General features: G+C 31.8%; 61 protein-coding genes and 5 tRNA genes (2 of these 66 only partly in view). 33 read left to right on the forward strand and 33 right to left on the reverse strand.

Annotation, left to right across the window (positions count from 1 at the left end; translation table 11 throughout):
• Both ACXIHB_RS13950 and ACXIHB_RS13955 read left to right on the forward strand, forming a co-directional pair.
• Positions 1–420, forward strand: the 3' end of a protein-coding gene (locus tag ACXIHB_RS13950) for a sigma-54-dependent transcriptional regulator (protein WP_047790067.1). Its footprint begins 744 nt before the window's first position; only the last 420 of its 1,164 coding nucleotides appear in the window; the start codon falls outside the window, past its left edge; the stop codon is at positions 418–420.
• 95 nt (positions 421–515) lie between these two features.
• Complete coding sequence (locus ACXIHB_RS13955; RefSeq protein ID WP_047790068.1) at positions 516–917, forward strand: VOC family protein; 402 nt, start codon at positions 516–518, stop codon at positions 915–917.
• 304 nt (positions 918–1,221) lie between these two features.
• Here ACXIHB_RS13955 and ACXIHB_RS13960 read toward each other — a convergent pair whose 3' ends face one another.
• The 4 genes from ACXIHB_RS13960 to katG form a co-directional block, all read right to left on the reverse strand.
• Positions 1,222–1,425: a hypothetical protein gene (locus ACXIHB_RS13960; RefSeq protein WP_159493716.1), complete on the reverse strand. Its 204-nt coding sequence runs from the start codon at positions 1,423–1,425 to the stop codon at positions 1,222–1,224.
• Positions 1,409–1,771, reverse strand: a complete 363-nt coding sequence (locus ACXIHB_RS13965) for a phage holin family protein (RefSeq protein WP_159493717.1) — start codon at positions 1,769–1,771, stop codon at positions 1,409–1,411. Before ACXIHB_RS13965 ends, ACXIHB_RS13960 begins: the two co-directional genes overlap by 17 nt.
• On the reverse strand, positions 1,771–2,130 hold the full coding sequence (locus ACXIHB_RS13970) for a YtxH domain-containing protein (RefSeq protein ID WP_047790071.1): 360 nt from the start codon (positions 2,128–2,130) through the stop codon (positions 1,771–1,773). The genes ACXIHB_RS13965 and ACXIHB_RS13970 overlap by 1 nt, the downstream gene beginning before the upstream one ends.
• A gap of 211 nt (positions 2,131–2,341) precedes the next feature.
• Positions 2,342–4,534 carry a catalase/peroxidase HPI gene (gene katG, locus ACXIHB_RS13975; RefSeq protein WP_073184562.1) on the reverse strand — a complete coding sequence of 731 codons (2,193 nt, stop codon included), beginning with the start codon at positions 4,532–4,534 and terminating at the stop codon, positions 2,342–2,344.
• Positions 4,535–4,823: 289 nt separating this feature from the next.
• Between katG and ACXIHB_RS13980 the strand changes: the two genes are divergently transcribed.
• From ACXIHB_RS13980 to ACXIHB_RS13990, 3 genes are all read left to right on the forward strand, one after another.
• Entirely contained in the window at positions 4,824–5,465 is a 642-nt protein-coding gene (locus ACXIHB_RS13980) for a peroxiredoxin (RefSeq protein WP_047790073.1), read from the forward strand.
• Between the two features lie 92 nt (positions 5,466–5,557).
• Positions 5,558–5,866 (forward strand): thioredoxin family protein, encoded by a 309-nt coding sequence (locus ACXIHB_RS13985; protein ID WP_047790074.1) that lies wholly within the window; start codon positions 5,558–5,560, stop codon positions 5,864–5,866.
• Between the two features lie 2 nt (positions 5,867–5,868).
• Entirely contained in the window at positions 5,869–6,126 is a 258-nt protein-coding gene (locus ACXIHB_RS13990; RefSeq protein WP_047790075.1) for a DUF6952 family protein, read from the forward strand.
• Between the two features lie 61 nt (positions 6,127–6,187).
• Here the strand turns inward: ACXIHB_RS13990 and ACXIHB_RS13995 are convergent, their stop codons facing one another.
• Positions 6,188–7,081, reverse strand: coding sequence for a LysR family transcriptional regulator (locus tag ACXIHB_RS13995; protein WP_047790076.1), 894 nt, complete (start codon positions 7,079–7,081; stop codon positions 6,188–6,190).
• Between the two features lie 109 nt (positions 7,082–7,190).
• On the opposite strand from ACXIHB_RS13995, the gene ACXIHB_RS14000 reads away from it, so the two are divergent.
• Positions 7,191–7,814: a LysE family translocator gene (locus ACXIHB_RS14000; protein WP_159613818.1), complete on the forward strand. Its 624-nt coding sequence runs from the start codon at positions 7,191–7,193 to the stop codon at positions 7,812–7,814.
• A 45-nt stretch (positions 7,815–7,859) separates the two neighbouring features.
• On the opposite strand, the gene ACXIHB_RS14005 is transcribed toward ACXIHB_RS14000, so the two are convergent.
• From ACXIHB_RS14005 to ACXIHB_RS14025, 5 genes are all read right to left on the reverse strand, one after another.
• Positions 7,860–9,212 carry a TrkH family potassium uptake protein gene (locus tag ACXIHB_RS14005; RefSeq protein ID WP_073184557.1) on the reverse strand — a complete coding sequence of 451 codons (1,353 nt, stop codon included), beginning with the start codon at positions 9,210–9,212 and terminating at the stop codon, positions 7,860–7,862.
• Between the two features lie 187 nt (positions 9,213–9,399).
• A complete protein-coding gene (locus ACXIHB_RS14010) occupies positions 9,400–9,900 on the reverse strand; it encodes a cupin domain-containing protein (protein ID WP_047790079.1) in 501 nt (166 codons plus the stop codon).
• A gap of 23 nt (positions 9,901–9,923) precedes the next feature.
• Complete coding sequence (locus tag ACXIHB_RS14015; RefSeq protein WP_462099347.1) at positions 9,924–10,052, reverse strand: hypothetical protein; 129 nt, start codon at positions 10,050–10,052, stop codon at positions 9,924–9,926.
• Positions 10,045–11,640: a sodium:solute symporter gene (locus tag ACXIHB_RS14020; protein WP_462098490.1), complete on the reverse strand. Its 1,596-nt coding sequence runs from the start codon at positions 11,638–11,640 to the stop codon at positions 10,045–10,047. The genes ACXIHB_RS14015 and ACXIHB_RS14020 overlap by 8 nt, the downstream gene beginning before the upstream one ends.
• A gap of 63 nt (positions 11,641–11,703) precedes the next feature.
• Positions 11,704–12,336, reverse strand: a complete 633-nt coding sequence (locus ACXIHB_RS14025; protein WP_159493722.1) for an NAD(P)H-dependent oxidoreductase — start codon at positions 12,334–12,336, stop codon at positions 11,704–11,706.
• Positions 12,337–12,549: 213 nt separating this feature from the next.
• Here ACXIHB_RS14025 and ACXIHB_RS14030 point away from each other — a divergent pair, with 213 nt between their 5' ends.
• Both ACXIHB_RS14030 and ACXIHB_RS14035 read left to right on the forward strand, forming a co-directional pair.
• Complete coding sequence (locus ACXIHB_RS14030; RefSeq protein WP_462098491.1) at positions 12,550–13,821, forward strand: DUF2851 family protein; 1,272 nt, start codon at positions 12,550–12,552, stop codon at positions 13,819–13,821.
• Between the two features lie 64 nt (positions 13,822–13,885).
• Positions 13,886–14,656 carry an SH3 domain-containing protein gene (locus ACXIHB_RS14035; protein ID WP_047790082.1) on the forward strand — a complete coding sequence of 257 codons (771 nt, stop codon included), beginning with the start codon at positions 13,886–13,888 and terminating at the stop codon, positions 14,654–14,656.
• A gap of 82 nt (positions 14,657–14,738) precedes the next feature.
• Here ACXIHB_RS14035 and ACXIHB_RS14040 read toward each other — a convergent pair whose 3' ends face one another.
• The 22 genes from ACXIHB_RS14040 to uvrA form a co-directional block, all read right to left on the reverse strand.
• Entirely contained in the window at positions 14,739–17,192 is a 2,454-nt protein-coding gene (locus tag ACXIHB_RS14040; RefSeq protein ID WP_462098492.1) for an alpha-ketoacid dehydrogenase subunit alpha/beta, read from the reverse strand.
• A 117-nt stretch (positions 17,193–17,309) separates the two neighbouring features.
• Positions 17,310–20,132, reverse strand: coding sequence for a gluzincin family metallopeptidase (locus ACXIHB_RS14045; protein WP_462098493.1), 2,823 nt, complete (start codon positions 20,130–20,132; stop codon positions 17,310–17,312).
• A 110-nt stretch (positions 20,133–20,242) separates the two neighbouring features.
• Complete coding sequence (locus tag ACXIHB_RS14050) at positions 20,243–20,953, reverse strand: LOG family protein (protein ID WP_047790084.1); 711 nt, start codon at positions 20,951–20,953, stop codon at positions 20,243–20,245.
• A 150-nt stretch (positions 20,954–21,103) separates the two neighbouring features.
• Positions 21,104–21,280 (reverse strand): hypothetical protein, encoded by a 177-nt coding sequence (locus ACXIHB_RS14055; protein WP_462098494.1) that lies wholly within the window; start codon positions 21,278–21,280, stop codon positions 21,104–21,106.
• A gap of 18 nt (positions 21,281–21,298) precedes the next feature.
• Positions 21,299–21,478, reverse strand: a complete 180-nt coding sequence (locus ACXIHB_RS14060) for a hypothetical protein (RefSeq protein ID WP_462098495.1) — start codon at positions 21,476–21,478, stop codon at positions 21,299–21,301.
• 193 nt (positions 21,479–21,671) lie between these two features.
• A complete protein-coding gene (locus tag ACXIHB_RS14065) occupies positions 21,672–21,863 on the reverse strand; it encodes a hypothetical protein (RefSeq protein WP_462098496.1) in 192 nt (63 codons plus the stop codon).
• 232 nt (positions 21,864–22,095) lie between these two features.
• Positions 22,096–22,287: a hypothetical protein gene (locus ACXIHB_RS14070; RefSeq protein WP_047790086.1), complete on the reverse strand. Its 192-nt coding sequence runs from the start codon at positions 22,285–22,287 to the stop codon at positions 22,096–22,098.
• 72 nt (positions 22,288–22,359) lie between these two features.
• Positions 22,360–23,649: an HlyD family secretion protein gene (locus ACXIHB_RS14075; protein WP_462098497.1), complete on the reverse strand. Its 1,290-nt coding sequence runs from the start codon at positions 23,647–23,649 to the stop codon at positions 22,360–22,362.
• Positions 23,650–23,712: 63 nt separating this feature from the next.
• Complete coding sequence (locus ACXIHB_RS14080; RefSeq protein WP_349265108.1) at positions 23,713–23,943, reverse strand: hypothetical protein; 231 nt, start codon at positions 23,941–23,943, stop codon at positions 23,713–23,715.
• An 18-nt stretch (positions 23,944–23,961) separates the two neighbouring features.
• Positions 23,962–24,168, reverse strand: coding sequence for a hypothetical protein (locus ACXIHB_RS14085; protein ID WP_349265109.1), 207 nt, complete (start codon positions 24,166–24,168; stop codon positions 23,962–23,964).
• Positions 24,169–24,186: 18 nt separating this feature from the next.
• On the reverse strand, positions 24,187–24,369 hold the full coding sequence (locus tag ACXIHB_RS14090; RefSeq protein ID WP_394421396.1) for a hypothetical protein: 183 nt from the start codon (positions 24,367–24,369) through the stop codon (positions 24,187–24,189).
• Between the two features lie 105 nt (positions 24,370–24,474).
• Entirely contained in the window at positions 24,475–24,693 is a 219-nt protein-coding gene (locus tag ACXIHB_RS14095) for a hypothetical protein (protein WP_349265111.1), read from the reverse strand.
• A gap of 14 nt (positions 24,694–24,707) precedes the next feature.
• The gene (locus ACXIHB_RS14100; RefSeq protein ID WP_349265112.1) at positions 24,708–24,935 is read right to left on the reverse strand and encodes a hypothetical protein; all 228 of its coding nucleotides are present in this window, start codon (positions 24,933–24,935) and stop codon (positions 24,708–24,710) included.
• A gap of 355 nt (positions 24,936–25,290) precedes the next feature.
• Positions 25,291–25,476 (reverse strand): hypothetical protein, encoded by a 186-nt coding sequence (locus ACXIHB_RS14105; RefSeq protein ID WP_239180074.1) that lies wholly within the window; start codon positions 25,474–25,476, stop codon positions 25,291–25,293.
• A 2-nt stretch (positions 25,477–25,478) separates the two neighbouring features.
• The gene (locus ACXIHB_RS14110; RefSeq protein WP_159613842.1) at positions 25,479–25,694 is read right to left on the reverse strand and encodes a hypothetical protein; all 216 of its coding nucleotides are present in this window, start codon (positions 25,692–25,694) and stop codon (positions 25,479–25,481) included.
• A gap of 83 nt (positions 25,695–25,777) precedes the next feature.
• The gene (locus ACXIHB_RS14115; protein WP_159613843.1) at positions 25,778–27,964 is read right to left on the reverse strand and encodes a peptidase domain-containing ABC transporter; all 2,187 of its coding nucleotides are present in this window, start codon (positions 27,962–27,964) and stop codon (positions 25,778–25,780) included.
• Between the two features lie 57 nt (positions 27,965–28,021).
• A complete protein-coding gene (locus ACXIHB_RS14120) occupies positions 28,022–28,210 on the reverse strand; it encodes a hypothetical protein (RefSeq protein WP_156167083.1) in 189 nt (62 codons plus the stop codon).
• Between the two features lie 11 nt (positions 28,211–28,221).
• On the reverse strand, positions 28,222–28,458 hold the full coding sequence (locus ACXIHB_RS14125) for a hypothetical protein (protein WP_047790091.1): 237 nt from the start codon (positions 28,456–28,458) through the stop codon (positions 28,222–28,224).
• Between the two features lie 15 nt (positions 28,459–28,473).
• Positions 28,474–28,629, reverse strand: a complete 156-nt coding sequence (locus ACXIHB_RS14130; RefSeq protein WP_239180076.1) for a hypothetical protein — start codon at positions 28,627–28,629, stop codon at positions 28,474–28,476.
• Positions 28,630–28,744: 115 nt separating this feature from the next.
• Entirely contained in the window at positions 28,745–30,343 is a 1,599-nt protein-coding gene (locus ACXIHB_RS14135; protein WP_462098498.1) for a vitamin K epoxide reductase family protein, read from the reverse strand.
• Positions 30,344–30,459: 116 nt separating this feature from the next.
• Positions 30,460–31,143 (reverse strand): response regulator transcription factor, encoded by a 684-nt coding sequence (locus ACXIHB_RS14140; RefSeq protein ID WP_047790093.1) that lies wholly within the window; start codon positions 31,141–31,143, stop codon positions 30,460–30,462.
• A 139-nt stretch (positions 31,144–31,282) separates the two neighbouring features.
• Complete coding sequence (gene uvrA / locus ACXIHB_RS14145) at positions 31,283–34,108, reverse strand: excinuclease ABC subunit UvrA (protein ID WP_159493729.1); 2,826 nt, start codon at positions 34,106–34,108, stop codon at positions 31,283–31,285.
• 113 nt (positions 34,109–34,221) lie between these two features.
• Between uvrA and ACXIHB_RS14150 the strand changes: the two genes are divergently transcribed.
• From ACXIHB_RS14150 to ACXIHB_RS14265, 24 genes are all read left to right on the forward strand, one after another.
• Positions 34,222–34,449 (forward strand): hypothetical protein, encoded by a 228-nt coding sequence (locus ACXIHB_RS14150; protein WP_047790095.1) that lies wholly within the window; start codon positions 34,222–34,224, stop codon positions 34,447–34,449.
• Positions 34,446–35,450: a potassium channel family protein gene (locus ACXIHB_RS14155; protein ID WP_047790096.1), complete on the forward strand. Its 1,005-nt coding sequence runs from the start codon at positions 34,446–34,448 to the stop codon at positions 35,448–35,450. Before ACXIHB_RS14150 ends, ACXIHB_RS14155 begins: the two co-directional genes overlap by 4 nt.
• Positions 35,450–36,349 (forward strand): SDR family oxidoreductase, encoded by a 900-nt coding sequence (locus tag ACXIHB_RS14160; RefSeq protein ID WP_253680769.1) that lies wholly within the window; start codon positions 35,450–35,452, stop codon positions 36,347–36,349. Before ACXIHB_RS14155 ends, ACXIHB_RS14160 begins: the two co-directional genes overlap by 1 nt.
• A gap of 85 nt (positions 36,350–36,434) precedes the next feature.
• Positions 36,435–38,126, forward strand: coding sequence for an alanine/glycine:cation symporter family protein (locus ACXIHB_RS14165; protein WP_047790098.1), 1,692 nt, complete (start codon positions 36,435–36,437; stop codon positions 38,124–38,126).
• Positions 38,127–38,138: 12 nt separating this feature from the next.
• Positions 38,139–39,038, forward strand: a complete 900-nt coding sequence (locus ACXIHB_RS14170) for a helix-hairpin-helix domain-containing protein (protein WP_159613857.1) — start codon at positions 38,139–38,141, stop codon at positions 39,036–39,038.
• 31 nt (positions 39,039–39,069) lie between these two features.
• Positions 39,070–40,236 (forward strand): acyl-CoA dehydrogenase family protein, encoded by a 1,167-nt coding sequence (locus ACXIHB_RS14175; protein WP_159493732.1) that lies wholly within the window; start codon positions 39,070–39,072, stop codon positions 40,234–40,236.
• Between the two features lie 269 nt (positions 40,237–40,505).
• On the forward strand, positions 40,506–40,703 hold the full coding sequence (gene rpsU, locus ACXIHB_RS14180; protein ID WP_028892869.1) for a 30S ribosomal protein S21: 198 nt from the start codon (positions 40,506–40,508) through the stop codon (positions 40,701–40,703).
• Positions 40,704–40,787: 84 nt separating this feature from the next.
• On the forward strand, positions 40,788–41,675 hold the full coding sequence (locus ACXIHB_RS14185; RefSeq protein WP_462098499.1) for a tyrosine-type recombinase/integrase: 888 nt from the start codon (positions 40,788–40,790) through the stop codon (positions 41,673–41,675).
• A gap of 14 nt (positions 41,676–41,689) precedes the next feature.
• A complete protein-coding gene (hpf, locus tag ACXIHB_RS14190) occupies positions 41,690–41,998 on the forward strand; it encodes a ribosome hibernation-promoting factor, HPF/YfiA family (protein ID WP_047790102.1) in 309 nt (102 codons plus the stop codon).
• 97 nt (positions 41,999–42,095) lie between these two features.
• Positions 42,096–42,169 (forward strand) — tRNA-Thr (locus ACXIHB_RS14195).
• A gap of 40 nt (positions 42,170–42,209) precedes the next feature.
• Positions 42,210–42,292: transfer RNA gene (locus tag ACXIHB_RS14200), tRNA-Tyr, on the forward strand.
• A gap of 21 nt (positions 42,293–42,313) precedes the next feature.
• Positions 42,314–42,386: transfer RNA gene (locus ACXIHB_RS14205), tRNA-Gly, on the forward strand.
• A gap of 11 nt (positions 42,387–42,397) precedes the next feature.
• Positions 42,398–42,470: transfer RNA gene (locus ACXIHB_RS14210), tRNA-Thr, on the forward strand.
• 75 nt (positions 42,471–42,545) lie between these two features.
• Complete coding sequence (gene tuf / locus ACXIHB_RS14215) at positions 42,546–43,733, forward strand: elongation factor Tu (protein WP_047790103.1); 1,188 nt, start codon at positions 42,546–42,548, stop codon at positions 43,731–43,733.
• Positions 43,734–43,791: 58 nt separating this feature from the next.
• Positions 43,792–43,864, forward strand: a tRNA-Trp gene (locus ACXIHB_RS14220).
• Between the two features lie 52 nt (positions 43,865–43,916).
• On the forward strand, positions 43,917–44,108 hold the full coding sequence (gene secE, locus ACXIHB_RS14225; protein WP_073184511.1) for a preprotein translocase subunit SecE: 192 nt from the start codon (positions 43,917–43,919) through the stop codon (positions 44,106–44,108).
• Between the two features lie 2 nt (positions 44,109–44,110).
• On the forward strand, positions 44,111–44,659 hold the full coding sequence (nusG, locus tag ACXIHB_RS14230) for a transcription termination/antitermination protein NusG (RefSeq protein WP_047790161.1): 549 nt from the start codon (positions 44,111–44,113) through the stop codon (positions 44,657–44,659).
• Between the two features lie 64 nt (positions 44,660–44,723).
• Entirely contained in the window at positions 44,724–45,161 is a 438-nt protein-coding gene (gene rplK / locus ACXIHB_RS14235; protein ID WP_047790105.1) for a 50S ribosomal protein L11, read from the forward strand.
• Between the two features lie 20 nt (positions 45,162–45,181).
• On the forward strand, positions 45,182–45,871 hold the full coding sequence (gene rplA / locus ACXIHB_RS14240; RefSeq protein WP_047790106.1) for a 50S ribosomal protein L1: 690 nt from the start codon (positions 45,182–45,184) through the stop codon (positions 45,869–45,871).
• Positions 45,872–45,892: 21 nt separating this feature from the next.
• Entirely contained in the window at positions 45,893–46,411 is a 519-nt protein-coding gene (gene rplJ, locus ACXIHB_RS14245; RefSeq protein ID WP_047790107.1) for a 50S ribosomal protein L10, read from the forward strand.
• Positions 46,412–46,461: 50 nt separating this feature from the next.
• The gene (gene rplL / locus ACXIHB_RS14250) at positions 46,462–46,836 is read left to right on the forward strand and encodes a 50S ribosomal protein L7/L12 (protein WP_047790108.1); all 375 of its coding nucleotides are present in this window, start codon (positions 46,462–46,464) and stop codon (positions 46,834–46,836) included.
• A 239-nt stretch (positions 46,837–47,075) separates the two neighbouring features.
• Positions 47,076–50,885 (forward strand): DNA-directed RNA polymerase subunit beta, encoded by a 3,810-nt coding sequence (rpoB, locus tag ACXIHB_RS14255; protein ID WP_047790109.1) that lies wholly within the window; start codon positions 47,076–47,078, stop codon positions 50,883–50,885.
• Positions 50,886–50,983: 98 nt separating this feature from the next.
• A complete protein-coding gene (gene rpoC / locus ACXIHB_RS14260; RefSeq protein WP_462098500.1) occupies positions 50,984–55,258 on the forward strand; it encodes a DNA-directed RNA polymerase subunit beta' in 4,275 nt (1,424 codons plus the stop codon).
• A gap of 92 nt (positions 55,259–55,350) precedes the next feature.
• Positions 55,351–55,662: a DUF3467 domain-containing protein gene (locus ACXIHB_RS14265; protein ID WP_047790111.1), complete on the forward strand. Its 312-nt coding sequence runs from the start codon at positions 55,351–55,353 to the stop codon at positions 55,660–55,662.
• A 34-nt stretch (positions 55,663–55,696) separates the two neighbouring features.
• On the opposite strand, the gene ACXIHB_RS14270 is transcribed toward ACXIHB_RS14265, so the two are convergent.
• Positions 55,697–56,383 (reverse strand): Crp/Fnr family transcriptional regulator, encoded by a 687-nt coding sequence (locus tag ACXIHB_RS14270; protein WP_159493735.1) that lies wholly within the window; start codon positions 56,381–56,383, stop codon positions 55,697–55,699.
• A gap of 104 nt (positions 56,384–56,487) precedes the next feature.
• Between ACXIHB_RS14270 and ACXIHB_RS14275 the strand changes: the two genes are divergently transcribed.
• Positions 56,488–57,671: the beginning of a heavy metal translocating P-type ATPase gene (locus ACXIHB_RS14275; protein WP_462098501.1), read on the forward strand. It continues 1,189 nt past the right edge of the window; 1,184 of the gene's 2,373 nt are visible here — the first part of the coding sequence; its start codon is at positions 56,488–56,490; the stop codon falls past the right edge of the window.

Genomic DNA, 57,671 nt, shown 5'->3' on the forward strand with positions numbered 1-57,671 from the left:
GCACAAGCGAAAGTATTACGAGCATTACAAGAAAATCGTATTCAACGAGTAGGTTCGGATAAAGATATAAAAGTAAATGTGCGTGTAGTTGCTGCAACAAATAAAGATTTAAAGAAGGAAATAGAAGAAGGACGTTTCCGCGAAGATTTATATCATCGTTTAGCAGTGATTTTAATTAAAGTTCCTGCATTAAACGATAGAAGAGAAGATATACCGTTATTAGTAGATTTCTTTGCAAAGAAAATTTCTGAAGAACAAGGGATGCCTAAGAAAGGTTTCTCGGAAGATGCTATTAAATTGTTACAAGAGTATGATTGGACAGGAAATATTAGAGAATTACGAAATGTAGTTGAACGTTTACTTATTTTAGGAGAAAAAGAAGTTTCTAAAAATGATGTAAAACTATTTGCTAGTAAATAATTAATAACGTTTTAAATTTTTGAGTTAATAATCACAGCAATAGAGTTAATTTATATAGATGCTTGTTTTTATTTTTATACAAAACAATAAAAATTATGAACATACAAGCATACTTAGCATTCAGAGGAGAATGTCAAAACGCATTAAATTTTTATGCAGACTTATTTAATGCAAAAATTGTAAACAAACAAACGTACAAAGACTCAAAGAGAGATATTCCAGAGGATTACAGGCATAAAATACAACATGCAGAATTGAAAGGGAAGGGGATTCACATTATGGCGTATGATGTTTCTCCAGATACTCCGCTAAATAGTGGTAATAATATTCAAATGAGTGTTGATTTAGATGATGAGGAGAAAGCTACTGTTGTTTTTAATGAGTTGTCTAACGGAGGTATAGTTCATACTGAACTATTGGAAACGGAATGGAACGCACTGTATGGGGCTTGTACCGATAAATTTAATATACGTTGGATGGTAAACTGTAAGTTATAGTAAGTAGTTTACAATAATTGTTATATAAATAAAGGTGGAGTTGTATTAGAAAGAAGCTAATACAATTTCATCTTTGTTGTTTTGTAAAAGTTTATAAAAGCTAACAGAATTAAGGGGTATGAAGCTTTAAAAAACACAAAAAAAGAAAATAAAAATGATAACAATATTGAGTATGTAATGAGTAAAGCTTATAATTAAAAAACCATCTGAAGAAGATGGTTTTTTAATTATAAGAGGAAAGAAGTTATATGTCTTACACCTAGATTAAAGCTTTGTAGCTATTCAAGATTGAGTTGAAAAAAGGTTATTTTAAAAATTTCCTAGCTAAAGTATATACTCCAAACTTACCAACTGTTTCAAATATAGTTTGAAACCAATTCCCGACAGATAAATCTTCTTTAAATTGTTCTTTTACAAGTTTAATTTCTTCTAAAGAAATATCTCTTTTAAGCTTCAGTAATTTTAGTTCTTTAGTTATTTCTTTACTATTATTATAGGTTTTCTTCATCGTCAAAATACTTTTTAGATAAATTTTTAATTACAAAATTCTCTACATTTGTTCTCATACTATATGCTATTAAAGCGAAAATTATAAAAAGTAAAGCTACTAACAAGTATCCTAAAACAACATTGTTTAAATAATTACCTATGGTTGCCGATATTGTTACAGCCAAAAAAACAAAAGCAATAAGTAGGAATATACCTATAATAGCAAAATTGAAAATCATGCTTAAAGAAGAGGTTAGTATATAAAATACTTTTAATTTAAAGTATTCTTCAGAGTTCTTTATAAAGCTTTCGCCTTTTTCAATTGCTTTTTCAGAGTTGGTATGTATTGATTTGAATATCGACATTATTTAGTTTGTAATTTTTTGTTTTTAGCCTTTAATACTTTTAGTTTTTGTTCTAATTGGGTTATAACATCTTCAGCTTTATAGCTAGCATCAGTTACAATAGTTTCTAATTTTTCTTCTAATGAGTTTGTTTTGCTGCTAAGAGATTCAGCCACATTATTTTTTAAGCTTTCAGCTTTATGCTTAACTTCTTCTTTAAGGTGTGTTGCTTCTGAAGTAATGGTATCTCTTGCAGAGGCTGCTCCGTCTGCTATTTTTTTTCGTGTATTACTCCCTTTGTCAGGGGCGAATAATATGCCTAATCCTGCTCCTACAGCTACTCCTGCTAATAAGCCTAAAATACTTTTATCGTTACTCATAATATATTTGTTTTTTAATTATTAAATGATTTCTGTAACAAAAATACTTTGATAGCTGATGTTTCTTTAGCTCAATAAATTTAAATGTTAACTCAATTGCTATTAATGACTTATGAGGAAGAAAGAGGGAGTGGTGATTAAAGTGTAAAAAAATAAGCTAGATTCTTTAATTAAAAAAATCTAGCTTAAAATATTATTATTTAGTTGTGATTTATACTACATCAAACCTGTCTGCATTCATTACTTTAGTCCAGGCAGTTACAAAATCTTTCACAAACTTTTTCTTGTTGTCGTCTTGTGCGTATACTTCTGCATACGAACGAAGAATAGAGTTAGAACCAAATATCAAATCCACTCGTGTAGCTGTCCACTTAGTGTTTCCTGTCTTACGATCAACAATATTGTATAAGTTTTCCCCTGAAGGCTTCCATGAGTATTTCATGTCGGTAAGATTAACAAAGAAGTCGTTACTTAATACACCTTCATTTTCTGTAAATACACCATGTTTAGTTCCTCCGTAGTTAGTTCCTAGCACACGCATTCCCCCAACTAGAACAGTCATTTCAGGAGCGGTTAACCCCATAAGTTGTGTTCTGTCTAATAACAATTCTTCAGGTTTTACTACATAATCTTTCTTTTGCCAATTTCTGTATCCGTCATGTAGAGGCTCTAAAACATCAAAAGATTCAGTATCTGTCATTTCAGCAGTTGCATCACCTCTTCCAGGGGTAAAAGGAACTTTAATGTCAACACCACCATCTTTAGCAGCTTTTTCAATAGCAGCACTACCTCCTAAAACAATCAAATCAGCAATACTAACTTTTTTACTTAAACTAGCTTGAATTTCAGCAAGCTTATCTAATACTCTTTTTAGTCTTGTAGGTTCATTTCCTTCCCAGTCTTTCTGAGGAGCTAAACGAATGCGTGCTCCATTAGCACCACCTCTAAAGTCTGATCCTCTATAAGTTCTAGCACTATCCCAAGCAGTATTGATAAGTTCAGTACGAGTAAGTCCACTGTTTAATAGTTTTTCTTTTAATTCTTCAACTTCAGTATCGTTTAAAGTATAGTCTACAGTAGGAACAGGATCTTGCCATATAAGTGTTTCTGTTGGAGCATCAACCCCTAAATAACGTGTATTAGGGCCCAAATCACGATGTGTTAGTTTAAACCAAGCACGTGCAAAGGTGTCAGCAAAATAGGCTGGATCTTTATAGAACTTTTCAGATATTTTTCTGTATTCAGGGTCCATTTTCATTGCCATATCCGCATCAGTCATTATTGGGTTTCTTTTAATGTTCGGATTGTGAGCATCTACAGGTTTATCTGCCTCATCAATATTAACAGGTTCCCATTGCCAAGCACCAGCAGGACTCTTTGTTAATTCCCAATCATGATTTAACAACAAATGAAAGTATGTATGGTTCCATCTATCGGGGGTAGTTGTCCAAGCTCCTTCCAAACCACTAGTAACAGTATCTGCAGCATTTCCATTCCCTTTAGGGTTCATCCAGCCAAAGCCTTGATCTTGAACTTCTGCACCTTCAGGGCTTTCACCTAAGGCTCCTGCGTCACCATTACCGTGTGCTTTTCCTACAGTGTGTCCACCAGCAGTTAAAGCAACGGTTTCTTCATCATTCATTGCCATGCGCTTAAAGGTTTCTCTTACGTCTTTTGCGGTTTTTAAAGGATCGGGTTTTCCGTCAACCCCTTCAGGGTTTACATAAATTAATCCCATCATTACAGCAGCTAATGGGTTTTCTAAGTCTCTGTCTCCAGAATATCGAGAACCTTTACTCCCTGTTGGCGCTAACCATTCTTTTTCAGATCCCCAATAAATATCTTTCTCAGGATGCCAAATGTCTTCACGTCCGCCGGCAAAACCAAAAGTTTTGAAGCCCATTGATTCATAAGCCATATTACCAGCTAAAATTATAAGATCTGCCCAAGATAGTTTGTTTCCGTATTTTTTCTTGATAGGCCATAACAATCGTCTTGCTTTATCTAAATTACCATTATCAGGCCAACTATTTAGTGGAGCGAAGCGTTGATTACCTGTATTACTACCACCTCTACCATCAGCAACTCTATAGGTACCAGCAGCATGCCACGCCATACGAATCATTAGACCACCATAATGTCCCCAGTCGGCAGGCCACCAATCTTGACTATCGGTCATTAAGTCTTTAAGGTCATTTTTAACTGCTTCTAAATCTAATTTTTTAAATTCTTCAGCATAATTAAAATTACTGTCTAAAGGATTGGTTTTGGTATCGTGTTGATGTAGTATATCTAAGTTTAATGATTTTGGCCACCACTCCATGATGTTATCATGTATTTCTGTGTTTGCGCCTTGAGAAAAAGGGCATTTACCTTTCGAAGAATGTGAGTTTGTGTTTTTCATTTTTATTATAATTTAATAGGTTAGAATAGGGCAAAGCTACTATAAAACAATGAATAATTTTTATCTATATTTTTTATTTTAAAATAATAAATAACTATAGTTTTTGTTTTTGTGTTTTATAATGTGTTGGAATATAAAGGTATATTTTTTTTAGTGATTTAAAAATATGTTAACTATTGGTTATAGTTATAGTGAAATAAAAAAATATTTTTAGATTCACACTTTAAATGAGAAGAAACAAAATACATTTGTGCCTGTAAAAAAATATTAATCAATAAAAAACTATAAAATGGCTACAGCAGTAGGAAAAAAATTTCCAAGTTTAAACGTAGATGCAATGAACGAAATGGGTGACACGTTTAAGTTAAATGTATTAGAAGAAGCAGTTAAAAACAAGAAAAAAGTGTTGTTGTTTTGGTATCCGAAAGACTTTACTTTCGTTTGTCCAACTGAGTTACATGCTTTTCAAGCTGCATTACCAGAATTTGAAAAAAGAAATACCATTGTAATTGGAGCTTCTTGCGATACTCCTGAAGTACACTTTGCTTGGTTAAACCAATCTAAGGATAATGGAGGTATTGAAGGTGTTACTTACCCATTATTAGCTGATAGTAATCGTAATTTATCATCTATTTTAGGTATCTTAGACATCTCTAACGAGGTTTATGATGAAGCTACAGGAACTGTACAGGTTGAAGGAGATAATGTAACTTATAGAGCTACATATTTAATAGATGAAGAAGGAACTGTTTTTCATGAAGGAATAAACCATATGCCAGTTGGTCGTAATGTAAATGAATATTTACGTTTAGTAGATGCTTATACTCACGTACAAGAAAAAGGTGAGGTATGTCCTGCAAACTGGGAAGAAGGTAAAGAAGCAATGCAAGCTAATGCAAAAGCAACAGCAGAATATTTAGCAGCAAACTAATTAGACATAATTAAAGAAAGGAAACAAGTTCGTGTGAGATAAGTGAAGGGGTCGAGCACGAGCTCCTTTCGAAATGGATAATAATTAAAGAAATGGTACAAGAATTAAGTCAAGACAATTTATCTGAAGTTGTTGCAGGTAATAAAAAAGTTGTAGTTCAGTTTTCAGCTTCATGGTGTGGTAACTGCCGTATTATGAAACCTAAATTTAAAAAGTTGTCTTCTGAGAATGAAGATATGGTTTTTGTAATAGCTGATGCCGAAAAATTTCCAGAGAGTAGAAAACTTGCTGATGTGAGTAACTTGCCTACTTTTGCTACTTATATTGATGGAAAATTAGTAAATCAAACTCAAACCAATAAGTTTGATGTATTGAAGGATTTAGTAAATGAAGTAGCTTAGTTATGAAATTACCAGTAATTAAACATTTAACTTCATTTATTGAAGAAAATGACCAAGATTATGTACTAGAAACTATTGAGACGCTTGAAGCTTTAACAGAGGTTCCATCGTTAAAAGATGAAGAGCTAGACGTTATAGGAGAGTTAATCTCTAATATGTACGGAGCAATTGAAGTTAATAAAATGATTAAAGATGGAACACCTAAAAAAGAAGCGTTAAATAATTTTATGAAACGTGTTTTAGGTTCGATTGATAAATAGTTACTTGTACGTATACAAATAAACAAAAACCTGAACATTTTCTAATGTTCAGGTTTTTGTTTTATACAAACTTTCGGTTGTAGTTTTTGCCTAATTTTACAGAATATTCAATAACACTTTTAATTACTTTTCTATGGTCGTTCTTGCGCCAATTGATATATAATTCTGTGCTTTCGGGTAGTGTAATAAACCGTATGTTCGTATTTAAAGAAAACTGATATGAGTAAGGTAAAATAGATATTCCTAAACCTCTACCAATTAAGTTTAATATCATACTCCCAAAATCAGATTCAATATGAGTTTGAGGTTCAAAACCATAAGTGTTAAAAATATTGCGTAGTAATGAGGAAAAATAAGTAGTATGATGTAAACCAGAAAGGATAAATTTTTCGTCTTTTACGTCTCTTAAATCAACAAAAGAATCTTCTGTTATCCAATGATCTTTTGGAACCACAAGGCAAACGGGTTCAGCATACAATCTTTCAGATAAAATAGAAGCATTTAGAACTTCATTTCTGCTAAAAGCAAAATCTATTTGATAACTAGAAAGTAATTTTTCAAGTGTAATATCAGTAGGCTCCATAAGTTCTACTTTTAAATCTGGTTTCTCTTCTGAAAATATTTTGAGTAATTCAGGTAAATAGTTGTAAGAGATAGAGCCAGGGTAGGCAATACTAACAAGTCCAGAAGAACCTTCATCAATTTTTTTAGCATGTTGATGTGTACGATCGAACTCGTCTAATAGAACATCCCATTTTTTTTTAAGGAATACACCAGCTTCAGTAAGTTTTACATTTCTTTTATCTCGCTCAAATAAAGTAATACCTAATTCTTCTTCTAAAGATTGAATTTGCCTACTTAATGACGATTGAGAGGTGTAAACTTTTTCTGCTGTTTTCCAAAAATGTAATTCTTCTGCTAGAATTAAAAAATATCGAATCTGTTGAATAGTCATTTTAATGCGTTTTTTGCATTAATCAGTCAAAAATAAGTATTTTTTAATAAAGAGAACTGCTGTTGCTTTGCATAAAAAACTTTGTAATCATTTTTAAAGAAGTAACGAAATGGGAATTGAGAATTTTATAGCATTTTTAGTAGCAACTATTCTTTTTGTTTTGACACCAGGAATAGAAACCGTCTTTTTAATTAATAAGTCAATTAGCCAAGGAAGAAGATCTGGTGTATATACTAGTTTTGGTTTAAACACTGGGGCTCTAGTACATACTTTGTTTGGAGCATTAGGTTTGTCGATTATGGTAGCTAAATCAGCAATATTCTTTGCATTGATTAAATATTTAGGAGCAGCTTATTTAATTTATTTAGGTGTAACAAAAGTGATGTCAAAAAAAGGGCTGATTGCTAATACAAACGAAGAACAAAAGAAAAATTCAGCAAAAAGCAGTTTTACATCAGGGTTTGTAACAAATATATTAAATCCGAAAGTTGCATTATTCTTTATAGCGTTCTTTCCGCAGTTTATAAGCCCAACAGAGATAGAAAATCCAGTTCCTTTTATAATAATGGGAGTAATTTATGCGGTAATGACTACCATTTGGTACTTGGTTTTAACATCGTTTGCTGGGATATTTTCAACTAAGATTAAAGAGAATGAAAAAATAGGGGTAAGGTTAAATAAAATTTCAGGTGTAATATTTGTATTGATGGGCTTACAGATAGCGTTTATGTAAAATTATAAACCGATAGCGATTAGTGTTTCGCTATCGGTTAAAAAACTATACGGCTAAATCGTCAGATTTTATTTTTTCTAATTCGTTTTGTTTCTGTTGTAATAAAGCAAAACCAAAAGTTAAAACACCAACTCTTCCTATGAACATTAGAATAATTATGAGGAATTTGCCTAGGTTTGATAAGTCCCCAGTAATTCCAGTACTTAATCCAACGGTGCCAAGAGCAGAAGCAACTTCAAACAATATTTTGTCAAAAGAGAAGCTTTCACTATATGAAAGTAAAAAAGAGAATAAAAAAATTAAACTGGTATATAACATAAAAGTAGAGGTTGCTATGTAAATTCTATCAAAAGGTATAATCCTGTTTAAAAACGTAATCTTTTTTTGTCCTAATAATCTACTTTTTAATATAGAAATCATTGCTGTTAAAGTTGTGATTTTCATTCCTCCAGCTGTTCCAGATGGTGATGCACCTATGTACATTAAAAAAGTAAGTAGTAATAATATTGGTAAAGAAAAACCACCAATAGGTACAGTATTAAAACCAACTGTTGTCATTGCAGACATTGTTTGAAAAAAAGAAGTCATTAACGAATGGTTGGAGTTTAGGTTTAAAGAAGGTTCTGATAGGTACGTAAGTAATGTTCCTGAAAGTAATAAGAATATAAATCCGTAGACAATAATTTTTGTTGTGAAGGATATTTCTTTAGTCTTTCCAGAAAGACGATACCATAAATCGGTAACAACAATAAAACCTAAAGAACCTGCTATAGCTAAAATAGAGATTGTTGTATTTATAAAAACGTTATCGTGGTATTCTTCAAAGCCATTGTTGAATAAACCAAAACCCGCAGTGCAAAAAGATGAAACGCTATGGAAAATAGCAAACCAAATGGCTTTTAAGTTTTGCATACCAGAATTGGTAAAAGCAATATAAAACAGTATAACTCCAATAGTTTCCATAATTAAAGTAAAGACAATAACACTTTTAATAAAATCTTTTATTTTAATACTATTAGGTAACGTAAATTCTGTTCCTAATAATTTACTATGCCAATGCGTTATTTTTTTTGTGATAAATAACAAGTAGTAGGTTGTTAGTGTCATGTAGCCAATTCCACCAATTTGTATGAGCATCATTATAATAAACTGTCCGAAGAAATTATAGGAATCAAAAATACTGATAGTAACTAGCCCTGTAGTTGATATTGCTGATGTTGAGATAAATAGATTGTCTAAAAAAGATACATCTGCTTTATGAAACAGAGGAATTGATAGTAAAATAAAACCGATAAAGGTATATAAGAAGAATCCCCAAACTAAATTCATTTGAGGTGTTTTGCTAATTTGGAATTTTTTATACCAAATAGATAGCTTTTTGTATGTATTATTTTTCATTTTTTTTAAGTAAAATAACGGCTAAGTATTTCGTTACTTTTATAATTGAAGTTTTTTTTAGTATCTGTAGATAGGTAATACTAAGTAACAAATTTAATCAATTAATAGATGAAAAGGAAATGTAAAAGAATCTTACTTCTTATACACTATATAGTAGATTTGTATATAGGTAGTGAGGAAGAATTATTTAAAAATGTGTTAGTTTAGTTATGATTTCTTTATGTTGTGGGAATAGTTGTATTAACTCTTCTCTTTTAGGTAAAACAAAATCGTTGAAGTCAAACCCAGGAGCAACAGTACAACCAGTAAAAGCATATGAGTTTTCTTTACTAACTTCAGCAGCAAACCAGTAACCAGCCGGAACTACAAATTGTGGTTGCTCATCATTTTCTATATTATTTCCAATCAATACAAAAGAATAGTTTCCTTTGGGAGAAATCATATGTAGTTTTAAGGTACTTCCTTTATAAAAATGCCAAATTTCATCTTGATTGATTTTATGAAAGGCAGAAAATTTTTCAGAAGTTAATAAAAAATAAATACAAGTACTGTAATTTCTATCACCTACAAAGTTAGAATTTAAGTGTTTGTTTTTAATAATTCCGTTGCTTCTATAGGTTTCTTTATAAAAACCACCTTCAGGATGTTCCGTTAAGTCAAACTTTTTAATTATTTGTTGAGCTGTCATTTTCTTTTTGTTCGTTAACTTTTTTAATAATGGCTTTTAAACGTTCTTTGGTACGTTGGTTTTTCCAAACGAAGTTTGTTTTCTTTCTGTTTCATTAAGCGTGTATGTTTCGCTTTGTTTACAGTATTTTTAGCTTTTCCTTTTTTAGGCATTATGCTTGCTTTTTAATCTAGAGATAATAATACTGAGCCAAGTAAAACCTAAAATTAGGAATAATATAGCTCTCCAGTCTTCAAATCCATTCAATATAGCTCTTAGAAAACCAAGAAGAGACATAATTATAGGCAGAATTGCTGATTTACTTTGTTTATTATTACTTATCAAAAGTAATCCTAAAAAAGTTAAGAATCCGTTTAATATCAATACAAAAAAACCAAAATCAAACCCAAACTTTTCCTTGCTGTAAAAGCTAATAATATAAGTTATAATAGGAGCCATTAAACAAATGATAGGAACTAACTTGTCTTTTATGTTTAATTTAGTAAACAGTCCGAAAGCATATAAACCTAGTAACGGACCGTAAGTATAACCAGCAAATTGGAATATTTTAGCAATTACACTCTCATCAGCAATAAAATATTTAAAAATTAAGATAGTAGCCACTAAAATAAATGAAAACAGCACATGAATTTTCTTTCGTGCTTTTTCTCTTTCTTGCTCATTATCTTTTTTGTCAATTTCAAGAATATCAATACTAAAAGAAGTAGTTAACGAAGTTAAAGCACTATCAGCACTTGAGTATGCTGCTGCTATTAAACCGAGAAGGAAGAATAGGGAAGTAGCTATACCTAAATCACCACTCATTGCTATGGTAGGAAATAAGTTGTCTTTATGAGCGTTTAGTTCATTTACTGTAGCGTAATCAGTTAACAGGATTCCTAAAGCTAAGAAAAAGAAGTTAACAATAACGAGTACTATAGTAAACCAAAACATGTTTTTTTGAGCATCTTTTAAATTGCGGCAAGTCAAGTTTTTTTGCATCATGTCTTGATCTAAACCTGTCATCACAATTGAAATAAAAGCTCCTGAAAAGAATTGTTTCCAAAAATAGTTACCAGCCTTTACATCGTCAAAAAAGAAAGTTTTAGATAAGCTATTGTCTGTTACATACGAAAACAAATTATCAATTTGCATTTCATCTTTTATCATTACAATACAAACTCCAACAGCAATTAGCATAAACAACGTTTGTAAAGTGTCTGTCCATACAATAGTTTTTATGCCTCCTTTAAAAGTATATAGCCATATAAGTAAAATGGTAATTGTTACTGTTACCCAAAACGGAATTCCATAAGCATCAAACAAAATTAACTGTAACACATTTGCCACTAAAAACAAGCGAAAGGCAGCACCAATAGTTCTTGAAAGTAAGAAAAAAGAAGCCCCAGTTTTGTACGAATATCTACCAAAACGTCCTTCTAAATAGGTGTAAATTGAAGTTAAATTTAATCGGTAATAGAGTGGAAGTAGTACCAATCCAATAACGGCATAACCTAATACGTACCCTAGTACCATTTGCATATAACTCATTTTGTCACCTTCAACCCAACCAGGAACCGAAATAAAAGTAACTCCAGATAATGATGCTCCAATCATACCAAAGGCAACTAAATACCAAGGAGATGAGTTGTTTGCTTTAAAAAATGTTTGATTGTTTGCCGATTTACCTGTGATGTATGAGATAAAAATTAATACACCAAAATAGGCTAAAATAAGGAGTAGTATATGTAACGGTTGCATATAGTTAAATTATGAATTACGAATGTACTAAAATTATCAATCGTAATTCATAATTAGTGTTGTCTAAGAAAGCTCAATAACGACATCTTCTGTTTTTCTACGAACTTTTTTTAAGTCTTTCATGTAGTCATCTTCTGCTCTAAAACCAACAGGTAATACTAAAACTGATTGTAAGTTGTATTTATCTAATTCTAAAATTTCATCATATTTTTCAGGAACAAAACCTTCCATAGGGCAGCTGTCAATTTTTTCATTTGCAGCAACAGTCATTAAGTTTCCTAAAGCAATATATGCTTGGTTTTTCATCCAATGGAATAATACTTCAGGAGATTTATTCTCTATATCGTTAGTTAAAAACTCTTTGAAAGGATTTAAAATTTCATCGGGTGTGTTTCTTATGTCTTTTACTAATTTAAAATAGCTCTCAACATCTTTAGTAGTAAGTTCTTTTGGGGTACACAATACCAATAAATGAGAAGCCTGTGCAACTTGGTGTTGATTCCAAGAATGTGCCACCAATTGTAGTTGTAAATCTTTGTTTTTAACCACAACCATTTTTACAGGTTGTAATCCATAAGAAGTAGCAGTTAAATTAAATGCTTCTTTTAAAATATTAATTTGTTCTTCGGAAAGAAATTTATGCTCGTCAAATTTTTTAACAGCGTAACGCCATTGTAAATTTTCTATACTATTCATGTGGTTTAATTTTTACTCGATAATTGAGAGTTAAAATACTTCAAGGTTTATCTCTAAATTAAAAACGTGCCCTTACATTGTTATCCTGTAAGTTTACCTATAGTAATTTATTTTGACAAAAATAGAAGAATAAAAAGTAGTCTAAAAATACTTCGAATAATTAATATTGATAGTATCATAAAAATATTTTGTACATTGAAAATAAAAAAATGTATGAAAGAAGAGTTCTTGCACTTTATTTGGCAGTATAAACTATTTAGCAAAGCAAATTTAATATCAGTAAAAGGAGAAATCGTTGAAGTATTAAACACAGGGAGTCATAATACGAATTCAGGACCTGATTTTTTGAATACAAAATTGAAGATTGATGGGCAGCTATGGGTTGGAAATGTTGAAATTCATATAAAGTCATCAGATTGGTACGCGCATCATCATGAAAAAGATGTGAATTATGATGCGGTTATTTTACATGTTGTGTGGGAACATGATTCTGATGTGTTTATGAAAAATAATCATCCATTACCAACGGTTGAATTACAAAAAATTGTTCAAGAAGATGTATTGGTAAATTATAGAAAATTGTTTTTAAAAGAACGACGATGGATTCCTTGTGAAAAGCAGATAGGAGAAATCAATTCTTTTTTATTAAATAACTGGTTAGAACGTTTGTATTTTGAACGATTAGAGAATAAATCGGTGGTAATAAAAGAGCTGCTAAAAAAATCAAATAATGATTATGAAGCGGTGTTGTTTCAGTTATTAGCTAAGAATTTCGGATTGAAAGTTAATGGAACAGCTTTCCTAGAACTAGCACAATCGTTTGATTTTTCTGTGTTACGTAAAGTTCGATTTAACGAAGAGCAGCTATCTGCTTTATTGTTTGGACAGGCAGGTTTTTTAGCTGATGAAATAGAAGAGAGTTATTATAAGCAACTTAAAAATGAGTATGTTTATATAAAGCACAAATACAGGCTACAATCATTAATAAAACACCGTTTTCAATTTTTTAGAATGCGCCCCAATAACTTTCCTACGATTAGAATAGCGCAATTAGTGGCTTTATATAATAAATATGAAAGCTTATTTTCAAGCTTAATGGATGTAAATAAAATAGAGGGTTTTTATAATTTATTTACAGTTGAAGTAAATGAGTTTTGGAAAACTCATTATACGTTTGGTTCTGAGTCAAAAAAATCAGTTAAAATACTTACAAAATCATTTATTGACTTGTTGATTATTAATACAATTATTCCTTTAAAGTTTGTTTATGAACAAGCTAGAGGAGAGGTTAATGAAGAAAGTTTGTTAAAATTGATACAACAAATACACCCAGAAAAAAATTCAATTATAAATAAGTTTGATGAGTTAAAAATTAAAGCAAAAAATGCTTTTGAATCTCAGGCTTTATTAGAGTTGAAAAATAATTATTGCCAAAACAAAAAATGTTTAAGCTGTAATGTTGGGAATTTTATTTTAAACAAATAAGTAAATAAAGCATGTTAAATTATTTAATTAATAAATGATATATTTGCGTAAAAAATTTATAATAATGAAAAAAATATTAATTGCTATTGCATTAGTGTCTACTATTTGTATAGGTTGTAAAGACGACAAAAACTCAGAAAACAAAGGAGATACTTCAACAACTGAAAAATCTATTAGTGAAAAAGAAGAAAAGTCTACTTCAGCAATTTGTTTATTAGATAAATTATCTATTAGAGAAAGTGCTTCTGCAAAAGGGAAATGGATAACTTCTATTAGTTTAGGAGAAAAAGTAACCTTAACAGGAGAAGAAACTATAGATTCTGTTTCTAAGAAAGAGTATTACAAAGTAAAGTTGATTGACGGAAAAGAAGGATGGACTAGATCTACCTTTTTAGCTGTTAATGGTAAAGTGGGAGCTATGTTAGAAGAGGCAGTAGTTTACAAAAGGCCAGATTTACTTACTAAAACAGAAAAAAAGTACAGCGTTATGGATATTATTGCTGTGACTGAAACTCAAGGCGATTGGATTAAAGTTAAAGGAAAAAGATCTGAAGGGAAGTATATAGAAGAAGGTTGGGTAAAAACTTCTAATATTACAAATGATCAAGTTGATATAGCAACAGCTAAATTTGCAGGAATAGCAAATACTCAACCAACAATGACAGAAAGAATAAAGGCATTGAAAGATGTTATAAATAATTCAGATCTATCTTCTTCTAAGTTTATCCCAGTTATAGAGAATAAAATAGAAGATTACGAGTCAAAAAATCAGCCTTTAGATACGCAGGAAGCAGAAGCGGCTACTGAGGCGGTAGCAGAAAAAGTAGCTGAATAATTATATAAAAAAGCGAATAAAAAAACGATTTTAGAATATTCTAAAATCGTTTTTTTTATTTTAATTATTTTAAAATTAATTATTAATACAAACTCTTGAATTTAGAAGGGTTTGCTTCGTTCATAATTTCGTATACTTTTTCAAAAATATCTTCTGCAGATGGTTTAGAGAAGTAATCTCCGTCGGTACCATAAGCAGGTCTATGTGCTTTTGCTGTTAATGTTTGTGGTTTACTATCTAAATGTCTATAACCATTTTGATTTTCAACAATTTCTTGTAATAAATAAGCTGAAGCTCCTCCAGGAACATCTTCGTCAACAACTAATAAACGATTTGTTTTAGCCACTGATTTAACTGTATCGTGATTAATATCAAAAGGTAATAAACTTTGAGCATCTATAATTTCTACATCTATACCTACTTGTGCTAAATCTTTAGCAGCTTCTTCAACAATTCGTAGGGTAGAACCATAAGAAACAATGGTGATATCGTTTCCTTCTTTGATAGTTTCAACAACACCAATTGGAGTTTTAAAATCTCCTAAGTTTGTTGGTAATTCTTCTTTTAAACGGTATCCGTTTAAACATTCTACGACTAAGGCAGGATCATCTCCTTCCAATAAAGTGTTATAGAACCCAGCGGCTTTAGTCATGTTACGAGGAACTAATACATGAATTCCTCTTACATTGTTTATTATTCCACCCATTGGTGAACCTGAATGCCAAATTCCTTCTAAACGATGTCCACGGGTACGGATAATTAACGGAGCTTTTTGCTTTCCAAAAGTACGGTAACGCAACGTAGCTAAATCGTCGCTCATAATTTGTAAAGCATACAGTAAATAATCTAAATATTGAATCTCAGCAATTGGGCGCAAACCACGCATTGCCATACCAATACCTTGACCTAAAATAGTCGCTTCACGAATACCTGTATCAGAAACACGTAACTCACCAAACTTTTCTTGTAAACCTTCTAACCCTTGATTAACATCACCTATATACCCAGCATCTTCCCCAAAAATTAACACTTCAGGGTGTTTTGCTAAAATAGCATCAAAGTTATCACGCATAATAATACGTGCATCTACCATATTTTTTTCAGAAGCATAGGTTGGAGCTTCGGCAGAAATTTTTTCAGTAGCTAATTCAGTTTCACTTAATAAATGAGCTGAATATTTTACAGCAGCTTTATCAATTGAAGTTTTAATAAAGTTTTGAAGTGCAGTTTTTTCAGTGAAATCTTCATCTCTTAAGTAACGTAACGTTTTACGTGCTGCTACTAAAATATCTTTTCTTATAGGTTCAGCAATTGCCGCTAAATCGTTTTTGTATTTTGAAATGAAAGAACCGTTGTTACTTTTTTGTGCAATGGTATCTAACAAAGCAATAGCTTCGGCTACTTCTGCTTTTATTTCGTTTGTATATGCGCTCCAAGCATCACGTTTAGCTTTACTAACTTCTTTTTTCGCTTCTTTTTCAATATTGATTAAATCTTCTTCAGAATCAATAAATTTTAAAGTCTCTCCATCTTCATTTTCTAGTTCAAATTCTAAAATCCACTTACGCATTTGAGCAATACAATCAAACTCTTGTTCCCATTGTAAACGTTCTTTCGATTTGTAACGTTCGTGAGAACCTGAAGTAGAGTGTCCTTGAGGTTGTGTTAATTCTTTTACATGAATTAATACAGGTATATGTTGCTCTCTAGCAATTTTAGAAGCTTTGTTGTAAGTGTCAATTAACTGAACATAATCCCAGCCATTCACTACGAAAATTTCATACCCATTACTTTCATTTTCACGCTGGAATCCTTTTAATATTTCTGAAATACTTTCTTTAGTAGTTTGATGACGTGCATGAACTGAAATTCCGTACTCATCATCCCAAACATTCATTATCATTGGAACTTGTAAAACACCAGCAGCATTGATAGTTTCAAAAAACAATCCCTCACTTGTACTAGCATTACCAATAGTACCCCAAGCAACTTCGTTACCGTTGATTGAAAAGTTAGTATGCTTTTCTAAACCTTTAACATTTCTATAGATTTTAGATGCTTGTGCTAATCCTAATAAACGAGGCATTTGTCCTGCAGTAGGAGAGATATCTGATGATGAATTTTTTTGAGCGGTTAAATTTTTCCAGTTACCGTTTTCATCTAAAGAATGTGTTGCAAAATGTCCTCCCATTTGACGACCGGCAGACATAGGCTCAATATCAATATCAGTATGTGCGTATAATCCTGCAAAAAATTGTTGTGGAGTTAATTCTCCAATAGCCATCATAAAGGTTTGGTCACGATAATAACCTGATCTGAAATCTCCATTTTGAAAAGCTTTAGCCATAGCTAACTGTGGTACTTCTTTACCATCTCCAAAAATTCCAAATTTAGCTTTACCTGTTAAAACTTCTCTTCTTCCTAATAAACTACATTCTCGACTAATACGAGCAATTCTATAGTCCTTTAAAACTTCATTTTTAAAATCTTGAAAAGAAAGCTGTTGAGTATTAACTATTTCGGTATTTTGCGTCATAATCATCTAATTTAGGTATGGTTACAAAGATAGGTTTTTTAGTTGATATTTAAAAATTTCTATTTTCGTTGAATATTCTTCAAAAAAACAACTAAAATAAAGTAATTATTGAGATATTTATAATACACCTCTTCTAATAAAATTATAAATTCTATCAATATCTGTTGTAATGATGAATCTAATTTTTGAAGGATAGGCTCTTTTATTGATTTCAAAACCTTCATTGGTGTAAATAGGAAGATAAAATTCAAATATTTCAGGAAGGAAGTTTAATCGAATACCGTTTTCATAAAAAAACTTTGGAGAGGTATTTTTGTTTTTTAACATGGCAACGTCATTATAAATTTCTGCCCACTTCCATACGCTTACACTGGTATTAATAGATGTTATAAGCTGATTAGCAAAGTATGGTTCTTTAAATTTAGATTTAAAACCTCCTTGACCAACGACAAACTGCTGACTAAAGATACCTTCACTTTCTGAGCGACCAAATAAATTTTGCTCAAACAAGTAATCATTTCCGCGATTTAATCCAAAGCTAAAGTAATTTCCTTCTGTTTTGTTTGATAAGAAGAGTCCACCAAAAAATCGGACTTCAAAACTTTCATTAGCAGTAAAGAACTTTCTATAACGAAAATCGGTTGAAATTTTACTGAAATTAGAGTTTATTTCAAGGTTAGCAGCATACTGTATTCTGCGTATAGCATCAAATTTGTTGTTGATATAGCGAAGGTTAAAAATATTATACTTGTCTTGATCACTCTGAGTATTGTTAGGTGCAACTTCTTTATTAATACTAACCATTCGAGCTATTAAGAATTTTGAACCTATATCGCGGAGTGTATTTCTTCTAAATTGAAAATTAATAAATGGACTTAAAGTATTATACCCTAATTCAGGTGCGTAATGAAAGTTACTTCCTGAAACTCCATATCGTATTTTATAAATCTTAGAGTCTCTTAAAAAATGATTATATGCTACAGAAAAAGATCCTGTAAAGTTTCTACTTTTTAGACTATAGTTTGGGGTTAAACTAAATTGAAAGTTGTGATTAACTAGTGATCTATTATTTATATTTACTCCAAGTATTAAACCATCATACAAATTATACTTAATATCAGGATAATAAAATAACTGATTATAATAGGGGTTTTCAAAATCTTTAAAAAAACGAAATTGGAGAGGCTTGCTTATAAAGCTATTATTTACATTTCTAAAATTGTTAAGAGAGTTAAATTCAGGATAGTTGTTTTCATAGTTTAAAGCTAGTTTATTGAAGTCGCCTCTTTTAATTTTAACTGTTTTGGTAGAGTCTATATTAGTAATCCAAGTTTTAAATTTTATATCTTTATTTTGGATGCCATATAGTGCAACAGGAGCTTTAAACGTTCTTTTATTTTTAATTGTAACAATTAGAGAGTCTTTATTTTTGGTATAAGCTACCTTTTTTATTTTGTAATCAATTTTTTTATCGGTAGTAAGATAATCTCCAAAGAACCATTGCAAATCTTTTGAAGTGTTTTTTTGAAGTATATGAGCAAAGTATTTACTACTTGAGGGCTTTAATTGATTTTGAATATAAAATTCTTTTACTGATTTTTTTAAAATACTATCGCCTACAAAATCGTGTAAATACTTAATACCTAAACCTGCTTTGTATTTACTAACAACTTTTCTGTTAAAATTAGAAAGAGAATCACTAGAGGTTATTAAAGATTGATCGTAAAATTTTCGAGAGCTAAACTGATATACTAGAGGATATTTGTCATTCTGCTTTAATTGAGCAATGTTATATGTTTTTATTGGCCAATACTTAGAGTATTTTCCTAGAAAAGTAATTTCAGGATAGTATTTTTTTACATACTCCATCATTAAAAAAGTTTGCAAGCCATCAGTAAGCCAATAATCTTTTCTTGGGTTTTGAATAATAATATCGTCGAAATATTTCTGAGTAAGAGCTTTAAAGAACCCAGTTTCCCATCTAAAGTTTTTAGGAAAAGGTTTCAACCAGCTTGGAAGCCCATAAATTTCATGTAATGAATTTTTATTAATAGTTCGAGAATCTACAAAAATTTCAGGATGAGGGTGTTTACCTATAAAGTCTTCTATAAATTGTATTTGTTTATTTATAATTTTGGTAGTCTCTTCATTCGTGATTTTTTTAAGGTAGGCATCAGTTTTAATTTCTTTATCCTTTAGCTTAAAAGATTTAAAAGTTTTAACAGTGTCAATATGGAGTATAATATCCTTTTTTTGGGCGCCAACTAAATAATAGTTTGTATAGCTATTGTGTTCAGTTTTATATTGATACAAATTACTTTCAATATGATAATTCTTAGGAATATCTATAGAAATAGAGTAATTAGAGAGCTCCTCGTATAGATCGTCTAAATTTAAGTTACTCATCAGTTGCCATTTTTTATCATATACGGCAGGAGTTAGATACCAAAAACGTAAATGGTATCCAGTTTTTGTTTTTCCATATCCTGTATATTTTGCATTTGGAATTTTCACAGAATATGAGGTACGTATTATTAAGCTGTCTTTTGGTTTTAAAGGTTTGTTGAGTAGTACTTTAATAATATCTTGTTGATTTTTATTCTCTTTGAATGAAACTTGTTTAAAGTTAACAGTTAAGTTTTTTATTTTACTGTAGCCTCTATCTTTTTCTTTTGAAAAGTAAAAGTTTTTTTTGTAATCTTCAATAAACCGTTTTGCTAAGGGAGTATCATCGTTTTTATAACCATTTGCCCAGTTATGTAAAAAAATATAATCTAGATTAGAAGAAGAGTGATTGTAAAAAGTTGTTTTTTGTAGAATATGAATAACATCGTTGCCTATATCTAATTTAGCTTTTATTTCAACAGAGTTTTCTTGTGCTACTATTTTAAAGCAATACAAGATGGAAGTACATACTAAAAGGAGTATTTTCTGTTTCAATATTATATAATGCGAGTTTAAAAGTTTTACAGAAAACATTTAAGTTTCATAAACTTTGTGAAAATAAAAAAGCTCGTTGTATTTACAACGAGCTTTAAAGATAAAAATTTTTAGAAATTTGGTTTTAGCTGATATTTAGCATAAAACTTATTAAAGTGTTCAACTGCTTCGTCAGCAGTGTCAACAACTCTAAATAAATTCAAATCTTTTTCACTAATATTTCCTTCCTCTAATAATGTGTTTTTAATCCAGTCAAGTAAGCCTCCCCAAAACTTTTTACCCATAAGTACAATAGGGAAACGTCCAATTTTGTTAGTTTGTATTAGTGTTATGGCTTCAAAAAGTTCATCCATAGTACCAAATCCACCAGGCATAACAACAAAACCTTGTGAGTATTTAACAAACATAACTTTACGAACAAAAAAGTAATCAAAGTTTAAGTTTTTGTCATGGTCAATCCATGGGTTGTCATGTTGTTCAAAAGGAAGTTCAATATTTAAACCAACAGAAGTACCTTTTCCTCGGTGTGCTCCTTTATTTCCAGCTTCCATAATACCAGGCCCTCCTCCTGTAATAACACCAAATCCGCTTTGAGTTAGTTTAAAAGCAACTTCTTCAGCTAATTTATAATAAGGATCATCGGTTTTTGTACGGGCAGAACCAAAAATAGATACACATGGACCAATTTTACTTAATTTTTCATATCCATCAACAAACTCAGACATAATTTTAAATATAGCCCAAGAATCGTTGGTTTTTATTTCATTCCAAGTTTTTTGTTGTAGTTTTTCTCTAATTTTTCTGTCATCATTCGGACTCATAATTCTTCTACTTTTATATTAAATAACAAATTAAATAGCTAAAATTTAATTTTTAGCAAGCTTGCTAATTTAGTGGTTTTTTATGGATAGATACAAGATAAAAATAAAAAACTACCTTGAAATCAAGGTAGTTTAATGTTGTAGGTAAGTTTAATAGCACCGAGTTCCATCTGGGTCAATAACTTGACATGTATTTCCTCTTACTACACAACATCCATATGGAGGGCAGATAGGATTAGAATAACATTCAATAGGTACACCTCCATTGATACTCCTTTGTTCAACTTTAGTTAAAGTCTTACCTAAATTTAAGATTGATTTTTTCATGATTAAAAAATTTTAAGTTTAATACCAAATACATCCAAATCTGTCACATCTACCAGCATCACAGAAAGTATGTCCTCCTGGACCAGTTTGACAACATTTTCTACCGTCTTGATAACAACCTCGTGCTACTCCACCATTAATTTGTTTTTGATTGGCTTTGTTTAAAGCTTTACCTAATTTTAAGATTGATTTTTTCATGATTAAAAAATTTAAATATTTAATAATCCTTGAATTATTTAAAGACACTCAAGGTTTTGTGTCTATTCTTCGCGAGAGAATTATATTTAACTAGCTGTAATTTAGTAAAAAAAATCACTGAGTTTTTCTTAAGGATACCTATTACAGCTAAGTTTTTTAGTTTGAAACTTTATTTAAAATTACTCATTGATTATTATTGCACTTCACAATAATAGTCAACAAGTACACAAGGTTTATGCTCTTCAGGAAGAGCTTTATATTCAAGACAACTACCACAGTTACTTTCAACATCGCTATAACAATAAGGACCAGAGTAAGTACTACAATCAGAAAGCCCTCCTCCATTAATTTGTTTTTGATTGGCTTTGTTTAAAGGTTTACCCAAGTTTAAGATTTATTTTTTCATGATTAAAAAGTTTAAATATTTAATAATCCTTGAATTATTTAAAGACACTCAAGGTTTTGTGTCTATTCTTCGCGAGTAAATATTATTAACAATGAGTTGTTCTATTAGGGTAAATTTATAATCTAAATTTATCCTAGGTTTAAACCTACTTTATTCTTAATTGGTTTAAACCTAGGAATGATTCAATTAAAATAATAGTAAATGAACTCTCTTATTGAGGAACATCTTCTCCTAAACAAGCATGTGTTTCATACGATCCTAAGCAACATCCGTTAGGTAAAGAGAAACCACCACAAGCAAAGCACTCTGCTGGTGTATAAATTACACAACCAGTACCTCCGTTAACTTGTTTTTGATCAGCTTTAGTTAAAGCTTTTCCTAGATTTAAAATTGATTTTTTCATAATAGAAAAATTTCGAGGGTTAATAAATTCCTTGAACATTTATAGACACTCAAGGTTTATGTCTGTTTTTTATTATTTGATAATATTTTTTAATTGATAAAAGAAACGTTCTATTAAACGTAAATCTTCAGTTACTATATCCGCAGCACCTTTCATTTCTTGTCTAAAAGGAATAGTTTTATTGTATGTTGTTATTAATTCTTGTGGTAACTCTACATTAATTAAGTAATTACCTTCCTCATCAGGAGTTAAAGAAATTGATTTAACTCTTCCATTTAATTCACCAAATTCATCAGATGGATAATTCAAAAGTTTAATCTGAACTTTTTGACCTTTCTTTATTTTACCAGAATTAGCAGCAGGTGCTTCAATTTTACCGATAAATGAATTCCCTTTATTAGGAATAATAGTAAATATTAAATCTCCTGAATTAACTGTTTGGTTTCTATTCCAAAAAGATAAAAAGGATACTTTTCCATTTATTGAAGAAGTTAGAGCATATTGTTTTTCCCAGTCTTTAATAGCCTTTTTTAAATATAAAAAAGATTGAATAGCTTTCTTTTTTAAACGAGTATCTTGTTGTGTTTTTTTTATAGAAGTACCTTCTAAGTTTTTAGCAGAGTTATTGATTAATTCTCTTATTTGAGAAATTGATGATTCAAGGGTTTTATATGAGCGTTTTGCTTGTAAGTATTCAATTTCTTTTTGATCTTTTTCTTTAGCAGATATAACCCCTTGGTTAAACATTTTTCTACTACGATCAAGATCTTTCTGTTTAAATTCTAGTTCTTTAAGATTTAAATCTTTTTGAGAAAGTAAAATTTGTAGTCTGCCTCTAGCTTCTATAACAGACATTTGGTTAGCGAAATTTTCCGATTTAAACGGAGTTAGTTTTTCGTTTAAGGTATATTCAGAATAGTCATTTTCAAATTGAGAGTAGCTAGAGGTTATATCTCCTAAAATTAGTGGAGGAACTTTATCAATAGGGAAAAAGAACTTTTGTTGATTTACTTCGATAGTATCGACAATACTCTTCAGTAGTAAAACATCTTTGTACAAAGCACTGTTTTCAATTACAGCTAAAACATCACCTTCAGACACACTTTTCCCTTCGCTTGTTAAAAAGGTTTCGAATTGACCGGTAGACTTTGCATAAATTTTTTCAGGAGGAGTAGAGGTAGTAACCATTACTTCGGTGGAAATAACGTCAGGGTATTTTACAAACCATGAAATGAATAATAACATTATTATGAGTCCAAGAAGCAAGGTGTTACCCCAACGAATCATCCAGTTAGGTACGTGAGTTAAAATTTCTTGAACTTCTTCACTTCTAATTTCTATATCTTGAGTATTGTTTGGCATCTTTTAGTTTGTAATAAAGGGAGAGTTAGTCCCTCCCTTTATGTTTTGTGGATAATTATGGTTTTAAAAAGCGAAGCACATAGGAGGGTAAGGGGAATTAAACCCATAGTCAGGTTGAGCAGGGCACATACTTACCCCGTCGCAAGGGGCGTGACCGACAAGTAAAGGTTCGTTATTATTGTTAGGGTCTGGAACTAAACAGTCTCCCATCGTTGTACCACCAAAACCACCATTAATATTTTTTTGTTTAGCTTTATTTAAAGCTTTTCCTAAGTTTAAGATTGATTTTTTCATAATTATTTATTTATAAGGTTAAGCAGGGCAACATTGTCCATTTTTTATAATACCTCTATTAGCGCCTCCCATTCCATTTGGTACAGCACAAGCATCTCCTTCTTCACAATTTAAAGCACAAAAAAAGTAGCTTGAGCAAGGAAAATCAATTACTTTTCCTCCATTGATTTGTTGCTGTTTAACTTTATTTAAAATTTTACCTAAGTTTAAAATTGATTTTTTCATAATTAAGGTTATTAAATATTAGCAAGGAACATAACAAGGGCAAGAACTAAAAGCAGAACAGCCATATCTATCAATTTGGTCTTGTTGTTCTTCACGAGATACACTACAAAACTTTTTACAAGTATATATGTACCCTCCATTGATTTGTTGTTGTTCTACTTTGTTTAGGGTTTTTCCCAAGTTTAAAATTGATTTTTTCATGATTAAAAAATTTAAGTATTTAATTAATCCTTGAACATTTAAAGACACTCAAGGTTTGTGTCTATTCTTCGCGAGAGATTTTTATGGTGTTAATTTTAGAACTTTCTATCTAGGAAAACATTCGTAACTTACTAAAACTCTACCTTTACATTCTTGCGGGAGACTGTTGTAATCTTGACAAGAACCACAATGAATAGCATCATCCAAAGGATCAGGAGGACCAAAATAACAACTTGTCGAGGGGCAAGGTTCATTACTTCCGTTAATTTGTTTTAGTTGTATTTTGTTTAGGGCTTTACCTAAATTTAAGATTGATTTTTTCATAATTATTTTTTAGATTAAACACCAGAGCAATAAACCCCAACTCTAACTCTGTTTTTACAGATACTAGGGAGGTTAGTGTAGTCGCTACAATTACCACAATATACTGCACCACCATATAGTTGTGTGTCGATATTTCCGTAGTAACAATTAATTGAGGGACAAGGTTGATTACTACTACCATTAATTAATTGTTGCTCAGATTTGTTTAAAGGTGTTCCTAAGTTTAAGATTGATTTTTTCATTTTAAAATAATTTAAATTTGACAAAAATCCTTTAGAGATTTAAAGATATTTAAGGCATGTATCTGTTCTTCGCGAAAGATTTCTTGTTCTATTATTGTTTTAATGCTGTGTTTAAGCTTTTAAACTAATTTTAGAAAGATTAATATAGTTAAAGTTAAAGTCCTCCTGCGCAAGGGTTAAAATGGGGTTCGCGACACCAATAGCATTGATTAACACAGGAATACCATATGCCATCATTACTTTCACAGTCCTTTGAGTTATTATATGGAAGAATTTTGCCTCCACTTACTTGTTTTTGCTCAGTTTTATTTAAAATTGTACCTAAGTTTAATACTAGCTTTTTCATAATTATCTTTTATAAAGGGCAACATTTTCTATATCCACTTTGTAACCAGCAAGATTCAAAATCCCATAGACATTGGTTACACCTACTACTAGTCCAACCTAAATCTTCACATGTGGCTTGCATGTATCCACCACTAATTTGTTTTTGTTCAACTCTGTTTAAAGTTTTACCTAAGTTTAAGATTGATTTTTTCATGATTAGGCTATTTTTATTTCTTCATTAACTGTACAATGTCTTCCATAAACATCTTCACCATAACCACTACAGTCTTCACTAGAACCAGTTACACAAGCACCACAGCCCCATGCATTACAACACTGGTAACCTCCATGTGCTGAGATTCGACCTCCTTTAATTAATTTTTGATCAACTTTGTTTAAAGCTTTTCCTAGGTTTAAAATTGATTTTTTCATTTTAAAATAATTTAAGTTTGATAAAATCCTTGAACAGTTTAAAGACACTCAAGGTTTATGTCTATTCTTCGCGAGTGAATATTTTATTTACCTAAATCTAGTTGGTTTTTGACTAAATGGTAATAACTTCCTTTTAATTTGATTAATTCTTCATGATTTCCTTTTTCAATAATTTTTCCTTTTTCAAGGACAACTATTTGATGCGCGTTTTTTACAGTACTTAGTCGGTGTGCTATTACAACAGCTGTTTTGTCAGCAAAGAATTCATTAAGCTTACCCATAATAATTTTTTCATTATTTGCATCAAGTGCACTAGTAGCTTCATCAAAGAACAAGAATTTTGGATTTTTATATACCGACCTAGCAATAAGTAATCGTTGTTTTTGACCAGTACTTAAGCCACTACCTTCACTACCAATTTTGGTATTATATCCTAGCGGTAATCCCTCAATATAATCGTTGATATTTGCTACGTCTATTGCGTGAGCTAGCTTTTCTTTGTCAACATAATCTTCGCCCACAGCAATGTTTTTAGCTATAGAATCATTAAAGATATATCCTTCTTGCATAACAACACCGCAGTTTCTTCTCCATTCTTTTTGAGAAATGTTTTTTAAGTTAAAGTTGTTTATCATAATATCTCCTTGATCAACTTGATAAAAACCAAGAAGTAATTTCATTAATGTGGTTTTTCCACTTCCACTAACCCCTACAATTGCGGTTGTTTTATTTGCAGGGATTTCAAGAGATAAATCTTTCAAAACAGGCTCTAAACCACCAGTGTACCTGAATGAAATATTATTTAGTCTTATAGATGCGTTATCTGGAATGATGGTTACTTTTTCATCACTAGGTTTTTCTTCATCTTCCATGTTGTGTATTTCACCTAATCTATCTAAGGAGATTTGTGCATCTTGTATATCTCTCATAAAGTTTATTAGTTGTGTAATTGGTCCGTTTAGTTGTCCGACGATGTAGCTAATAGCCATCATCATACCTAAGGTAATTTGTCCATCTATTACTAGTTTAGCAGAAAGTATAGTAATGAACATATTTTTAAGTTCATTGATAAAGTTAGAACCTACACTTTGTGTTTGTTCAAGAGCAAGGCTTTTAGTAGCTACTTTAAATAAACGAGCTTGTACATATTCCCAATTCCATCGCATGCGTCTTTCAGCATTGTGAAGCTTTATCTCTTGCATTCCATTAATAAGTTCAATTACTTTACTTTGTTCTTGACTTACTTGAGAAAAACGTTTATAATCAAGCTCTTTTCTCTTTTTGAAGAAGAATAATACCCAACCAAAATATAAAACACTTCCTAACACAAAAACACCAAAAATTTGCATGCTATAATACCCTAAAACTAAACTAAAAATTATGAGATTGAAAAAAGAGAATAAAACAGTTAAAGAAGAAGTGGTTAAAATTCGTTCAATACGCTTATGATCGTTGATTCTTTGTAATAAATCTCCTGTCATTCTTACATCGAAGTAAGAGATAGGTAATTTCATTAATTTGATAAAAAAATCTGAAATTAAAGATATGTTGATTCGAGTACTAAGATGAAGTAAAATCCAACTTCTAATAATTTCTAAAGAAGCTTTTCCTATGAATAAAAATAATTGAGCAAATAAGATTAAGTATACAAAGTTTAAATCTTGGTTTTTAATACCAACATCAACAACACTTTGAGTTAAAAAAGGTAAGATTAATTGTAATAAACTACCAGCTAGGAGCCCAATTATTAATTGAACTATAAACTTTTTGTATTTATATAAGTATTTGAAAATAAATGAAAAACCAAATTTTTCATCTTCTTCAAACTCTTCTTGATAGAATTTGGGAGTTGGTTCTATTAATAAGGCAATACCTTCTTCTGTATTTTCATCGGCATTATTACCAATCCAATGTTGGATAAACTCCTCTTTAGTAAAAGAGATGAGCCCATGAGCTGGGTCAGAAATATAAACAACATCTTTTTTTATTTTGTAAAGAACCACATAATGATTTTTATTCCAATGAATAATACAAGGAAATGGGGCTTCTTTAAGTTTGTTAAAGGCTAATTTTATACCTAAAGACTTAAAGCCTATAGACTCGACAGCTTCACTAAGACCTAATAAGCTACTGCCTTCACGTGTTGTTTCGCTTAGGTTTCTTAATTGTTGAGTATTGATAGTTTTACCATAGTGTTTGGCTATGATTTTAATACAAGTAGGTCCGCAATCTTTTGCTTCTGTCTGTTTATAGTTTGGGAATTTTTTCAAGTTCAGTTTAGATATGAAATAAGTTAGAGAGTTAGCCCTCTAACTTATTTGAAGTTATTAATTATTACATAATCTTCTATAGGCTTCTCCTTCCATACATATTCCAATATAAGGAGGGTTTTTACAACATCCCATTTTTTGGGGACACTCGGCATGACTATAGCAGGCAATAATAACAGAACCGTTAATTGATTTTAGTTCTTTCTTGTTTAGAATTTTACCTAAGTTTAAAATTGATTTCTTCATAAGAAATATTTTTAGTAGATACAACAAGTGTCGAATTCGTCAATACAAAACCTGTGAGGGTTTCTACAGTCTTTATTAGGGTCGCTTCCCCCATTACCAGAACCGTTATCTATACATAAATGACCATCGCAATAACTACCTATAGGACAGTTGCCATTTGCGTCACAGAAAATGGCATTACCACCATTAATTGTTTTTTGTTCTGTTTTATTTAAAGTCTTACCTAAGTTTAAAATTAGCTTCTTCATGATTAAACTTTTTTATTATAAAATAAAGCTACAATAAAACTCTGCACAGTGTCTTCCATGGTCTTCACAGATACCATCCCTGTTTTTATCACATTGTTTTCTGCCTCCGTTAATTTGAGATTGTTCCGCTTTTTTTAAAGCTTTACCTAAATTTAGAATTTGTTTTTTCATAATTAAAATATTAAGGTTACTTTTGCGGCGAACATTTAAAGACACTCACCAATGTGTCTATTCTTCGCGAGAGAATTTTGTTCAAAATGCAAAGCCCTTTTTGGGCTTTGTCTTTTTATACTGTTTTTAATGAAACATCAGAAGCTTCTATATTTTCTTCTAAATCTTCAATAAATAAAATTAAATCAGTTCTGTTATATTCCTTAGGAAATGATTTACCGTTTACTAAAATTTCAGGAGTAAAGTTGATGCCATTTTGATTACACCAATTCTTTTCTTTTTCTAGCTCCAATGTATAAGTTTCTTTATTAGAACATTCACCCCATTTTTTTAACCAAGCAGCTGGTTTCTGCCCTTCATAAATAGCATCCATGGCTTGAAGACATTCTTTTTCTCCTTGTGTATTATATATTTCTATGAGTCTACTGGTAATTTTAACGACATCACTATCTTTTTTTTCTACATTTACATTAAAGCGTACTTTAATTTTTACATTGTTATGGTATCTTTTAATAATTTCATCAACATGAGCGTGAACAGGTTTACAGTGTCCACAGAAAGGATTGGTGATTATTGTAATTTCAAGGCTGGAGTTAGGGTTTCCAAAAACAATTTCTTTACTATCAGTTAATTGAGTGTCAAGTTGAGGTGATTTTTGTAATAAACTATCAAACAATGCATAGTTTCTCTTAAATTTAACACTTGCTATCTTTTCTTTTTTGAGTTCTTGAACTTCAGTAAATAAAGGTTTAATATAATTCCAAGCTAACCACGTAAAAGAAGCAACGATACCCAAGGTGACAAAATCTTTAATTATAAAGGTGTTAATGTAATTATTTGTCAATACTGGAGCCAGTCCTTGTAGCCAAAGAACTCCAACTATACTTAAGCATAAAAGACACCACTTTTTTACTACTGCATATTGATAATATAGCGAGTATAGAGTAATAGGTATAGCAAGTAAACTAATAGTATATGAAATTACAGGATTAGAAATTTGAGTAAAAGTTAAAAGAGATAACCCAATAAAATAAAGCATGCTAAAGTCACTTAATTTATATCCTTTTAAAATTTCCGCTCCTTTTGAGGTTAATACAGCGTCACAATCTTTTTTATCATCAGCTCCTGAACAAAAAGCATCACCAATAGCGGTTTTCAATCCAAGTTCTTGTTTTACAATTGCGGTACTGATAATTAATCCTGTTACTGATAGTAAGAAATAAAAAGTATTGTACCATGAAGTTGAACTATAAAAAACAAAAAATAACGTAAAAATACTAAGAAGAGAAAAACCGATAGTTTTAACTAATTTGGAGTTATTTTTAGTTGTTTGATAACCTTCAGTTTCTTCAACAGCAACAATAATTCCTGTAAATTTACTTAGAAACTCATTTTCAGATAACTTCGTTTTTTTGTTTTCAGAATCATAAATTATATAATCTGATTTTTTTCTTTCTACTACAATTAAATCTTGACCATGTTCACTGTTTATTTGAGCAATAAAACAGTCGGGGAGTTGCAAAAGTGTTTCTGAATTAACAGGAACGTCAGCTGCCACATTTTCAATGTTAAAATGGTCTAATACTCCAGTAATTGCATGTAAACTAGGGTAAGAAGGGTGACTTTGAATTTGAAAAGCCAATTCTTCCTTATCAAAAGAAATACTATTTTTCTTAAGTAAATTTTGAACTAAATTGATTAATGTGTCTTTCAAAAGTAAAAAGGTTTTAAGGATAGTTATTTTCTGTTTCCCCAAAGCTATACTTTGATAGTTGTTTTTTTATAGAAAAAGCCATAAAAAAAGTAAGGGAAAACCGTAATCGTTTTTTTTTAAATAAAGCCCTTTTCTTTGGCTGTTAATATTAACTCTCGGTCTCCTTTAGCTTTAACATTGAATATTTTTTTTAGATGTCGTTTTCTTTTTTCAATACTAGCTGCTGAAAGAGGTATGTAATTCGGCATATCTTTCATTTTAGAGCCTAATGAAAGTTCGTATAGTATTTGTCTGTCTATTGCGTCAATGGAAAAATTATTAGAAACTTCTTTTCTTAAGAGGCTTAAGACAGTTTTACTATAATAAGGTATATTGTTTGTTACATTTTTTATTGCATTTTTTAACTCTTTTGAAGTTAAATCGTTCTTAATAAGAAAACCTTCAGGATTTAAGCTTTTAAAAATGTTATAAATTCTGTAATTATCATTACAATCAGTAGAAACAATCAGTCTTGTGTTTGGAAGTAATTTTCTTATTAAAAGCCCTAAATCTTCACCAGATAAGATTTTTCTATTCTTAGCAGGAGAAAGTTTTAAGTCTAAAACAACAAAGCTAAGTGAAGTTTCTTTTTCAATTGTTTTTTTTATAATGTCGTAAGCTCCATTACAATTATAGGTAATGTCTGTGTTAAAATTAAAACTTGGGTTTAACCTAGCTATTTTAGATATTATGTTCTTGTACGTTTCACAAATAAGCGGGCAATTATCTGCTAACAAAGCAGATTGTTTTTCTTTTCTCATGTTTAAATAATTTCGGGGGGAAATACTATTTAACTGATTTCTTTTTTTAAAATCAGTTCATAAATTTATATAAATTAATTTGAAATCAAAAAAAAATATATAAAAAACAAATTATCTACTTATGAAAAATGTAGTTGTATTACTTTTTTAACTCTTTTTTTAAGAATTTTGCTGTATGGCTTTTTTTGTGGATGGAAACTTCTTCAGGAGTTCCAAATGTTAAAACTTTACCGCCTTTTTTACCACCTTCCATACCAATGTCAATAATGTAATCGGCGAGTTTGATAACATCTAAGTTGTGCTCAATAATTAAAACGGTGTTTCCTTTATCTGCTAACTTGTTTAATACTTCCATTAATACACGGATATCTTCAAAATGAAGCCCAGTTGTTGGTTCGTCTAATATATAAAAAGTATTTCCAGTATCTCTTTTTGATAATTCAGAAGCTAATTTAATGCGTTGGGCTTCTCCTCCGGAAAGAGTAGTGGATTGCTGTCCGAGTGTAATGTATCCTAAACCAACATCTTTAATTGTTTTTAACTTTCTATAGATTTTAGGAATATGTTCAAAAAAAGCTGTAGCTTCGTTAATTGTCATTTCTAAAATATCAGAAATTGACTTTCCTTTATAACGAATTTCTAAAGTTTCTCGGTTAAAACGTTTTCCTTGGCAAGTTTCACACTCTACGTGAACATCTGGTAAGAAATTCATTTCTATTACACGAACACCACCACCCTGGCAGGTTTCACAACGTCCACCTTTTACATTAAAACTAAAACGACCGGGTTTATACCCTCTGATAGAGGCTTCTGGAGTTTTTGCAAATAAACTACGTATTTCACTAAACACCCCTGTATAAGTAGCAGGGTTTGAACGTGGAGTTCTACCAATAGGAGACTGGTCAATATCAATAACTTTATCAATATGTTCTAAGCCTTCAATTTTTTTGTAAGGCATTGGTTTTTTTACTGCTCGGTAAATGTGCGCGTTTAAAATAGGGTATAGGGTCTCATTAATTAAGGTAGATTTCCCACTACCAGAAACACCTGTGACACAAATCATTTTACCTAAAGGAAATTCAACGGAAACATTTTTTAAGTTGTTTCCAGAAGCGCCTTTTAATGAGATTGTTTTTCCGTTTCCTTCACGACGTTTTTTAGGAACCTCAATTTCTTTTCTTCTCGATAAATAGTCAGCAGTAAGGGTATCGTGACTTTTTAAATCGTCAAAGTTGCCTTCGCTAACAATTTCTCCTCCATGTCTACCTGCACCTGGACCAATGTCTAAAACAAAATCAGCATTCTTAATCATATCTTCATCATGTTCAACCACTAAAACAGAGTTTCCAACATCACGAAGTTTAATTAAAGAGTCAATTAATTTTTGATTATCACGTTGATGTAAACCAATACTAGGCTCATCTAAAATATATAAAACACCTACAAGTTGTGAACCTATTTGTGTTGCAAGTCGAATACGTTGGGCTTCTCCACCAGAAAGAGATTTTGAAGTTCTGTCTAATGTTAAATAATCTAACCCAACATCCAATAAAAATTGAATGCGTGTGCGAATTTCTTTTAAAATTTCAGAAGCAATAGTTAATTGTTTTTCTGATAATTTTGTGCCAACTTCCTGAAACCAATTAGCCAACTCTAGCACATCCATTTGGGCTAAATCACTAATATTTTTATCAGTGATTCTAAAATGAAGCGCTTCTTTTTTTAAACGCTTTCCATCACAAACCGAACAAGTAACTTCATCCATAAAACCTTTTGCCCAACGTTTGATTGATGTGCTTTCTGAGTTTTTATATTGATTCTCAATAAAGGCAATGATACCTTCGAAATCAATCTCATAATTTCTGGTAACTCCCGCAGTTTTTGATTGAATTTCAAATTTTTCTTTTCCTCCATGAAGAATAATCTCCATAGCTTCTTTAGAAATACTTTTTATAGGGTCGGTTAGTTTAAAGTTATAACGCTCAGCAATAGTTTGAAGTTGTTTAAAAATCCAACTGTTTTTTTGTTCACCCAAAGGTGCAATTCCTCCATTTTTGATAGAAATGCTATCGTCTGGAATTACTTTTTGATGATTTATCTCGTTGGTAATCCCTAGTCCGTTACAGTGAGAGCAAGCTCCTTTTGGTGAGTTGAACGAAAAAGTGTTAGGTTCAGGATTAGGGTAAGCGATTCCCGTAGTAGGACACATGAGTTCACGACTAAAATAACGAGGCTTTTCATCATCAACATCAATTACCATTAAAATATTATCACCCGTGTACAAGGCAGTTTTAATAGTCTCTTCTAGACGTTTTTCAGCAGCATCATTCACGGCTAATCGATCGATAACGACTTCTATATCGTGCGTTTTGTAACGATCGAGTTTCATGCCCTTTTCAATTTCTCTAATTTCTCCATCCACACGAACACGAACAAAACCTTGTTTAGAAATTTGTTCGAATAGTTCACGATAATGCCCTTTTCTCGATTTAATTAATGGTGCAAGAATGGCAATACGTTTGCCGTCAAAATCTTTTAAAATTAATTTTCTAATTTGTTCGTCAGAATAACTTACCATTTTTTCACCTGTATTGTATGAATAAGCATCTGCTGCACGAGAAAATAGTAAACGAAGGAAATCGTAAATTTCAGTAATAGTTCCTACAGTAGAACGAGGGCTTTTGTTTGTTGTTTTTTGTTCAATAGAAATTACAGGAGAAAGTCCGTCAATTTTATCAACATCAGGTCTTTCTAATCCGCCCAAAAATTGACGTGCATATGCAGAGAAAGTTTCAATATAACGACGTTGTCCTTCAGCATAAATGGTGTCGAAAGCTAAAGAAGATTTCCCGCTACCACTTAAGCCAGTAATTACAACTAGCTTTTCACGAGGAATTTTAACATCAATATTCTTTAAATTATGAGCTCGAGCTCCGTAAACTTCTATGTATTCTTGTTCTTTCAAAGTGAGGATTTTACCAAAAACAGCAAAGTTACCAAAACCAAATTTATTTTGAAGCAGCGATTATCAACAAATAAACTGAAAATAGTATATTGCGAATAAAACTTAATTAATAAATGAAATTTATAGATTTTGTAAGGCTTTTTTTTGAGCGCCATGGTTTTAACGTGTCTTCCAGGTTTGCTGATAGATTGGGTATGCGAGCCACTAATGTACGTTTGTTTTTTATTTATATATCATTTGTAACAGTAGGTTTGTCTTTTGGATTATATTTAACAATGGCTTTTTTACTAAGATTAAAAGATATGATTTATACTAAAAGAACATCTGTTTTTGATTTATGATAAACACAGTGTTTCAATCAAGGTTATATAGAGCTATAATTTATTCTGTCTTAATAGTCATGCTAGGAGTAACAGGTTATATGTTACTTTTTGATTATTCCTTTATTAACGCTTTGTACATGACGATTATAACCATTAGTACCATTGGTTTTGGAGAAGTACATCCTTTTGGTACGGGGGAAAAACTATTTACTATCGGATTGATAATATCTAGTTTGTTTGTTTTTGGTTATGCAGTTTCTTCATTCTCAGAGTATTTAATTAGTGGGCAATTTTTTCATCAGTTAAAAATAAAAAAAGTGCAAAAACAAATAGAGCAGTTACAAGGTCATACCATAGTTTGTGGTTATGGTAGAAATGGTAAACAAGCTATTTCGAAATTGAAAAACTACAAGAAACAAGTTGTAGTGGTTGAAAAATTTAATGATGTAGTGAGGCAGTTAGATGAAAAAGGAGTGTTAACTATTCAAGGAGATGCAACGCTTGATGAGACTCTATTAAGAGCAGGTATTATGAATGCAGAAAATCTAATAACAGCGTTGCCTTCTGATGCCGATAATTTATTTGTAGTGCTAACAGCAAAACAATTAAATAAAAATTGTAAAGTAATTAGTAGAGCATCTAAAGAAACATCATATAGTAAGTTAAAAATAGCAGGAGCAGATAATGTAATTATGCCAGATAAATTAGGAGGTTCTCACATGGCATCTTTAGTTGTAACTCCTGATGTTATTGAGTTTGTAGATAGGCTAACTATTGAAGGAGAAACAACTGCTAACTTAGAAGAAGTAGCAATTAATGACTTGCCAGAAAAATACATTGATAAAACAATATTAGATTTAGATTTACGAAAAAAAACAGGTTGTACAATTATAGGATATCGTACTCCAAATAAAGATTACATTATCAACCCAGAAGCTTCGGTGAAATTAGAAATAGGAGGAAATTTGATTGTTTTAGGACGTCCTGAACAGATAGAAACACTTAGAAAAGTTTTTTAATGAAGAAAGTTGTAATAACTGGAAGTAATGGTTTACTTGGGCAAACTTTAGTAAGCCTTTTATTAGAAGAAAAAGAAAGATATCAGGTAATAGGTTTTTCAAGAGGAGAAAATAGAAGTGGTAGAGGTGACTTTAATTATGTTTCAATTGATATTACAGATGAAGATTTGCTTTACAAAAAACTGTCTGAATATAAGCCAGATGTTATTGTGAATACAGCAGCAATGACAAATGTTGATGCTTGTGAAACAAATAAACAAGCTTGTGATAATCTAAATATAGATGTAGTTCAATATCTTAAAAACTATTCAGAAGAAAATAAAACTCATTTAATACATATTTCAACTGATTTTATTTTTGATGGGAAAAATGGACCATACAAAGAGAGTGATAAGCCAAACCCGTTGAATTATTATGGGCTCTCCAAATTAAAATCAGAAGAATTATTAATAAAGTCTAAGGTAAATTATGCTATTTTACGTACCATATTAGTATATGGAAAAGTATATGATATGTCGCGCACTAATATAGTATTGTGGGTGAAGAAAATGTTGGAAGACAGGAAAGAAATAACTATAGTAGATGACCAATTTCGTATGCCAACATATGTAGAAGATTTGGCATTAGCGTGTAAATTATCAATAGATAAAAAAGCACTAGGAATTTTCAATATTTCCTCAAAAAGAATGATGAGTATTTATGAAATTGCACAACAAATAGCAGAAGCTTTTAGGTTAGATAAAAGCTTAATAAAACCAATTTCTACAGATGTTTTAAATCAAACAGCCTTACGGCCTGCTATTACGGGTTTTGATTTAACAAAAGCCCAAACAGAATTAGGATTGCGACCAAAATCTTTTAAAGAAGATTTACATAAATTTAAAGAAAAGCTAATGTAAAAACCATATTTAACAACGAAAACTTGTTGTAAGTGCATTTTTTTATGATATTGCGGGCTACTAATTCAAAAATCTAATACATATTATGAATAAAAAACTACTTGCATTGCTGTTTTCAATAACACCAATGTTAACATTTGCACAGGAAAAAGGAATTGATCAAATGATTGATGAAGCGTTTAAACCTTTTTCTGATTTTTTTAGTAGTGTGATTTTTTTTCCAGTATTTGGTACCCCTTTTGTATTGATTTTGTTAGTGGCTAGTGCCGCTTTTTTTACGCTCTATTTTGGATTTCCAAATATCCGTCACTTCTTTACTGCAATAAATGTTGTAAGAGGGAAATATGAAGATATTGAAAAACATGGTGCGCAATTATTGTATGGTGAAGATGGTATAGCTCAAGGAGTAGATATGAATGAAGTTGACGATATTGAGGAGCATATTGAAAATATAGAGAGCTTACATAGTGACTTAGAAATTGATGGAGATATTAAAGATACTATTCGCGATGAAAGTCATGAAGGTGAAGTTTCTCACTTTCAGGCATTAGCAACAGCGGTTTCTGGTACAGTTGGAAATGGTAATATTGCAGGAGTTGCATTAGCAATTGCTTTAGGAGGTCCGGGAGCAACTTTCTGGATGATTATTTGCGGTTTGTTAGGGATGTCAACAAAATTTGTAGAATGTACATTAGGAGTACATTATCGTGATGTAGGAGAAGACGGAACAGTGTATGGAGGTCCTATGTATTATTTATCTAAAGGATTAAAAGAAAAAGGTTTTGCAACACTAGGAAAAATAGCAGCAGGAGCATTTGCAGTTTTCTGTATTGGAGGTTCTTTTGGAGGTGGTAATGCAGCTCAATCTAACCAAGCAACAATAGTTATTAAAGAGTTGTTAGGTTTAGAGAGTACAGCAGCTGGAGCTATCATAGGTATTGTACTAGCCATTTTAGTAGGTATTATAATTATTGGAGGTATCAAAAGAATCGCTTCTGTAACAGAAAAAGTAGTTCCTTTTATGGCATTGCTATACCTATTGGCTTGTTTGTATATTTTAGGGGTTAATTTCTCTTTAATAGATGATGCTATTTCTTTAATTATAACAGAAGCTTTCAATCCTACAGCGATAGGTGTTGGTGGTGTTATAGGTGTTTTATTAGTAGGGTTTAAAAGAGCAGCTTTTTCTAATGAAGCTGGAGCAGGTTCGGCTTCAATTGCACACTCTGCAGTGAAAACAAAATATTCTGCATCAGAAGGTTTAGTGGCATTATTAGAGCCGTTTATTGATACTGTATTAATTTGTACAATGACAGCTTTAGTAATTATTATCTTTAATTTTGGAGGAGCTTTTGAATATGGAGGAGATGGTACAGGATCTGTATTTATTGACGGTGTGGCTTATGAGGGAGCAGGAATTACTTCAAGAGCATTTGCAGCTTACATTCCATACTCAAATGTATTTTTAACTGTAGCAGTTGTTTTATTTGCAGTTTCTACAATGATTTCTTGGTCGTATTACGGATTGCAGTCTTGGAAATTTTTATTTGGTAGAGGAAAAAAAGCGGATTTAACATATAAAATTTTGTTCTTAACTTTCGTAGTAATTGGAGCAGCAGCGAGTATGAAGTCTATTTGGGATTTTTCAGATGCAATGATTTTTGCAATGGTGTTCCCTAACATGGTAGGTTTATACTTATTGATGCCAGTGGTTAAAAAGCAACTAAAAAGATATTTAGATGCTATTAACCTTAAAAAAGAAGCAGTAGAAGAATAAAAAACAAAACGAATGAAAATATTTAAACCCCATTTCTGGTATAATAAACGCCAAAGAAATGGGGTTTTCTTTTTATTATTTTTAATAGTTGTTTTACAATTTATATATGTGTACATAGATTTTTCTTCAGAAAAAATAGAGGGTATAAATAAGAAAGAGCTAGTAGCTCTTCAAAATACTATTGATAGTTTGAAAAGAATTGAATTGATTAAAAGAAAACCTAAACGATATCCATTCAATCCAAATTATATAACAGACTTTAAAGGTTATCAACTAGGAATGTCTGTAGAGGAAATAGATAGATTACATAATTACAGAAAACAAAATAAATGGATTAACTCAGCTAAAGATTTTAAACAAGTAACAAAAATATCTGATAGTCTATTGAATAGCATAGCTCCTTATTTTAAATTTCCAGATTGGGTTGTGAAAAAAGAAAACCAAAAGAAGAAAAGTAAAATAGAGTTAGGTTTAAGTGAAAGGCATACATATAATAAGGAATATAAAATTTCTACTAATGATATTAATAAAGCCACTCAACAAGATTTTGAAACTATTAGTGGTGTTGGAGAAGTATTATCTTCTCGAATTATAAAGTATAGAAAGAAGTTACAAGGGTATTCATTCTCAAAACAATTATATGAAGTTTGGGGAATAAATAAAGCTGCAGCAAACAAAGTCATGCAAACTTTTACTGTAATTAAAAAACCAACTATTAAAAAAGTAAATGTAAATACAGCCAAATTCAAAGAAGTGTTAAAAAATCCATATATTGATTATGAGTTATGTAAAAAGATATTTGAATATCGAGATGAAGTAGCTGAGCTACAAGATATATCAGAATTAAGAAATATTAAAGATTTTCCACTAAATAAATACGATAGAATAATCTTATATTTGAAAGCAGAATAAACAAGCAACAAAATTTAATAAACAAACCACTATGAATAGTATGTACTTTACCGAAGAGCATGAAGCCTTTCGTCAGAGTTTTAGAGATTTTTTACAAAAAGAGGTAGTTCCTCATATAGATAAATGGGAGAAAGAAGGTACGGTAGAGCGTTTTATCTGGAAGAAGTTCGGTGAAATGGGATACTTTGGTTTAAACCAACCTGAAGAATATGGAGGATTAGGTTTAGATCTTTTTTATACAGTTATTTTTTTAGAAGAACTACAAAAAATAAACTCAGGAGGTTTTGCAGCTAATATGTGGGCACATGCTTATTTAGCAATGACACATGTAAATAAAGAAGGAGATGATCGAATTAAGAATGAATATTTAACACCAAGTATAGAAGGAGATAAAATAGGGTGTTTATGTATTACAGAACCTTTTGGAGGAAGTGATGTAGCAGGAATGCGTACTACAGCAATAAAAAAAGGAGATTCATATGTGATTAATGGATCTAAAACGTTTATCACAAATGGAGTATATTCTGATTACTTAGTAGTAGCAGCTAAAACTAACCCTGATGATAAACATAAAGGAATGAGTATTTTTATAGTTGATAGAGATACTCCAGGAATATCGTCAACTAAGTTAGATAAATTAGGGTGGAGAGCTTCAGACACTGCTGAAATAGCTTTTGATAATGTGGTAATACCTGCTGAAAACTTAATGGGGGAAGAAGGAAAAGGATTTCCATATATAATGCAACACTTTGCTTTAGAAAGATTAGTAATGGGAATCAATGCTCATGCGCGTGCGGAATATGCTGTTGATTATGTAGTACAATATATGAGTGAACGTGAAGCTTTTGGAAAAACATTAGATAAATTTCAAGCTTTACGTCATAAAGTAGCAGAAATGGCTAGTAGAGTAGATATGTGTAGAGAATATAACTATTCCATAGCAAAACGATTAAACGATGGCATTTATGTCGTAAAAGAAGCAAGTATGAGTAAACTATTATCTACTAAAATGGCAGATGAGGTTATATACGATGCTTTACAGTTACTAGGAGGTTATGGCTATATGGAAGAGTATCCAATGGCACGTTTATTACGTGACAGTCGATTAGGACCAATAGGGGGAGGTACTTCAGAAATATTAAAAGAAATTATTGCAAAAATGGTAATAGATAAGAAGGAGTATAGGCCAGCTACTTAATACTTTCTATTTTGTAAAAATGATCATTGATAAGAAATACTTATAATTTATTTATAGGTTCTTGATAAATATTTAAGTAAAAATCCTGTGAAAGCAGGATTTTTATTTGCCTCATTTTTAAACTAAAAAGAAATAAAATAGTGTGTTTTTAAAGAATACTTTGTATCTTTGCCGTCCAAAAATGAAATAAAATAATATAATTGATTGATATACTGAACGTTGTCAATTTTTAAAGATATAGAAACTACGATGAAAGGAGGTGCAAAAATATGTTAATCATTCCAGTTAAAGAAGGAGAGAATATCGATAGAGCGTTAAAACGTTATAAACGTAAATTTGATCGTACAAAAACGATGAAGCAATTACGTAACAGAAAGCAGTTTACTAAGCCATCTGTGGCAAAACGAGCTCAAATGATTAAAGCATCTTATGTTCAGAGATTAAGAACTCAAGAAGAAGTAGGATAGTAATCATCCTAAAAAGTGAAAAACCTGTATTGATATCAATACAGGTTTTTTTTTTGTATCTTCAATTAATAAATAAGATAAATAATGCTAATAGAAGCTTTTTTAGAGTATTTAGAGTTTGAGAAAAAGTATTCAAAAAATACAATTCAAGCATATAAAACGGATTTAATAGCGTTTAAAGATTTTTGTGAGGTTGAGTTTGATCAAAAGGATTTAGAGGGTATTCATTACAATCAAATTAGAACATGGATTGTTAGTTTGGTAAATGATAATATATCAAATAGAAGCGTAAATAGAAAAGTAAGCTCTTTAAAGACCTTTTATAAGTTTCTGCAAAAAATAGGGGAAGTAACAGTGAATCCGCTTTCAAATCATAAGGCGCTAAAAGTTCAAAAAAAAATACAAACTCCCTTTGATCAAAATGAGGTAGAAGAAGTTTTAAAACTAATAAAAGAGAGGTCAGATTTTGAATCAGTAAGAGATAGATTGATTGTGGAAATGTTGTATTCAACTGGAATGAGAAGGATTGAGTTAATAAATGTTAAAGAAAAAGATATAGATCATACTAGTAGAACAATAAAAGTATTAGGAAAAAGAAATAAAGAAAGGTATGTAACGATCTTGCCGTCAGTGTATAAAACTTTACAAGAATATTTAAGACAAAAAAGAGGAATTGAGGATGTAGATCTAGAGGTGCTTTTAGTGACTAAAAAAGGCGTTAAAATTTATGAAACCCTTGTTTACCGAATAATAAATTTGTACTTTAGTAGAGTGTCAACAAAATCAAAAAAAAGCCCCCATATATTAAGGCATGCTTTTGCTACACATTTACTTAACAACGGTGCGTCGTTAAATTCGGTTAAAGAATTACTAGGGCATTCAAGTTTAGCCTCTACCCAAGTTTATACGCACAATAGCTTGGAGCAAATAAAAAAAGTGTATAACAAGACTCACCCTAGAGGGTCAAATTAAAAGATCGAAGAATTATGAAGGTATTCACACAATCAGTAAATTTCTCAGCAGACCAAAAATTAATAGACTTCATTGAGAAAAAAATAGGAGGATTAGAGAAATTTCATGATAAGATCGTTGATGCAGAAGTGTTTTTAAAAGTGCAAAAAACGAGTGAAAAGGAGAATAAAATAACTGAAGTAAAAATTAATATACCAGGAAGCGAATTAATGGTGAAAAAGCAAACTAAGACCTTTGAGGAAGGTATTAGTGTGTCTGTAGAATCTTTAAAAAGACAGTTGCAAAAATCAAAAGAAAAATCAAAGGATGCCTTAGTCTCATAAAAACGATAAAAAATAATTAAAAAAGTTTTAAAAATTAAAAATTACTTTTTACATTTGCAGTCCGTTAGAAATAGCGGATTGTTTTTTTATAACAAAAGCCGATGTAGCTCAGCTGGCTAGAGCAGCTGATTTGTAATCAGCAGGTCGTGGGTTCGAGTCCCTCCATCGGCTCTAAAAAATAAAAGTTCATTAAAATATTATTTAAGGTTTAGGGGAGATTCCAGAGCGGCCAAATGGGACGGACTGTAACTCCGTTGTCTTACGACTTCGCAGGTTCGAATCCTGCTCTCCCCACTATCTTAATGAAATTTTATTGCGGGAGTAGCTCAGTTGGTAGAGCGTCAGCCTTCCAAGCTGAATGTCGCCAGTTCGAACCTGGTCTCCCGCTCTAAATTCGTTGCCGACATAGCTCAGTTGGTAGAGCGCATCCTTGGTAGGGATGAGGTCACGGGTTCAAATCCCGTTGTTGGCTCTATTTTAGAGTTTATTTGACAAGAGTTTAAAAATAACACTAAATATATTTAACTAAGAATTAAAATTAATAATCATGGCAAAAGGAACTTATGATCGTTCGAAACCGCACTTAAACGTAGGTACTATTGGTCACGTAGATCACGGTAAAACTACTTTAACTGCTGCAATTACTAAAGTATTAGCAGATGCTGGATTTTCTGAGCAGAGAGCTTTTGATCAAATCGATAACGCTCCAGAAGAAAAAGAAAGAGGTATCACAATTAACTCTTCTCACGTAGAGTATGCAACAGCTAACCGTCACTACGCGCACGTTGACTGTCCAGGTCACGCCGATTACGTAAAGAACATGGTAACTGGTGCTGCGCAAATGGATGGAGCTATCTTAGTAGTAGCTGCTACTGATGGTCCAATGCCACAAACTCGTGAGCACATCTTATTAGGTCGTCAGGTAGGTATTCCACGTATCGTTGTTTTCTTAAACAAAGTTGATATGGTTGATGACGAAGAGTTATTAGAGTTAGTAGAAATGGAAGTGAGAGATTTATTATCTTTCTATGAGTATGATGGAGATAATGGTCCTGTAGTTTCTGGTTCTGCTTTAGGTGCATTAAACGGAGAGCAAAAGTGGGTTGATACAGTATTAGAGTTAATGGAAGCTGTTGATACTTGGATCGAAGAGCCACCAAGAGATACTGAAAAAGATTTCTTAATGCCAATCGAGGATGTATTCTCTATTACTGGTCGTGGTACAGTAGCAACTGGACGTATCGAAACTGGTATCATTAATACAGGAGATCCTGTTGAGATTATCGGTATGGGAGATGAAAAATTAACATCTACTGTAACTGGTATCGAGATGTTCCGTCAAATCTTAGATAGAGGTGAGGCAGGAGATAACGCAGGTATCTTATTAAGAGGTATTGAAAAAACTCAAATTAAGAGAGGAATGGTAATCTGTAAGCCAGGTTCTATTACTCCACACGCTAAGTTTAAAGCTGAGGTGTATATCTTAAAGAAAGAAGAAGGTGGACGTCACACTCCATTTCACAACAACTACCGTCCACAGTTCTACGTACGTACAACTGACGTAACAGGTAACATTAACTTACCAGAAGGAGTTGAAATGGTAATGCCAGGTGATAACTTAACTATTACTGTTGACTTAATCCAACCTATCGCATTAAACACAGGTTTACAGTTCGCAATCCGTGAGGGAGGTAGAACAGTAGGAGCTGGTCAGGTAACTGAAATCTTAGACTAATTATAGTTTAATAATAAAGTATAAGGAGTCTCTTTTTAAAGAGAGGCTCCTTTAAAATACGGGTTTAGCTCAGTTGGTAGAGCACTGGTCTCCAAAACCAGGTGTCGGGAGTTCGAGCCTCTCAACCCGTGCAAAACTAAAACGAGTTGTGGTGAATACTGCAACTCGTTAAAAGGATAAAATATGAGTAACTTTATACAATACATTAAAGATTCTTTTGAAGAATTAAATACCAACATGACTTGGATTTCTCGTGAAGAAGCTCAAAAGTCTACTGTAGTAGTTGCAGCATTTACAATCGTATTTGCTTTAGCTGTAGCGGGGATAGATAAGGTTTTTCAAACAGGGTTAGATAACTTCTTTAAAATGTTTTAATGATGGCTGATTCGGTGATGAAGTGGTATGTGGTAAGAGCTATTGGAGGTCAAGAAAATAAAGTGAAAACTTACATTGAGACTGAAATTGCTCGTCATGGGTTGTCTGATTTTGTGAACCAAGTAATTGTTCCTACAGAAAAAGTTATTCAAGTAAGAAACGGAAAGAAAATAAACAGAGAAAGAGTTTACTTTCCTGGTTATGTAATGGTTGAGGCTAATTTAGCAGGGGAAGTTCCTCACGTAATTAAATCAGTAACAGGTGTTATTGGTTTCTTAGGAGAAACAAAAGGAGGTGACCCTGTACCAATGCGTAAATCAGAAGTAAACAGAATGCTAGGTAAAGTTGATGAACTTTCTGTTAAAGATGAAAATATTGCAATTCCTTATTCAGTTGGAGAAACTGTAAAAGTAATTGATGGTCCTTTCAATGGGTTTGATGGAACTGTTGAAAAGGTAAATGAAGAAAAGCGTAAGTTAGAAGTAATGGTAAAGATTTTCGGAAGAAAAACTCCATTAGAGTTAAACTATATGCAAGTAGAGAAAATATAATTGTTACACCTATATTTTGATGGGTTTAAGCTTCCAATTTAAACACATCGTTAAATCTTAAACAATGGCAAAAGAAGTAAGTAAATTAGTTAAACTACAAGTTAGGGGAGGTGCAGCGAATCCGTCGCCACCAGTTGGACCCGCTTTAGGTGCTGCCGGTGTTAACATCATGGAGTTCTGTAAGCAGTTTAATGCTCGTACACAGGACAAACAAGGTAAAGTATTACCTGTTGTTATTACAGTTTATACAGACAAATCATTTGAGTTTGTTGTAAAAACTCCACCAGCTGCAGTACAGTTATTAGAAGCGGCCAAAATTAAGAAAGGTTCAGGAGAACCTAATAGGAAAAAAGTAGCAAGCGTTTCTTGGGATCAAATTCGTGGAATTGCAGAAGACAAAATGGTAGATATGAATGCCTTTGAAGTAGAGTCTGCAATGAGAATGATTGCTGGAACAGCTCGTTCTATGGGATTAACAGTAACAGGTGATGCACCTGCTTAAACTTTAAAAGATATTTAGAAATGGCAATTACTAGAAAGCAAAAAGAAGCTCGTGCTAAAGTAGATAGCTCTAAAGTTTATAGCTTACAAGATGCATCAGCATTAGTTAAAGAGATTACAAACGTAAAGTTTGACGCATCTGTAGATTTAGCAGTACGTTTAGGAGTAGATCCTCGTAAAGCTAATCAAATGGTTCGTGGTGTTGTAACATTACCTCACGGAACTGGTAAAGATGTAAAAGTTTTAGCATTAGTTACTCCAGATAAAGAAGCAGAAGCTAAAGAAGCTGGTGCTGATTACGTTGGATTAGATGAGTACCTTCAAAAAATTAAAGGAGGTTGGACTGATGTTGACGTTATTATTACTATGCCAAGCGTAATGGGTAAATTAGGTCCTTTAGGACGTGTATTAGGTCCTCGTGGTTTAATGCCTAACCCTAAAACTGGTACAGTAACTATGGATGTTGCAAAAGCAGTACAAGAAGTAAAAGCTGGTAAAATCGACTTTAAAGTAGATAAAACTGGTATTGTACACGCTGCAATCGGAAAAGCATCTTTCGATGCTGCAAAGATTGAAGAAAATGCAAACGAGTTAATTCAAACATTAATTAAATTAAAGCCAACAGCGGCTAAAGGAACTTATATTAAAAGTATTTTTATGTCTTCTACTATGAGTCCTAGTGTAGCTGTAGATGTTAAAACAGTATCGTAAGGCAGTTAAAACTTTTTAATTATGACTAGAGAGGAAAAATCACAAGTAATACAAGATTTAACAGCACAATTAGCAGATACTAGCACGATCTATTTAGCAGATATTTCTGGTTTAGATGCAGCTACTACATCTAACTTACGTAGAGCATGTTTTAAAGCGAACGTACAATTGGCTGTTGTTAAAAACACATTGCTTTCAAAAGCAATGGAAGCTTCTGATAAAGATTTCGGAGAATTACCAGAGGTATTAAAAGGTAACACTTCAATGTTAATTGCTGAAGCAGCAAATGCACCAGCAAAAGTTATCAAAGAGTTCAGAAAAAAATCAAAAGATCGTCCTTTATTAAAAGGGGCGTATGTAGAAGAGGCAGTTTATATTGGAGATGACCAATTAGATGCTCTTGTAAACATCAAATCTAGAGAAGAACTTATTGGAGATATTATTACCTTATTACAATCTCCTGCTAAGAATGTTGTTTCAGCATTACAGTCAGGTGGAGGTAAATTATCAGGTATCTTAAAGACATTATCAGAAAAATAATTTCGCGCACTAATAAACTAAATAAATAAAATTTTTAAAAAACAATTAAAATGGCAGATTTAAAAGATTTCGCAGAACAATTAGTTAACTTAACAGTAAAAGAAGTTAATGAATTAGCTGATATTTTAAAAGAAGAGTATGGTATTGAGCCAGCAGCAGCAGCAGTAGCAGTAGCAGGACCAGCAGCAGGTGGTGGAGATGCAGCAGAAGAGAAAACTGAGTTTGATGTAATCTTAAAAGCAGCTGGAGGATCTAAATTAGCAGTTGTAAAATTAGTTAAAGAATTAACTGGATTAGGATTAAAAGAAGCTAAAGGTATTGTAGATAGCGCACCAGCACCAATCAAAGAAGGTGTATCTAAAGATGAGGCTGAAGGTCTTAAAAAGTCTTTAGAAGAAGCAGGAGCTGAGGTAGAGCTTAAGTAAGCTATACTCCCGAATTATAGAAAACGGGAAAAAACAATAAAGGTTTAGGTACTAAAGACTCATGTTTTTAGGCCTAAACCATTTTGTGTATATATTCGTTCTTTATTTTTCACAATTTTTGTATTTGTGAATTTACGATTATAAAGTGCTGATTTTTAATCAGTAAGAGCAATTAAAATTGCAGTATTGAAACAATTAAGTTTCAAAAATAATATTTTTAATTAAAAATAGCATCTCTTTTGGCAACGATAAATACTACTGAAAGAATTAACTTCGCGTCATCGCAGTTAGGAGCTGATTATCCAGACTTTTTAGATATTCAGGTGAAGTCTTTTCAAGATTTCTTCCAATTGCAAACTAAAGCTGAAGAGCGAGGAGAAGAAGGTTTGTATAAAACTTTCATGGATAACTTCCCGATTACAGATACACGTAATCAATTTGTATTAGAATTTTTAGACTACTTTGTAGATCCTCCAAGGTATAGCATTCAAGAATGTATCGAGCGTGGATTAACTCACAGTGTACCTCTAAAAGCACGTTTAAAATTATATTGTACTGACCCAGAACACGAAGATTTCGAAACAATCGTTCAAGATGTGTATTTAGGTACAATTCCTTATATGACAAACTCTGGTACCTTTATTATTAATGGTGCAGAAAGAGTTGTAGTGTCACAATTACACCGTTCACCAGGTGTATTCTTTGGGCAATCTTTCCACGCTAATGGAACCAAGTTATACTCTGCAAGAGTAATTCCATTCAAAGGTTCTTGGATTGAATTTGCTACCGATATCAATCAAGTAATGTATGCTTATATTGATAGAAAGAAAAAATTACCAGTAACAACGTTATTCAGAGCCATAGGTTTTGAAAGAGATAAAGATATTTTAGAGATTTTTGATTTAGCTGAAGAAGTAAAAGTTTCTAAAGCTGGATTAAAGAAAGTATTAGGGCGTAAATTAGCAGCAAGAGTATTAAAAACTTGGCATGAAGATTTCGTAGATGAAGATACAGGAGAAGTTGTCTCTATTGAGCGTAACGAAATCATTTTCGACCGTGATACTATTATAGAAAAAGAACATATTGATGAAATAATTGAAGCAGGTGCAAAAACAGTTTTGTTACATAAAGAAGACAATCAGCAAGCAGATTATGCCATCATTCACAATACATTACAAAAAGACCCTACAAACTCTGAAAAGGAAGCTGTAGAGCATGTATATAGACAATTACGTAATGCTGAACCGCCAGATGAGGAAACTGCAAGAGGTATTATTGAAAAATTATTCTTCTCAGAGCAACGTTATAGTTTAGGTGAAGTAGGACGTTTTAGAATGAATACTAAACTTCAGTTAAATGAAGATTTAGATCAAAAAGTATTAACTAAGAATGATATCATTACAATCATTAAGTACTTAATTGAATTAATCAATTCAAAGGCTGAAGTAGATGATATCGATCACTTATCTAATCGTCGTGTTAGAACTGTTGGTGAGCAATTAGCAGGTCAATTTGGTGTAGGTTTAGCTCGTATGGCACGTACTATTCGTGAGAGAATGAATGTTCGTGATAATGAGGTGTTTACTCCAATCGACTTAATTAACGCTAAGACGTTATCTTCAGTAATTAACTCCTTCTTTGGTACCAACCAGTTATCTCAATTTATGGATCAAACAAATCCATTAGCAGAGATTACTCATAAGCGTCGTTTATCAGCTTTAGGACCTGGAGGTTTATCACGTGAAAGAGCAGGTTTCGAGGTTCGTGACGTTCACTATACGCATTATGGTCGTTTATGTCCGATTGAAACACCTGAAGGACCAAACATTGGACTTATTTCTTCTTTAGCGGTTTATGCTAAAGTAAATAATATGGGATTCATTGAAACTCCATACAAAAAGGTAGATAATGGTTCAGTCTCTTCTGAAGAACCAATTTATTTATCAGCAGAAGAAGAAGAAGGAATGAAAATTGCTCAATCTAATTTACCAGTAGCAAATGATGGTAAAATAGAGAGCGAAAGAGTTATTGCACGTGAAGAAGGAGATTTTCCAGTGGAAAACCCTGAAGCAATTAATTATATGGACGTTGCTCCTAATCAAATTGCTTCGATTTCGGCATCATTAATTCCTTTCTTAGAGCATGATGATGCGAACCGTGCACTGATGGGATCGAACATGATGCGTCAAGCAGTTCCATTATTACGTCCAGAGTCTCCAATTGTTGGTACTGGTTTAGAACGTAGAGTAGCAAAAGATTCTCGTATCTTAATCAATGCTGAAGGAGCAGGAGTTGTAGAATATGTAGACGCCAATAAAATAACAATTAAGTACGATAGGACAGAAGAAGAGCGCATGGTTAGCTTTGATTCTGATGAAGTGTCGTACGACTTAATTAAGTTTAGAAAAACAAACCAAGGTACTAATATCAACTTAAAACCGATTGTAAAAGTAGGTGATAGAGTTGAAGAAGGTCAAGTACTTTGTGAAGGATATGCAACACAAAAAGGAGAATTAGCTTTAGGTAGAAACATGAAAGTAGCCTTTATGCCTTGGAAAGGGTATAACTTTGAGGATGCAATTGTGATTTCTGAAAAAGTAGTTCGTGAAGATATCTTTACTTCTATTCATATTGATGAATATTCATTAGATGTTCGTGATACTAAATTAGGAGCTGAAGAATTAACAAACGATATTCCTAATGTTTCTGAAGAGGCTACAAAAGACTTAGATGAAAATGGAATGATTCGTATTGGAGCAGAAGTAAATCCTGGTGATATTTTAATTGGTAAAATTACACCAAAAGGAGAATCTGACCCTACTCCAGAAGAAAAGTTATTACGTGCTATCTTTGGTGATAAAGCAGGAGATGTAAAAGATGCATCATTAAAAGCGTCTCCATCATTAAGAGGAGTTGTAATTAACAAAAAATTATTCAAACGCGCAGTAAAAGATAAGAATAAGCGTGCTCGTGATAAAGAAGCAATAGCAGCTTTAGAAGCATCTTATGTGTCTAAGTTTGAAGAATTAAAAGATGTTTTAGTTGAAAAGTTATTCAACTTAGTATCAGGAAAAACTTCTCAAGGAGTGTATAACGACTTAGGAGAAGAAGTATTGCCAAAAGGTAAAAAGTTTACACAAAAAATGTTAAACTCTGTAGAAGACTTTACACATTTAAGTGGAACTTGGACTACTGATAAAGACTTAAATCAATTAGTTGTAGAATTAGTTCACAATTACAAGATTAAAGTAAACGACCTACAAGGAGTTTTACGTCGTGAGAAATTTACAATCTCTGTAGGAGACGAATTACCAGCAGGTATCTTAAAACTTGCTAAAATTTATGTAGCTAAGAAACGTAAATTAAAAGTAGGAGATAAGATGGCAGGACGTCACGGAAATAAAGGTATTGTTGCACGTATTGTACGTCAAGAAGATATGCCTTTCTTAGAAGACGGAACACCAGTAGATATCGTATTAAACCCATTAGGGGTACCATCTCGTATGAACATTGGTCAGATTTATGAAACTGTTCTTGGATGGGCAGGTCAAAAATTAGGTCAAAAGTATGCAACACCAATTTTTGATGGTGCAAAAATTGATCAAATCAATGCTTTAACTGATGAAGCAGGAATACCACGTTACGGACACACATATTTATATGATGGAGGTACAGGTAAACGTTTCGATCAGCCTGCAACGGTAGGAGTAATTTATATGATTAAGTTAGGTCACATGATTGAAGATAAGATGCACGCGCGTTCTATTGGACCTTACTCATTAATTACTCAGCAACCATTAGGAGGTAAAGCACAGTTTGGAGGTCAGCGTTTTGGTGAGATGGAGGTATGGGCACTTGAAGCATATGGTGCATCAAGTATCTTACGAGAAATCTTAACTGTTAAGTCTGATGATGTATTAGGTAGAGCAAAAACTTACGAGTCTATCGTTAAAGGAGAAGCAATGCCAGAACCAGGTTTACCAGAATCATTTAACGTATTAATGCACGAACTTAAAGGTTTAGGATTAGACGTTAAATTAGAAGAATAATCACAGTGAAATGTCTCAGAGTGTAAGCTCTGAGGCAAATCATTTTTTCAATATCAGTCTTATTATAAGACATTTATTTTTAATTCGAATCCATTATCATGGCAAGAAAAAACGAAAAATACACTGTTAAGAAGTTTAACAAAATTTCAATAGGTTTAGCATCACCTGAGTCTATTTTAGAGGCTTCTAAAGGAGAGGTGTTAAAACCAGAAACTATAAACTACCGTACACACAAACCAGAAAGAGATGGATTGTTTTGTGAGCGTATCTTTGGTCCTGTAAAAGACTATGAGTGTGCGTGTGGTAAATATAAAAGAATTCGATATAAAGGTATCGTTTGTGACCGTTGTGGTGTTGAAGTTACTGAGAAAAAAGTACGTAGAGATAGAGTAGGTCATATTAACTTAGTAGTACCAGTTGCACATATTTGGTACTTTAGATCATTACCTAACAAAATGGGATACCTTTTAGGGTTACCATCTAAGAAGTTAGATATGATTATTTACTACGAACGTTACGTAGTAATTCAACCAGGTATTGCTAAGAATGCCGAAGGAGAACCATTACAAAAAATGGACTTCTTAACTGAGGAAGAATACTTAGATATCATAGATGAGCTTCCACAAGAAAATATGTATTTAGAAGATTCTGACCCTAATAAGTTTATCGCTAAAATGGGTGCAGAGTGTTTAATTGATTTATTAGAAAGAATCGATTTAGACGAGTTATCATATCAATTGCGTCATAAAGCAAACACTGAAACTTCTAAGCAACGTAAAAATGAAGCATTAAAGCGTCTAAATGTTGTAGAAGCATTCAGAGATTCTCAAAAAAATAGAGAAAACAATCCAGAATGGATGATTATGAAGGTAATTCCGGTTATTCCACCAGAATTACGTCCATTAGTACCATTAGATGGAGGTCGTTTTGCTACTTCTGACTTAAATGATTTATATCGTCGTGTAATTATCCGTAACAATCGTTTAAAACGATTAATGGAAATTAAAGCACCAGAAGTAATTTTACGTAATGAAAAACGTATGTTACAAGAATCAGTAGATTCATTATTTGATAACACACGTAAATCATCAGCTGTAAAAACAGAGTCTAACAGACCATTAAAATCATTATCTGATAGTTTAAAAGGTAAGCAAGGACGTTTCCGTCAAAACTTATTAGGTAAACGTGTTGATTACTCTGCACGTTCGGTAATTGTTGTTGGACCAGAATTAAAATTATACGAATGTGGATTGCCAAAAGATATGGCAGCTGAATTATACAAACCTTTCGTTATTCGTAAGTTAATCGAAAGAGGAATTGTTAAGACAGTTAAATCTGCAAAGAAAATAATTGACAGAAAAGAACCAGTTGTTTGGGATATCTTAGAAAATGTAATTAAAGGACACCCTGTTTTATTAAACCGTGCCCCTACCTTACACCGTTTAGGTATTCAAGCTTTCCAACCAAAATTAATTGAAGGAAAGGCAATTCGTTTACACCCATTAGTATGTACGGCATTTAATGCCGATTTTGATGGGGATCAAATGGCGGTTCACTTACCATTAGGACCAGAAGCAATTTTAGAAGCACAGTTATTAATGTTAGCTTCTCATAATGTTTTAAACCCTGCAAATGGAGCACCAATTACGGTACCATCTCAGGATATGGTTTTAGGGTTATATTATATGACAAAAGAAAGAAAGTCAACTCCAGAAGTACCTATTAAAGGTGAAGGGTTAACTTTCTATTCTCCAGAAGAAGTAACTATTGCTTATAATGAGGAGCAAGTAGACTTAAATGCTGGAATAAAAGTAAGAACTAAAGACTTTAACGAGAATGGTGAGTTAGTAACTCAATTAATAGAAACTACTGTTGGTAGAGTATTATTTAACGAAGTGGTACCTGAACAAGCAGGGTATATTAATGAGGTATTAACAAAGAAATCATTACGTGGAATTATTGGTAATATCCTAAAAGTAACAGATATTCCATCAATAGGTAAGTTCTTAGATGATATCAAAGGAATGGGGTATAAATTTGCCTTCCAAGGTGGTTTATCTTTCTCATTAGGAGATATCATTATTCCGGAAGAAAAACATACCATGATTGCTGAAGCGAACGAAGAAGTGGATGGAATTGTTATGAATTATAACATGGGTATGTTAACGCAAAAAGAACGTTATAATCAGGTAATTGATGTTTGGGGATCTACCAACAACCGATTAACTGAATTATCTATGAAGCGTTTACGTGAAGACCAGCAAGGATTTAACTCAGTGTTTATGATGTTAGATTCTGGAGCACGTGGATCGAAAGAGCAGATTCGTCAGTTAACTGGTATGCGTGGATTAATGGCAAAACCTAAAAAATCGACCGCAGGAGGTGGAGAAATTATTGAAAACCCAATTTTATCGAACTTTAAAGAAGGGTTATCAATTTTAGAATACTTTATCTCTACGCACGGTGCACGTAAAGGACTTGCCGATACCGCATTAAAAACAGCCGATGCAGGATATTTAACACGTCGTTTAGTAGACGTATCTCAAGATGTTATCGTAAACGAAGAAGATTGTGGTACATTAAGAGGATTAGAAGTTTCTGCCTTAAAGAAAAACGATGAAATCGTTGAACCTTTAAGTGAAAGAATTTCAGGACGTACAGCATTATATGATGTTTATGCTCCAACTACAGATGAATTATTAGTTGAAGCAGGAGAGTTGATTACTCCAATTTTAGCTGACAAAATTGAAGCATCAGGCGTAGATAAAGTTGAAGTTCGTTCAGCATTAACATGTGAATCTGAAAGAGGAATTTGTGAGAAATGTTACGGGCAAAGTTTATCAACAGGTCAAAAAGTTCAAAGAGGTGAAGCAGTTGGTGTAATTGCTGCACAGTCTATTGGAGAACCAGGTACACAGTTAACATTACGTACATTCCACGTTGGAGGGGTAGCAGGAAACATTTCTGAAGACAATAAGTTAATCGCAAAATTCGACGGTTCTGTAACTATTGATGACTTACGTACTGTAAAAGGTAAAGATTCAGCAGGCGAAGAAGTAGATATCGTAATTTCTCGTACTGCAGAAATTAAAATTACTGATAAGAAAACAGGCATCGTATTAAGTACTAACATAATTCCTTACGGTTCTATTATCTTTGATAAAGAAAGAAAGACGATCAAGAAAGGAGATGCAGTATGTCAATGGGATCCATTTAACGGAGTTATTGTTTCTGAATTTGGAGGTAAAGTTAAGTTCGACAATTTAGAACAAGGAATTAACTATTCTGTAGAAGTCGATGAACAAACAGGATTCCAAGAAAAAGTAATAACAGATTCTAAGAATAAAAAAATCATTCCTTCATTAATTATTGAAGATGCTGATGGTAATGCTTTACGTTCGTATAGTTTACCTGTAGGAGCTCATTTAATGGTAAATGATGGAGATAAAGTAGAAACTGGTAAAACATTAGTTAAGATTCCTCGTAAGTCTGGTAAAGCAGGAGATATTACAGGAGGTTTACCACGTGTAACTGAGTTATTCGAAGCGCGTAACCCTTCTAACCCAGCTGTAGTAGCACAAATTGATGGAGTTGTGTCATTTGGTAAGATTAAGCGTGGTAACCGTGAAATTATTATCGAATCTAAAACAGGAGAGATTAAGAAATACTTAATTAAGTTATCTAATCAAATCTTAGTTCAAGAAAACGACTTTATCAAAGCAGGAATGCCATTATCTGATGGAGCAATTACTCCTATTGATATCTTAAATATCAAAGGACCTTCAGCAGTTCAAGAATACTTAGTAAACGAGATCCAAGAAGTATACCGTTTACAAGGGGTAAAAATTAACGACAAGCACTTTGAAGTAGTAGTACGTCAAATGATGCGTAAAGTTAGGATTATTGATTCAGGAGATACTTTATTCTTAGAAAATCAATTAGTTCATAAAACGGATTTCATCAAAGAAAATGATGCTATTTACGGAATGAAAGTTGTTGAAGACTCAGGAGATTCTGCTAACTTGAAACCAGGACAAATAGTTTCAGCCCGTCAATTAAGAGATGAAAACTCTTTATTACGTAGAGAAGATAAAAACTTAGTAGTAGCACGTGATGCTCAACCAGCAACAGCTGAGCAAGTATTACAAGGTATTACAAGAGCATCGTTACAAACGAAGTCATTTATCTCAGCTGCATCATTCCAGGAAACAACTAAAGTATTAAATGAAGCCGCTGTAAATGGTAAAATTGATACCTTAGAAGGATTAAAAGAAAACGTAATTGTTGGTAAACGTATACCAGCAGGTACAGGAATGAGAGCTTACGAAGATATCGTAGTTGGACCTAAGGATGAGATTGAACAAAGTTTATAAAAACTTAAGTTTATAAATAATATCAAGGGTTTAGAGTTCTTAGAACTCTAAACCCTTATTTTTTTAACTAAAATATATTAAGAGACTTAATTATGGAAGACAATAAGAAAGAGCCGCAATTAAATATAGAGCTAGACCAAGAAATAGCAGAAGGAACGTATAGTAATTTAGCTATTATAAACCATTCAGTTTCTGAGTTTATAGTAGATTTTATTAATATTATGCCAGGAGTTCCTAAGGCAAAAGTAAAATCAAGAATAATCTTAACACCACAGCATGCTAAACGTTTATCGAAAGCATTAGCAGATAATATTCGTAAGTTTGAACAAGCACATGGAGAAATAAAAGATTATGAGCAACCACCAATTCCAATGAACTTTGGTGGAACCACAGGGGAAGCTTAAAAAAAAAATCGTCTATATAGACGATTTTTTTGTTTTAAAAACCTTCTGAAAGCTCTTTTAAAGCTTTTAAATCGGTTATAAAAATTTCTTTACCCTTTAAATCAATTAGTTTTTTCTTTTTAAACTCTGAAAGTAAACGAATAGCACTTTCCGTTGCTGTTCCAATAATATTAGCCATATCTTCTCGAGATAAATTAATATTTATAGAGCCATTTTCGTTCTTGTCAAACTTAGAGTCTAAAAGCAAAAGAGTAGCAGCTAAACGTTGTTTTACGGTTTTTTGAGCCATATCTACTATAATATCATCTGCTTTCTTTAAAGAATTGGCCATTTTTTTCAAAATGTCCATAGAAAAGTTAGAGTTGTTTTCTAAATCTCTAATAATTTCTTCTTTAGGAATAAAACATACTTCCATATCATTAACGGCAATAGCTTTTAAATTGGAAGCTTCATTGTTAATCAAACTTCGCTCTCCTAAAATATCTCCTTTTTTTATTAAATGAATAATTTGGTCTCTACCATTATCACTCATTTTAGACACTTTACAAACACCGTCTTTAACACAAAAAACACCATTTATGTATTCGCCTTCATCAAAGAGAACTTCTCCTTTTTTTATTTTTTTAGACGTTTTACATCCTGTTATTCTTATCAATTCATCTTTTGTTAAAGCCTTTAAAGAATTAAATTCTCTGATGATACATTGCTCACACTTGCTCATAGATATGCCCTTTTTTTTGCTACTCAAATATACGGAAAACCTGACAATTATCATGTTTTAATTTGAGATGTTATCCGACATTTGTACTAGGCAAAAGAGTAAATATGGAAAGCACAACATGTTTTCATTGTGGTAACGAGTGCGACACAAAAACAATTACAAAAGAAGATAAATTTTTCTGTTGTAATGGATGCAAAACGGTTTATGAAATTTTTTCAGAGAACGATTTAACTTGTTATTACGATTTTCAAAACAACCCAGGAGCAATACCTGAAGAGATACAAGGAAAATATGATTTCTTGGATAATGAATCCATTGTAGATAAACTATTAGAGTTTAACGATGGTAATGTACAAGTGGTAAATTTATACATTCCACATATACATTGTAGTTCATGTATTTGGGTATTAGAAAACTTACACAAACTACAAGAGTTTGTATCTTCATCTCAAGTTAATTTCCCAAAGAAAACAGTACGAATTACTTACAATTCCGAAAAAACATCACTTAAAGAAATAGTATTACTATTAAGTTCTATTGGTTATGAACCTTACATAAGCCTTGAAGATTATGAGGTAGGGAAAAAGAAGGTAGACCGTAGTTTAATTTATAAACTAGGAATAGCAGGTTTTGCTTTTGGAAATGTTATGTTTTTATCATTTCCGGAGTATTTTGAAGTATCAGAATATTGGTTAGAGCAATACAAAGGAATCTTCCGTTGGTTAATGTTTATATTTTCGTTACCTGTAGTGTTTTATGCTGGAGTTGATTATTTTATTTCAGCATACAAAGGAATTCGCTCTAAAATTTTAAACATTGATGTTCCTATTGCTCTTGGAATTTTAGTGCTATTTGTACGTAGTACAGCAGAGATTATGTTGGATTTAGGGACAGGCTTTTTTGATAGTTTAACAGGGCTAGTGTTCTTCTTATTACTAGGGAAGTTTTTTCAACAAAAAACTTATAATTTCTTGTCATTCGAACGCGATTACAAATCGTACTTCCCAATTGCAGTAACAAGAATAACTACGGATAAAAAAGAAGAAAACACGCAAATCTATGATGTCAATAAAGGAGACAGACTATTAATTAGAAACCAAGAATTAATTCCTGTTGATGGAATTTTAATTAATGGAGAAGCAAAAATAGATTACAGCTTTGTTACAGGTGAGGCTGTTCCTGTAAATAAAAAGTCAGGAGATAAATTATTTGCAGGAGGAAAGCAACTGTCAGGAAGTATAGAGATGGAGGTACTAGCTTCGGTTTCACAAAGCTATTTAACACAGTT

Source organism: Tenacibaculum sp. IMCC1, assembly GCF_054906355.1.

Coding starts and splice junctions, on each gene's coding strand:
- ACXIHB_RS13955 (WP_047790068.1), top strand. CDS start 516: ATGAACATACAAGCATACTTAGCATTCAGAGGAGAATGTCAAAACGCA.
- ACXIHB_RS13960 (WP_159493716.1), bottom strand. CDS start 1,425: ATGAAGAAAACCTATAATAATAGTAAAGAAATAACTAAAGAACTAAAA.
- ACXIHB_RS13965 (WP_159493717.1), bottom strand. CDS start 1,771: ATGTCGATATTCAAATCAATACATACCAACTCTGAAAAAGCAATTGAA.
- ACXIHB_RS13970 (WP_047790071.1), bottom strand. CDS start 2,130: ATGAGTAACGATAAAAGTATTTTAGGCTTATTAGCAGGAGTAGCTGTA.
- katG (WP_073184562.1), bottom strand. CDS start 4,534: ATGAAAAACACAAACTCACATTCTTCGAAAGGTAAATGCCCTTTTTCT.
- ACXIHB_RS13980 (WP_047790073.1), top strand. CDS start 4,824: ATGGCTACAGCAGTAGGAAAAAAATTTCCAAGTTTAAACGTAGATGCA.
- ACXIHB_RS13985 (WP_047790074.1), top strand. CDS start 5,558: ATGGTACAAGAATTAAGTCAAGACAATTTATCTGAAGTTGTTGCAGGT.
- ACXIHB_RS13990 (WP_047790075.1), top strand. CDS start 5,869: ATGAAATTACCAGTAATTAAACATTTAACTTCATTTATTGAAGAAAAT.
- ACXIHB_RS13995 (WP_047790076.1), bottom strand. CDS start 7,081: ATGACTATTCAACAGATTCGATATTTTTTAATTCTAGCAGAAGAATTA.
- ACXIHB_RS14000 (WP_159613818.1), top strand. CDS start 7,191: ATGGGAATTGAGAATTTTATAGCATTTTTAGTAGCAACTATTCTTTTT.
- ACXIHB_RS14005 (WP_073184557.1), bottom strand. CDS start 9,212: ATGAAAAATAATACATACAAAAAGCTATCTATTTGGTATAAAAAATTC.
- ACXIHB_RS14010 (WP_047790079.1), bottom strand. CDS start 9,900: ATGACAGCTCAACAAATAATTAAAAAGTTTGACTTAACGGAACATCCT.
- ACXIHB_RS14015 (WP_462099347.1), bottom strand. CDS start 10,052: ATGCCTAAAAAAGGAAAAGCTAAAAATACTGTAAACAAAGCGAAACAT.
- ACXIHB_RS14020 (WP_462098490.1), bottom strand. CDS start 11,640: ATGCAACCGTTACATATACTACTCCTTATTTTAGCCTATTTTGGTGTA.
- ACXIHB_RS14025 (WP_159493722.1), bottom strand. CDS start 12,336: ATGAATAGTATAGAAAATTTACAATGGCGTTACGCTGTTAAAAAATTT.
- ACXIHB_RS14030 (WP_462098491.1), top strand. CDS start 12,550: ATGAAAGAAGAGTTCTTGCACTTTATTTGGCAGTATAAACTATTTAGC.
- ACXIHB_RS14035 (WP_047790082.1), top strand. CDS start 13,886: ATGAAAAAAATATTAATTGCTATTGCATTAGTGTCTACTATTTGTATA.
- ACXIHB_RS14040 (WP_462098492.1), bottom strand. CDS start 17,192: ATGACGCAAAATACCGAAATAGTTAATACTCAACAGCTTTCTTTTCAA.
- ACXIHB_RS14050 (WP_047790084.1), bottom strand. CDS start 20,953: ATGAGTCCGAATGATGACAGAAAAATTAGAGAAAAACTACAACAAAAA.
- ACXIHB_RS14055 (WP_462098494.1), bottom strand. CDS start 21,280: ATGAAAAAATCAATCTTAAATTTAGGTAAGACTTTAACTAAAGTTGAA.
- ACXIHB_RS14060 (WP_462098495.1), bottom strand. CDS start 21,478: ATGAAAAAATCAATCTTAAAATTAGGTAAAGCTTTAAACAAAGCCAAT.
- ACXIHB_RS14070 (WP_047790086.1), bottom strand. CDS start 22,287: ATGAAAAAATCAATTTTAAATCTAGGAAAAGCTTTAACTAAAGCTGAT.
- ACXIHB_RS14075 (WP_462098497.1), bottom strand. CDS start 23,649: ATGCCAAACAATACTCAAGATATAGAAATTAGAAGTGAAGAAGTTCAA.
- ACXIHB_RS14080 (WP_349265108.1), bottom strand. CDS start 23,943: ATGAAAAAATCAATCTTAAACTTAGGAAAAGCTTTAAATAAAGCTAAA.
- ACXIHB_RS14085 (WP_349265109.1), bottom strand. CDS start 24,168: ATGAAAAAATCAATTTTAAACTTAGGTAAAATTTTAAATAAAGTTAAA.
- ACXIHB_RS14090 (WP_394421396.1), bottom strand. CDS start 24,369: ATGAAAAAATCAATTTTAAACTTGGGAAAAACCCTAAACAAAGTAGAA.
- ACXIHB_RS14095 (WP_349265111.1), bottom strand. CDS start 24,693: ATGAAAAAATCAATCTTAAATTTAGGTAAAGCCCTAAACAAAATACAA.
- ACXIHB_RS14100 (WP_349265112.1), bottom strand. CDS start 24,935: ATGAAAAAATCAATCTTAAACTTAGGAACACCTTTAAACAAATCTGAG.
- ACXIHB_RS14105 (WP_239180074.1), bottom strand. CDS start 25,476: ATGAAAAAATCAATCTTAAACTTAGGTAAAACTTTAAACAGAGTTGAA.
- ACXIHB_RS14110 (WP_159613842.1), bottom strand. CDS start 25,694: ATGAAAAAATCAATTTTAAACCTAGGAAAAGCTTTAAACAAAGTTGAT.
- ACXIHB_RS14120 (WP_156167083.1), bottom strand. CDS start 28,210: ATGAAGAAATCAATTTTAAACTTAGGTAAAATTCTAAACAAGAAAGAA.
- ACXIHB_RS14125 (WP_047790091.1), bottom strand. CDS start 28,458: ATGAAGAAGCTAATTTTAAACTTAGGTAAGACTTTAAATAAAACAGAA.
- ACXIHB_RS14130 (WP_239180076.1), bottom strand. CDS start 28,629: ATGAAAAAACAAATTCTAAATTTAGGTAAAGCTTTAAAAAAAGCGGAA.
- ACXIHB_RS14140 (WP_047790093.1), bottom strand. CDS start 31,143: ATGAGAAAAGAAAAACAATCTGCTTTGTTAGCAGATAATTGCCCGCTT.
- ACXIHB_RS14150 (WP_047790095.1), top strand. CDS start 34,222: ATGAAATTTATAGATTTTGTAAGGCTTTTTTTTGAGCGCCATGGTTTT.
- ACXIHB_RS14155 (WP_047790096.1), top strand. CDS start 34,446: ATGATAAACACAGTGTTTCAATCAAGGTTATATAGAGCTATAATTTAT.
- ACXIHB_RS14160 (WP_253680769.1), top strand. CDS start 35,450: ATGAAGAAAGTTGTAATAACTGGAAGTAATGGTTTACTTGGGCAAACT.
- ACXIHB_RS14165 (WP_047790098.1), top strand. CDS start 36,435: ATGAATAAAAAACTACTTGCATTGCTGTTTTCAATAACACCAATGTTA.
- ACXIHB_RS14170 (WP_159613857.1), top strand. CDS start 38,139: ATGAAAATATTTAAACCCCATTTCTGGTATAATAAACGCCAAAGAAAT.
- ACXIHB_RS14175 (WP_159493732.1), top strand. CDS start 39,070: ATGAATAGTATGTACTTTACCGAAGAGCATGAAGCCTTTCGTCAGAGT.
- rpsU (WP_028892869.1), top strand. CDS start 40,506: ATGTTAATCATTCCAGTTAAAGAAGGAGAGAATATCGATAGAGCGTTA.
- ACXIHB_RS14185 (WP_462098499.1), top strand. CDS start 40,788: ATGCTAATAGAAGCTTTTTTAGAGTATTTAGAGTTTGAGAAAAAGTAT.
- hpf (WP_047790102.1), top strand. CDS start 41,690: ATGAAGGTATTCACACAATCAGTAAATTTCTCAGCAGACCAAAAATTA.
- tuf (WP_047790103.1), top strand. CDS start 42,546: ATGGCAAAAGGAACTTATGATCGTTCGAAACCGCACTTAAACGTAGGT.
- secE (WP_073184511.1), top strand. CDS start 43,917: ATGAGTAACTTTATACAATACATTAAAGATTCTTTTGAAGAATTAAAT.
- nusG (WP_047790161.1), top strand. CDS start 44,111: ATGGCTGATTCGGTGATGAAGTGGTATGTGGTAAGAGCTATTGGAGGT.
- rplK (WP_047790105.1), top strand. CDS start 44,724: ATGGCAAAAGAAGTAAGTAAATTAGTTAAACTACAAGTTAGGGGAGGT.
- rplA (WP_047790106.1), top strand. CDS start 45,182: ATGGCAATTACTAGAAAGCAAAAAGAAGCTCGTGCTAAAGTAGATAGC.
- rplJ (WP_047790107.1), top strand. CDS start 45,893: ATGACTAGAGAGGAAAAATCACAAGTAATACAAGATTTAACAGCACAA.
- rplL (WP_047790108.1), top strand. CDS start 46,462: ATGGCAGATTTAAAAGATTTCGCAGAACAATTAGTTAACTTAACAGTA.
- rpoC (WP_462098500.1), top strand. CDS start 50,984: ATGGCAAGAAAAAACGAAAAATACACTGTTAAGAAGTTTAACAAAATT.
- ACXIHB_RS14265 (WP_047790111.1), top strand. CDS start 55,351: ATGGAAGACAATAAGAAAGAGCCGCAATTAAATATAGAGCTAGACCAA.
- ACXIHB_RS14270 (WP_159493735.1), bottom strand. CDS start 56,383: ATGAGCAAGTGTGAGCAATGTATCATCAGAGAATTTAATTCTTTAAAG.